Origin of the sequence: Croceicoccus sp. BE223, from assembly GCF_031457155.1 — a bacterium.
GTDB lineage: Bacteria > Pseudomonadota > Alphaproteobacteria > Sphingomonadales > Sphingomonadaceae > Croceicoccus.
In genome coordinates this window covers 1-57,671 of the sequence record NZ_JAVDWB010000007.1, presented here as the reverse complement: position 1 = coordinate 57,671, position 57,671 = coordinate 1, and the positions used below count along the sequence as shown (strand labels likewise).

At 65.2% G+C, this 57,671-nt stretch carries 47 protein-coding genes and 2 tRNA genes (1 of these 49 running past the window's edge); 30 read left to right on the top strand and 19 right to left on the bottom strand.

The annotated features are described in order from the left end of the window. The 3 genes from J2X37_RS13985 to J2X37_RS13975 all read right to left on the bottom strand — a co-directional run. Window positions 1-366, bottom strand: partial view of a peptidylprolyl isomerase gene (locus tag J2X37_RS13985; protein ID WP_310022394.1) — the 5' end (the start) only. The gene continues 519 nt to the left of window position 1, outside the view; the window shows 366 of its 885 coding nt (coding positions 1-366); its start codon is at window positions 364-366; the stop codon falls past the left edge of the window. Beyond that, window positions 363-2,267, bottom strand: a complete 1,905-nt coding sequence (locus tag J2X37_RS13980; protein ID WP_310022391.1) for a DUF3604 domain-containing protein — start codon at window positions 2,265-2,267, stop codon at window positions 363-365. The genes J2X37_RS13985 and J2X37_RS13980 overlap by 4 nt, the downstream gene beginning before the upstream one ends. Window positions 2,268-2,349: 82 nt before the next feature. Further along, complete coding sequence (locus tag J2X37_RS13975; RefSeq protein ID WP_310022388.1) at window positions 2,350-4,749, bottom strand: TonB-dependent receptor domain-containing protein; 2,400 nt, start codon at window positions 4,747-4,749, stop codon at window positions 2,350-2,352. A gap of 500 nt (window positions 4,750-5,249) precedes the next feature. Between J2X37_RS13975 and J2X37_RS13970 the strand changes: the two genes are divergently transcribed. The 4 genes from J2X37_RS13970 to J2X37_RS13955 are packed head-to-tail and all read left to right on the top strand — an operon-like array spanning window position 5,250 to window position 8,929. After that, window positions 5,250-5,915, top strand: coding sequence for a haloacid dehalogenase type II (locus J2X37_RS13970; protein WP_310022386.1), 666 nt, complete (start codon window positions 5,250-5,252; stop codon window positions 5,913-5,915). 35 nt (window positions 5,916-5,950) lie between these two features. Next, entirely contained in the window at window positions 5,951-7,039 is a 1,089-nt protein-coding gene (locus J2X37_RS13965) for a phosphotransferase (RefSeq protein WP_310022383.1), read from the top strand. After that, window positions 7,036-8,382: an aspartate aminotransferase family protein gene (locus J2X37_RS13960; RefSeq protein ID WP_310022380.1), complete on the top strand. Its 1,347-nt coding sequence runs from the start codon at window positions 7,036-7,038 to the stop codon at window positions 8,380-8,382. The genes J2X37_RS13965 and J2X37_RS13960 overlap by 4 nt, the downstream gene beginning before the upstream one ends. 19 nt (window positions 8,383-8,401) lie before the next feature. After that, complete coding sequence (locus J2X37_RS13955) at window positions 8,402-8,929, top strand: Lrp/AsnC family transcriptional regulator (protein WP_310022377.1); 528 nt, start codon at window positions 8,402-8,404, stop codon at window positions 8,927-8,929. 179 nt (window positions 8,930-9,108) lie between these two features. On the opposite strand, the gene J2X37_RS13950 is transcribed toward J2X37_RS13955, so the two are convergent. The 3 genes from J2X37_RS13950 to J2X37_RS13940 are packed head-to-tail and all read right to left on the bottom strand — an operon-like array spanning window position 9,109 to window position 13,332. Further along, complete coding sequence (locus J2X37_RS13950; RefSeq protein ID WP_310022375.1) at window positions 9,109-9,459, bottom strand: P-II family nitrogen regulator; 351 nt, start codon at window positions 9,457-9,459, stop codon at window positions 9,109-9,111. Window positions 9,460-9,475: 16 nt separating this feature from the next. Further along, window positions 9,476-11,998: a DUF2309 domain-containing protein gene (locus J2X37_RS13945; RefSeq protein WP_310022373.1), complete on the bottom strand. Its 2,523-nt coding sequence runs from the start codon at window positions 11,996-11,998 to the stop codon at window positions 9,476-9,478. After that, window positions 11,995-13,332: a proton-conducting transporter membrane subunit gene (locus J2X37_RS13940; protein WP_310022371.1), complete on the bottom strand. Its 1,338-nt coding sequence runs from the start codon at window positions 13,330-13,332 to the stop codon at window positions 11,995-11,997. Before J2X37_RS13940 ends, J2X37_RS13945 begins: the two co-directional genes overlap by 4 nt. Window positions 13,333-13,486: 154 nt before the next feature. Between J2X37_RS13940 and J2X37_RS13935 the strand changes: the two genes are divergently transcribed. Beyond that, entirely contained in the window at window positions 13,487-14,353 is an 867-nt protein-coding gene (locus J2X37_RS13935) for a LysR substrate-binding domain-containing protein (protein WP_310022370.1), read from the top strand. Window positions 14,354-14,606: 253 nt separating this feature from the next. Then, window positions 14,607-15,782: a heparan-alpha-glucosaminide N-acetyltransferase domain-containing protein gene (locus tag J2X37_RS13930; RefSeq protein WP_310022368.1), complete on the top strand. Its 1,176-nt coding sequence runs from the start codon at window positions 14,607-14,609 to the stop codon at window positions 15,780-15,782. A 182-nt stretch (window positions 15,783-15,964) separates the two neighbouring features. Here the strand turns inward: J2X37_RS13930 and J2X37_RS13925 are convergent, their stop codons facing one another. Next, the gene (locus J2X37_RS13925) at window positions 15,965-17,287 is read right to left on the bottom strand and encodes an FAD-binding oxidoreductase (protein WP_310022366.1); all 1,323 of its coding nucleotides are present in this window, start codon (window positions 17,285-17,287) and stop codon (window positions 15,965-15,967) included. Between the two features lie 435 nt (window positions 17,288-17,722). Between J2X37_RS13925 and J2X37_RS13920 the strand changes: the two genes are divergently transcribed. From J2X37_RS13920 to J2X37_RS13900, 5 genes are read left to right on the top strand one after another with little or no spacing between them, the layout of a single operon-like run. After that, window positions 17,723-19,405 (top strand): ABC transporter ATP-binding protein, encoded by a 1,683-nt coding sequence (locus J2X37_RS13920; protein WP_310022364.1) that lies wholly within the window; start codon window positions 17,723-17,725, stop codon window positions 19,403-19,405. Continuing rightward, window positions 19,402-21,147: a peptide ABC transporter substrate-binding protein gene (locus J2X37_RS13915; RefSeq protein WP_310022362.1), complete on the top strand. Its 1,746-nt coding sequence runs from the start codon at window positions 19,402-19,404 to the stop codon at window positions 21,145-21,147. Before J2X37_RS13920 ends, J2X37_RS13915 begins: the two co-directional genes overlap by 4 nt. After that, window positions 21,148-22,098, top strand: coding sequence for an ABC transporter permease (locus J2X37_RS13910; protein ID WP_310022360.1), 951 nt, complete (start codon window positions 21,148-21,150; stop codon window positions 22,096-22,098). A gap of 29 nt (window positions 22,099-22,127) precedes the next feature. Next, window positions 22,128-23,006, top strand: a complete 879-nt coding sequence (locus J2X37_RS13905) for an ABC transporter permease (protein WP_310022358.1) — start codon at window positions 22,128-22,130, stop codon at window positions 23,004-23,006. A gap of 11 nt (window positions 23,007-23,017) precedes the next feature. Then, window positions 23,018-23,866: a GNAT family N-acetyltransferase gene (locus J2X37_RS13900; RefSeq protein ID WP_310022356.1), complete on the top strand. Its 849-nt coding sequence runs from the start codon at window positions 23,018-23,020 to the stop codon at window positions 23,864-23,866. A 91-nt stretch (window positions 23,867-23,957) separates the two neighbouring features. Here J2X37_RS13900 and J2X37_RS13895 read toward each other — a convergent pair whose 3' ends face one another. After that, on the bottom strand, window positions 23,958-24,941 hold the full coding sequence (locus tag J2X37_RS13895) for a bile acid:sodium symporter family protein (RefSeq protein ID WP_310022352.1): 984 nt from the start codon (window positions 24,939-24,941) through the stop codon (window positions 23,958-23,960). Between the two features lie 123 nt (window positions 24,942-25,064). On the opposite strand from J2X37_RS13895, the gene J2X37_RS13890 reads away from it, so the two are divergent. Further along, window positions 25,065-25,862 (top strand): hypothetical protein, encoded by a 798-nt coding sequence (locus J2X37_RS13890; RefSeq protein WP_310022350.1) that lies wholly within the window; start codon window positions 25,065-25,067, stop codon window positions 25,860-25,862. Window positions 25,863-26,183: 321 nt separating this feature from the next. Here J2X37_RS13890 and J2X37_RS13885 read toward each other — a convergent pair whose 3' ends face one another. The 6 genes from J2X37_RS13885 to J2X37_RS13860 form a co-directional block, all read right to left on the bottom strand. After that, complete coding sequence (locus J2X37_RS13885; RefSeq protein ID WP_310022348.1) at window positions 26,184-27,509, bottom strand: MFS transporter; 1,326 nt, start codon at window positions 27,507-27,509, stop codon at window positions 26,184-26,186. Window positions 27,510-28,170: 661 nt separating this feature from the next. Further along, window positions 28,171-31,848 (bottom strand): DUF5801 repeats-in-toxin domain-containing protein, encoded by a 3,678-nt coding sequence (locus J2X37_RS13880; protein ID WP_310022346.1) that lies wholly within the window; start codon window positions 31,846-31,848, stop codon window positions 28,171-28,173. 556 nt (window positions 31,849-32,404) lie between these two features. Next, entirely contained in the window at window positions 32,405-33,511 is a 1,107-nt protein-coding gene (locus J2X37_RS13875) for a Gfo/Idh/MocA family oxidoreductase (RefSeq protein ID WP_310022344.1), read from the bottom strand. A gap of 433 nt (window positions 33,512-33,944) precedes the next feature. After that, window positions 33,945-34,020, bottom strand: a tRNA-Thr gene (locus tag J2X37_RS13870). Window positions 34,021-34,039: 19 nt separating this feature from the next. Then, window positions 34,040-34,113 (bottom strand) — tRNA-Cys (locus tag J2X37_RS13865). An 81-nt stretch (window positions 34,114-34,194) separates the two neighbouring features. Further along, window positions 34,195-35,391, bottom strand: a complete 1,197-nt coding sequence (locus tag J2X37_RS13860; RefSeq protein ID WP_310022342.1) for an LL-diaminopimelate aminotransferase — start codon at window positions 35,389-35,391, stop codon at window positions 34,195-34,197. 344 nt (window positions 35,392-35,735) lie between these two features. Between J2X37_RS13860 and J2X37_RS13855 the strand changes: the two genes are divergently transcribed. From J2X37_RS13855 to clpS, 3 genes are all read left to right on the top strand, one after another. Continuing rightward, the gene (locus J2X37_RS13855) at window positions 35,736-37,568 is read left to right on the top strand and encodes an alpha/beta fold hydrolase (protein WP_310022604.1); all 1,833 of its coding nucleotides are present in this window, start codon (window positions 35,736-35,738) and stop codon (window positions 37,566-37,568) included. Window positions 37,569-37,773: 205 nt separating this feature from the next. Then, window positions 37,774-38,634, top strand: coding sequence for a phasin family protein (locus tag J2X37_RS13850; RefSeq protein WP_310022340.1), 861 nt, complete (start codon window positions 37,774-37,776; stop codon window positions 38,632-38,634). 318 nt (window positions 38,635-38,952) lie between these two features. Next, window positions 38,953-39,309 carry an ATP-dependent Clp protease adapter ClpS gene (clpS, locus tag J2X37_RS13845; RefSeq protein WP_310022602.1) on the top strand — a complete coding sequence of 119 codons (357 nt, stop codon included), beginning with the start codon at window positions 38,953-38,955 and terminating at the stop codon, window positions 39,307-39,309. A 6-nt stretch (window positions 39,310-39,315) separates the two neighbouring features. Here the strand turns inward: clpS and J2X37_RS13840 are convergent, their stop codons facing one another. After that, window positions 39,316-40,539: a hypothetical protein gene (locus J2X37_RS13840; protein WP_310022338.1), complete on the bottom strand. Its 1,224-nt coding sequence runs from the start codon at window positions 40,537-40,539 to the stop codon at window positions 39,316-39,318. Window positions 40,540-40,626: 87 nt separating this feature from the next. Here J2X37_RS13840 and J2X37_RS13835 point away from each other — a divergent pair, with 87 nt between their 5' ends. The 6 genes from J2X37_RS13835 to J2X37_RS13810 all read left to right on the top strand — a co-directional run bounded on the left by J2X37_RS13835 (window position 40,627) and on the right by J2X37_RS13810 (window position 46,314). Next, the gene (locus J2X37_RS13835) at window positions 40,627-41,910 is read left to right on the top strand and encodes an LptF/LptG family permease (protein ID WP_310022336.1); all 1,284 of its coding nucleotides are present in this window, start codon (window positions 40,627-40,629) and stop codon (window positions 41,908-41,910) included. After that, the gene (gene lptG / locus J2X37_RS13830) at window positions 41,907-43,004 is read left to right on the top strand and encodes an LPS export ABC transporter permease LptG (RefSeq protein WP_310022334.1); all 1,098 of its coding nucleotides are present in this window, start codon (window positions 41,907-41,909) and stop codon (window positions 43,002-43,004) included. Before J2X37_RS13835 ends, lptG begins: the two co-directional genes overlap by 4 nt. A gap of 69 nt (window positions 43,005-43,073) precedes the next feature. Continuing rightward, the gene (locus J2X37_RS13825; protein ID WP_310022332.1) at window positions 43,074-43,409 is read left to right on the top strand and encodes a hypothetical protein; all 336 of its coding nucleotides are present in this window, start codon (window positions 43,074-43,076) and stop codon (window positions 43,407-43,409) included. 384 nt (window positions 43,410-43,793) lie between these two features. Further along, on the top strand, window positions 43,794-44,558 hold the full coding sequence (locus J2X37_RS13820) for a sterol desaturase family protein (RefSeq protein ID WP_404979632.1): 765 nt from the start codon (window positions 43,794-43,796) through the stop codon (window positions 44,556-44,558). A gap of 22 nt (window positions 44,559-44,580) precedes the next feature. Further along, the gene (locus J2X37_RS13815; RefSeq protein WP_310022327.1) at window positions 44,581-45,756 is read left to right on the top strand and encodes an N-acetyltransferase; all 1,176 of its coding nucleotides are present in this window, start codon (window positions 44,581-44,583) and stop codon (window positions 45,754-45,756) included. Window positions 45,757-45,876: 120 nt separating this feature from the next. Continuing rightward, complete coding sequence (locus J2X37_RS13810; protein ID WP_310022325.1) at window positions 45,877-46,314, top strand: response regulator; 438 nt, start codon at window positions 45,877-45,879, stop codon at window positions 46,312-46,314. A 335-nt stretch (window positions 46,315-46,649) separates the two neighbouring features. Here the strand turns inward: J2X37_RS13810 and J2X37_RS13805 are convergent, their stop codons facing one another. Next, window positions 46,650-47,390, bottom strand: coding sequence for a Crp/Fnr family transcriptional regulator (locus J2X37_RS13805; RefSeq protein ID WP_310022323.1), 741 nt, complete (start codon window positions 47,388-47,390; stop codon window positions 46,650-46,652). A gap of 210 nt (window positions 47,391-47,600) precedes the next feature. On the opposite strand from J2X37_RS13805, the gene J2X37_RS13800 reads away from it, so the two are divergent. Next, window positions 47,601-48,398, top strand: coding sequence for a response regulator (locus J2X37_RS13800; protein WP_310022321.1), 798 nt, complete (start codon window positions 47,601-47,603; stop codon window positions 48,396-48,398). A gap of 123 nt (window positions 48,399-48,521) precedes the next feature. On the opposite strand, the gene J2X37_RS13795 is transcribed toward J2X37_RS13800, so the two are convergent. Continuing rightward, window positions 48,522-50,231: a CHASE domain-containing protein gene (locus J2X37_RS13795; protein WP_310022600.1), complete on the bottom strand. Its 1,710-nt coding sequence runs from the start codon at window positions 50,229-50,231 to the stop codon at window positions 48,522-48,524. 159 nt (window positions 50,232-50,390) lie between these two features. Here J2X37_RS13795 and J2X37_RS13790 point away from each other — a divergent pair, with 159 nt between their 5' ends. The 5 genes from J2X37_RS13790 (at window position 50,391) to J2X37_RS13770 (ending at window position 53,322) form a co-directional block, all read left to right on the top strand. Next, the gene (locus J2X37_RS13790; RefSeq protein WP_310022319.1) at window positions 50,391-50,651 is read left to right on the top strand and encodes a NepR family anti-sigma factor; all 261 of its coding nucleotides are present in this window, start codon (window positions 50,391-50,393) and stop codon (window positions 50,649-50,651) included. Beyond that, on the top strand, window positions 50,651-51,283 hold the full coding sequence (locus J2X37_RS13785) for a sigma-70 family RNA polymerase sigma factor (protein WP_310022317.1): 633 nt from the start codon (window positions 50,651-50,653) through the stop codon (window positions 51,281-51,283). The genes J2X37_RS13790 and J2X37_RS13785 overlap by 1 nt, the downstream gene beginning before the upstream one ends. Before the next feature lie 44 nt (window positions 51,284-51,327). Next, window positions 51,328-52,581 carry an AI-2E family transporter gene (locus J2X37_RS13780; RefSeq protein WP_310022315.1) on the top strand — a complete coding sequence of 418 codons (1,254 nt, stop codon included), beginning with the start codon at window positions 51,328-51,330 and terminating at the stop codon, window positions 52,579-52,581. Window positions 52,582-52,803: 222 nt separating this feature from the next. Further along, window positions 52,804-53,016, top strand: coding sequence for a cold-shock protein (locus J2X37_RS13775; RefSeq protein WP_310022313.1), 213 nt, complete (start codon window positions 52,804-52,806; stop codon window positions 53,014-53,016). 90 nt (window positions 53,017-53,106) lie between these two features. Then, window positions 53,107-53,322, top strand: coding sequence for a hypothetical protein (locus tag J2X37_RS13770; RefSeq protein ID WP_310022311.1), 216 nt, complete (start codon window positions 53,107-53,109; stop codon window positions 53,320-53,322). Between the two features lie 94 nt (window positions 53,323-53,416). Here J2X37_RS13770 and J2X37_RS13765 read toward each other — a convergent pair whose 3' ends face one another. Next, window positions 53,417-54,037: a superoxide dismutase gene (locus J2X37_RS13765; RefSeq protein WP_310022308.1), complete on the bottom strand. Its 621-nt coding sequence runs from the start codon at window positions 54,035-54,037 to the stop codon at window positions 53,417-53,419. 237 nt (window positions 54,038-54,274) lie between these two features. Between J2X37_RS13765 and glmM the strand changes: the two genes are divergently transcribed. The 3 genes from glmM to thiD are packed head-to-tail and all read left to right on the top strand — an operon-like array spanning window position 54,275 to window position 56,573. Next, window positions 54,275-55,612 (top strand): phosphoglucosamine mutase, encoded by a 1,338-nt coding sequence (gene glmM, locus J2X37_RS13760; RefSeq protein WP_310022307.1) that lies wholly within the window; start codon window positions 54,275-54,277, stop codon window positions 55,610-55,612. Further along, entirely contained in the window at window positions 55,612-55,827 is a 216-nt protein-coding gene (locus J2X37_RS13755; RefSeq protein WP_310022304.1) for a DUF1272 domain-containing protein, read from the top strand. The genes glmM and J2X37_RS13755 overlap by 1 nt, the downstream gene beginning before the upstream one ends. Next, window positions 55,824-56,573, top strand: a complete 750-nt coding sequence (thiD, locus tag J2X37_RS13750) for a bifunctional hydroxymethylpyrimidine kinase/phosphomethylpyrimidine kinase (protein ID WP_310022301.1) — start codon at window positions 55,824-55,826, stop codon at window positions 56,571-56,573. Before J2X37_RS13755 ends, thiD begins: the two co-directional genes overlap by 4 nt. 4 nt (window positions 56,574-56,577) lie before the next feature. Here the strand turns inward: thiD and J2X37_RS13745 are convergent, their stop codons facing one another. Beyond that, window positions 56,578-57,447 (bottom strand): TIGR00730 family Rossman fold protein, encoded by an 870-nt coding sequence (locus J2X37_RS13745; RefSeq protein WP_404979631.1) that lies wholly within the window; start codon window positions 57,445-57,447, stop codon window positions 56,578-56,580. Window positions 57,448-57,671: the final 224 nt, after the last annotated feature.

Genomic DNA, 57,671 nt, shown 5'->3' with positions numbered 1-57,671 from the left:
CGCGACGTCCGGGCGCAGGGCGAAGCGGATCGATTGCCCGAGCCGTCGGCGGATGACGAGATCGCCGTCCTCCAGCCCCCAGTCGCGCGCCTCGCGGTAGAGTGCCTGTTCCTCGACGTAGGAGCGGACCAGCGCTCGCCTCTGTTCCTCGTTCAGCCGATCCAGCGTCGGGGTGCCCCCGCCGGCACGCGCCAGCGGTGCCAGGCTCTCGCCGCCGCCCGCGGCGAGGTAGCTTTCAAGTTCGGCGCGGGTCACGCGTATCGTACGCTCGTTGTCGGCGTAGGGCCGCACCAGTCCGGCGGCGGCGAACAGCAGCGCGCCGATGCCGAGGAACTGGAACAACGGATCGATGCGGCGCCGGTTCACGGGTTGTACCAGATCGGTGAGCTGTAGGCCCGGTCCTGTACCACACGGCGCACGTTGCCGGGCATCGTCACACCGAAGTATTTCTCGTCATAGGCGGTCCATCGCGGGCGCGGAATCTCGATAACGCGGACGTAGTAGAACGCGGGTTGCCCGGCGTCGAAGTCGGGGTCCTGCCACCATGTCGCCAGTTCGGGCGCGCCGATGGCGTTGGTGAAACTCGCCTGCTTGAGGTTCACGGTAGAGCCGACGGGCGGCGCCTTGCCGTTGCTGCCGACCTTGCGGCCGTTCGACAGCGCCACGTCGTAAACCTTTTCGTGCGTCTGTCCCTTGTTGTCGAGCCACCCCTTCACGACCTGCACGCGGTCGAGATAGGCGCCGTCGGGATCGCGCACCGCGTGAACCAGAAACGATGGCGCCCGCCGCCCTTCGGTGCGGCCCAGGTCTCCGCCCATCGGCACGCCGTGGCGGTATCCGAAACGCGCATAGTCCGGCCGGTCAATGTCGTCCCTGGCAAAGTCCCACCCGCCGAAGAAGCGCAGGCGGATGCGCGATCCGGTCGTGGCGTAGGTCTCGCGCCGCATCAGCGCCTCGAAGATCGCCTTGCGCGTGTTCTCCGGCGCCCAGACCCCGGCGAGGCCCGCCGCGCCCAGTTCCCAACTTTCCTGCAGGATCGCGGACATCTTCTCCTTCCATCGGGCACCCGAGGGTTCGGATTCCAGGAACTTGCCCCAGAAGTTGTCCTCCTCGGTCGTGGAAAGCCCGGTGTGCATGTCGGTGCTGCCGATCATGCCGAACTTGAACGGATTGACGCCCAGCTTGCGTTCGAGCAGCAGGCCGTTGCGCAACCCGCTCCGGGCATATTCGTATTCGAGCATCCACGGCTGCTTCCTGGCCGACAACGTGATGTTGCCTTGGTCCCAGGTCTCGAAGTCGGCGAACTCGTCCTCCGGCGAAAGGCTGGGATGGGTTTCCCCGTCGCCCTTCACTTGCGTGACCTCGTAGACCGGCTCCCACCGGCTGCGCATCTCGGCATATTTCGCGTTCAGCGGCTGTCCGTTTTCGCGGTTGGGCGAGAACATCCGCCCGTTCGAAACGTTGCCGTTGTGCGCGATGGCGAGCGCGACAACACCCTTGGCCTCATAACCGGCCAGCGCCTTCCACAGGTCTTCAGGATCGACGCTGTCCTGCGCGGTGAAGGGCCGCACCTTCTTTGCGTCGGCCGCGCCGTCGCGAAGAAGGACCACGCGGTGCAGGTTGTCGCCCGATATCATCGAGGTCCATTCGTAGCCGATCAGCGCGGTGAAGCGCCCCGGCTCGTTGTTCGCATCGGCCCGGTCCGCCACTTCGCCCCAGATCGTGCGGTCGAGCGCCTCCGGTGTGCGGAACGCGGCATCACTGGACTGGATCGCATCGGCGAAGGCCTTGCCCAGCGAGATGCGATCGCTCGAGGCGAGATAGCCGCCCCACTCCTTCGCCAGGTCCCAGCCGTCAAGCACCGGGTCCTTCGCATCGATGCGCGGAAAGACACCGAGGTATTCCGCGTGGTCGGTCACCGCGAGGAAATCGAGCGGACGACGCAGCCGCACCATCATCCCGTTGTCCGCCTCCACCGCCTCTCCCCTGGCGAACCGGAAGGCCTCGTCCGGGCTCACCGCGCGGGTACCGTTCAGATAGGCGTCGGGAGACTGGTTGGTGTGAAGGTGCAGGTCGCCCCAGTAGAGGTTGTTCTCGTCCGGTTCGCGCAAGGGCGGCGCATAGGGTTCGGACACGCTCGCGGCGGACTGCGCGGATGCCGGCGGGGCCTTCACCGTTTCCGCCGCGCCGGCCATCTGAAAGGCCAGTCCGCCCGCGGCCATGACGGCTACGCCGGCCAGTGCGGTCATGCGGTATTGTCTCGTCATCGTCCTCTCCTGCATCTTTTTGCTACGGCCGCAGCGCCAGAGCGGGAGAGCCCTCTGCGCCGCGGCCGTGCCCTTCAAGTCGTCAGTACCTGAAGGTAACCTGCGCCTGGATCGTGCGCGGCAGCGACGCGAAGCCGATCTGATCCGCGATCACGCCGGTAACGCCGCCCGTCCCCGAACCGGTATTGGGCGCGTCGTTGCCGCCGGTCGCATACCAACGATTCGTGAGGTTCTTGCCGATGACGGCGAGAGTCCAGCGTTCATCTTCGGTCCCGAGCCTTACGCCGGCGTCGAGCGAAACGTAGGAGTTCTGGCGGGTGAAGGGATTGCCGAACGCGGTGGCCAGGTAATCGTCGCTGTAGCGGGCATCGACCGACAGGCCCAGCTTCAGTGCATTGCCGATCGGCATATCGTACGTCACGCCCAGCGCACCGGCCCATTCGGGCACATTGGCCGTGGGCAGACCGCGCAGGTTCTGGCGGTTTGCGACGGTATGAATCGCTGGATCGAAGGGGATGGTCCCGCCCGTTGCGGGCACGAAGACCAAGGTGCAGCCCTGGTCCCGGGTTTGCCCGGCATAGCACGGCGCGCCGGGTGCATCGCCATATCGGGCGCGATTGTAGTTGACCGATCCGCGCACCTCCAGCCCGTCGACCGCGTAGGGCGCGAACTCGAATTCCAGTTCGACGCCCTTGGTCCGCGCCGAGCCGGCATTGATCGTCGTGAAGGCGAAGATGTCGGATCGGAAGAAATCGAGCTGAAGATTGGTGTACCTGTAGTTGTAGGCACCAAGGTTCAGCCTGAGTTGGCGGTCGGCAAGGATGGTCTTGATGCCGACCTCGAAGCCTTTGGCCTTTTCCGGCTCGAACTCGAAGTCGGCCAAACCGGCGCTGGGGCTGTAGATGCCAGAATTGGAGAAGCCGCCCGACTTGTACGCCGTCTTGTACGCACCGTAGATGGTGATGTCCTCGGTCGGCTTGTAGGTAACCGTCGCTTCGGGCGACCAGTTCGAAAAGTCTTGGTTGGAGGTAAGAGTTACGCCGGGCAGAAAAATGCCCTGGGCCACCCGGATCGGGTGCGAATAGGGCTGGAGGAAGTAGCTGTCCTTCGATTCATCGGTATAGCGCACACCGCCCGTGATTTCGATCTGCTCGATGGGCTTGATGATCGCCTGACCGAAGAACGCGAGAGTCTTGCCGTCGGTCTGCGAATCCTTCGAGTTGGCGAGGTAGCGCCGGTAGGAGGGCGTCGCGGCGCTGTTTTCGAGCCCGCCCGATGCCGTCCATGCGTCGTAGTCGCGCTTGGTGTCTTGGAAATAGACGCCGGCCATCGCGTTGAACATGCCGTCGAGCGTCGTCAGCGCGCGCAGTTCGGTCGAGAACGCCCGGAAATCCGAGTCCTCGGTGGCGAAGACGCCGGCCGGGCCGGAGCGGGACACAGTGTCGCCGTCGAACTGGAACGTGTTGCGGTTCCAGTTGTAGTTCGTCACCGACGCCAGGGTCAGTCCCTCGAACTCGTACTCAAGGTTGGCGTTGACCGCCCACGACTTGTACTGGTTGCCGGTCTGTCCATCCCCGGTGGCGAACGGGATGCTGGCCGCGATCGCATCGGGGAAACGATTTGACGACGATTCGAAATTGCGGCCGCAGCGAATGGCGGGATTGCCCGCGGACGCACCCGTCGGGCAATAGTACAGCACCGCGCCTGCCGCCGGATTGTCCGACTTGTTGGTGCCGAAATTGGCCTTGACGGTCGCCGTGAACCGATCCGTGGGCTCCCACTTGGCCGTGCCGCGGATGTAGAGTTCCTTGCTCCGGCCGTCCCCGGCCGGATCCGAGGTATGGACCGTCGGGGTGACGACCTGCGACGTCGAAGTCCGGTCGGACGTGGGATAGGTCTGCGGCGTGCCGACTTGGTCGTAGTAACCGTCGTACATCCTGCTCGCCCGCGCGGCGATGCGGATGCCGAGCGTATCGGACACCGGCGTCGAGATGATGGCCTCGCCGGTCACCTGTTTCGCGGTGAATTCGTAAGCGGCCCGGCCAATGACCTCGAGGCTGTTGCCAGGATCGGCGGTCTTGATCGAAACTACGCCGGCGGTGGCGTTCTTGCCGAAGAAAAGCGCCTGCGGCCCCTTGAGGATCTCGAGCTGCGCCAGGTCGAAGAAACCTTCGTTGATGGTGCGTCCCTGGCCATAGTAGGCGCCATCGACGATCACCGCGACGGACTGCTCCAGACCAATCGAGGTCGTGTTCGACCCGATCCCGCGCAGCACCAGCGTCGCGCCCGACCCGGAAGGTGCGCGCCCGATCACGAACGACGGTGTCTGCGCCGCTACGCGTTCCAGGTTGGAAAGATCATAGTTCTCGATCTGCTCGGCCGAAATGGCGGTAACGGCAACCGGAACGTCCTGCGTCGATTCCGTGCGCTTGCGGGCGGTGACCACGATCTCCTCGATGCCGCCTGCGCGCTCTTCACCCATGCCGGGTTCCTGGGATTCCTGTCCCTGGGCTGGCACCGTTGCCAATACGCCCAGGCTTGCCCCGAGAAAGAGCATGGCTCTTGCACCCAAACCGTTGAATTTGTTCATCTGATCCTCCCCTCCGATGACGTGCGGTCCGTCACACTCTCGTGCCAACCGACTCGTTCAAACAGATGTATTACTTTAAAACAGACATTTTAAAGCCCGGAACCTGCCGTTTTGGGGAGGGTCACGATCGCGCGGCTTGTGCGGGTCAGATCCTGTCGGAACCTCACCCTGCGTGCGGTAACCATGGTGCTGAACAGGCAGCCTTGAGATTGTGCCGACCTGCGGCATGATCTTCCGCGGCGCGCAATGCCTGCGGACGCACGAGGTCGCATCAGGTGCCGAAAGGCTTGCCTGCCGGAGCGCGAAATGCGTCTCGCCGCTACAACTACGGCATAAACCCGGCGCCTGGCGTCCATACAACATCGGGACGTCACCAGCACCAAGAGGCAACCATGACTTTCCGGCCAGACTACATCAGTTTCGACTGCTACGGCACGCTCATCAACTTCGCGATGGGGCCGACCGCGGAACGGCTCTTCGCGGACCGCGTCGATGCGTCGCGGATGGGTCCGTTCCTCGACAGCTTCAAGGCCTACCGCCTCGACGAGGTGCTGGGCGCGTGGCAACCGTTCCGCGACGTGGTCGAGAACTCGATCCGGCGGACCTGCAAGGCCCACGGCATCGAATGCCGCGAAAGCGATGTCGAGGCGCTTTATGCCGCCATCCCGACATGGCAGCCACACCCCGACGTCGTCGAAACGCTCGAGCTGGTGGCGCGGCACTATCCGCTGGTCATCCTGTCGAACTCGATGGTCGACCTCATCCCGGCCAGCGTCGCGCACCTCAAGGCCCCGTTCCACGCCGTCTACACTGCAGAGGAAGCGCAATCGTACAAGCCACGCCTGCCGACCTTCGAATACATGTTCGAACAGCTCGGCTCGACGCCGGACCGGATGATGCACTGCTCGTCCAGCTTCCGCTACGACCTGATGTCGGCGTCCGATCTCGGCTTCATGGCCAAGGCCTTCATGGACCGCGGGCACGAGCCGACGTCGACGAACTACGGCGTCAGCCGGCTGACCGACATCCGTCAGCTTCCCGGCCTTCTCGGCCTTTGAGCCGTGCAGCCAGCCCCCGGCCGGCGAGAGCGCAGATGAACACCCTTCGAAGCCCCCATGATTCTGGCGCTCCGCCCGCCGACGGGTCCGAACTGTCGGCCGACGTGCCCGAACTTACGGCGCAAGAGGCCTCGGCCCTTGCCGAGCGCCTGTTCGGCATTGCCGGCAGCGCGCACTTGCTGACCAGCGAGCGGGACCGCAACTTCCGCCTGGCCGGCGCCGACGGGGCCAACTACCTGCTGAAGATCAGCAACCCGTCCGAACCCGATAGCGTGGTCGACCTGCAGACTGCGTGCCTGGACCATGTCAGGGCAAGGGATGGCGCCATCCCGGTGCCGCGCGTCCTGCGCACGCTGGCTGGCAAGACGCGCGGACGAACCGGGCTGGCGGACGGACGTCACTCTACCGTCCGGATGCTCACCTATCTCGAAGGGCTGCCGGTGAAGGGCACCGCGCACACCCGCGAACAGCGCCGCGCGATGGGAGCGGCGCTCGCCGAGCTCGATCTCGCTCTCGACGGGTTCAGCCATCCCGGCGCCTCGCACGACCTGTTGTGGAACGTGTCGCGGGCGGACCGGCTGGCACACCTCGTCGCTGATATCGTCGGTGACGAGCGGCGCGGCCTTGTCCGGCACTTCATGGACCGTTTCGTCGACGACCTGCTGCCGCGGCTGGACGGCCTGCGCCGGCAGGTGATCCACAACGATTTCAACCTCTACAACGTCCTCGTCGACGAGAACGATACCGACCGGGTCACCGGGATCATCGATTTCGGCGACCTGATCCACGGTGCGCTGGTCGGCGAAGTCGCGACCGCGGCGACTTACCAGATGAAGGGCGCGGCAAAGCCTCTCGCCGCGGCCGCCGAGTTCATCGGCGCCTATCACGAAGTCCTGCCGCTGCTGCCCGAAGAGCAGGCGATCGTCGCCGACCTTGTCGCGACGCGGCAGCTCGTCACCGTCCTCATCACGGAATGGCGTTCGCGCCGTCACCCGGAAAACCACGACTACATCATGCGGCACAACCCGGCGGCCTGGGACGGGCTTGCCATGATGGCCGACATTTCCCGCGAAGACGCCCGCGACCAGATGCTGGCCTGCGTGCGCAACGGAGACAACCGATGACCAGCACGATCGACCTCAACATGGTGAACGCCTACATCCCCGGGCGCGCCGACGTGGGGCCGGAAACGGCCGCCACCATCGCCCGCCGCGATGCCCTGCTCGGCCCGGCCTACCGGCTGATGTACGAACGCCCGCTGCACATCGTGAAGGGCGAGGGCGCGTGGCTGATCGACAGCGACGGACGGCGGTTCCTCGACATCTACAACAACGTCACCTCGCTCGGCCACTGCCACCCGCGGGTGGTCGAGGCGATCACCAGGCAGGTCGCGACGCTGGCGACCAACACCCGCTACCTGCACGAAACCATCCTCGAACTGGCCGAACGGCTGCTGGCGACGGTGCCCGGCACAGACCTTGCTCACATGATGCTGACCTGCACCGGCAGCGAGGCGAACGACCTTGCTTATCGCATCGCCAAGGTCCGCACCGGCGGCACCGGCATCATCGTCACCGAAACCGCCTACCACGGCTTTACCGACGCGGTGTCGCAGTTCTCGCCCTCGCTCGGCGTGACCGTGGACCTGGGTGCGCACGTGCGCCTTGTTCCCGCGCCGCGCGCCTATCACGCCGAGGGCGTGGACCTCGGCGAGCGCTTCACCCGCGATGTCGAGGCGGCGATCGCCGACCTGCAGCGCCATGGCATCAGGCCGGCGATGCTGATCGTCGATTCCGTCTTCACCAGCGACGGGATCCTTGCCGACCCGCCGGGCTTCCTCAAAGGTGCGGTCGAGGCGATCCGCCAAGCGGGCGGCCTGTTCGTCGGCGACGAAGTGCAGCCCGGCTTCGGCCGCACGGGAGAGCACATGTGGGGCTTCCAGCGCCACGGCGTTGCCCCCGACATCGTCACCATGGGCAAGCCGATGGGCAACGGCCAGCCCATCGCCGGCCTGCTGGTGACGCAGGATGCCGTCGCGCGGTTCGGGCGCGACTCGCGCTACTTCAACACATTTGCCGGCAACACCGTGTCGTGCGCCGCCGCCGTGGCGGTGCTCGACACGATCGAGCAGGAGGGCCTCATCGCCCACGCCGCCCGGATCGGCACCAGGCTGCGCGAGGGGATTGCCGCGCTCGCCTATCGCCACGAAGCCATCGGCGACGTGCGCGGCGTGGGCATGTTCGTCGGCGTGGAGATCGTTGCGGACCGCGCCCGGCGCACGCCCGACCGCGAACTGACCAGCCGGGTCGTCAACCTGCTGCGCGACAAGGGCGTGCTGATCAGCGCCTGCGCGATGGGCCACAACGTCCTCAAGATCAGGCCGCCCCTGGTGCTTGATGCCGGGCAGGCCGATATGGTCATCGCGGCGCTGGACGAATCGTTCGCGCAGGCCGCCGCCGGGCGTTGAAGGGAGGGGCGGACCGCCCATGACTTCGCGGTTCAAGCTGGATCGGATCGATTTCCAGATCCTCGACCATCTCCAGAGGATGGGCCGTTGCTCGAACGTCGAGCTGGCGGAGATGGTCGGGCTCAGTCCCAGTCCCTGCCTCAGCCGGGTCAAGCGGCTGCAGGAAGTCGGCGTGATCGAGGGGTTCGGCGCGCACGTCGCGCTCGCGCGGCTCGGCGACTACCTGATCGTCTTCAGCGAAGTGACCATCGACGCGCACCGCCGCCAGTACCTGCGCCGCTTCGAGGAGGCCGCCGCGGCGGTCCCCGAGATCATGGAATGCTACAACGTCAGCGGCGGCTACGATTTCCTGATCCGCATCGTCGCGCGCAGCGTCTCGCACTTCCAGACCGTGATGGACGGTCTGCTCGAGGCTGATCTCGGCATCCGCAAGTTCCAGAGCTATGTCGTGCTGCGCGTCCCCTTCGTGAAGCACGAGCTGCCGCTCGATCGTCTCTTCGGAACGGGCCGGCCCGGGCACATCGACGAGGATGCACCCGAGGAATAGCCCCGCCTATCCTTTCGGGAAGGCGACGGTCCGGCGCAAGCCGTCAGCGACCGGGAATCGTCCCGATGCCGGTCGACAATGGCTCAAGAGCGCGATGGGTCGAGGTGCGCCCTGATGGAGGCGCCATCGGCCGTCGACGGCTGGCAGGGGCTGGCGACGAGGGGCAAGCCGTGTAGTTTTTACCGCGCAACGGCCGCGTTCGCAGCGAAGTAGTCAGACCGAAGAACTTCGACATCCGAGAGGAAGGTCACCCCGGCACGCGTCTCGAACAGCCGGGCGAGGCCGCGGGCGACATCGGAGATCACTTTCCGTTCGGCGACGGCTACGTACATGACCAGCCCGGTCTGGTCGTTGAAGATCGTCTTGCCCTGGTGGAAGCCGCCGTGCCCCATGCCGGCGACATCGCGGATCATCGTCCAGCCGCCGATGCCCGAGGCGACGAGCAGGTCCTCGACGAGTTGGTGGTCTTCGGCGCGCACGACGATCTCGATCTTGCGAAGGCGGTGGAGAGGCAGGTCGTAGTCTGTCATCGAAAGAACTCCCGGATCAGCAGGTGAGGGAACGGATGGCCTGGCCTTCGCGCAGGTCGCACCCGGACGTCCGCCAGCGCATGGCCCGGCCATCGCGCGGATCGACGACGACGAGCTGGACCCAGCCGTTGCCGAAGAGCCGGCCAAGAATGTCGTTGGACGCCACCACCGCCTCGACCCGCTCGATCGGTGCCAGCACGACGGTCAGCAGGCGCTGCGGTACGTGGTGGGGATCGCCCGCATCGTCGAACAACGACTGGCGCGGCAAGCCGACCTTGAGGTCGCCGCCGTTGCCCTGGACGACCCCGATGCCGCCGCACACGTTATGCGTGACCTTGTCGCCGGAGCCGTAGCGGTCGTTGTCGATGGTCGAGAACAGGTACTGGCAATTGATCCACTGGGCGACGACCATCGGCGCGGTCAGGATCGTCGTCAGCGCCTCGCCGGCGGGATCGGCCTGCCAGTCGTAGCTGTGCAGGAATGCCCTGCCTTCCAGATCGATGCCCCTGCTCCAGCCGCGCGGGCCGACGAGGAAGGCGGCGTTGCCGGCAAGGCCCCATTCGGGGCGGATCTCGCCCCAGTGCGCCGCCCCGGTCAGCAGGTCGTCGGGTGTCCGGCCAAGCAGGGCGGCCCGCCGCGCCCGGTTCCTCGCCCCCGCCTTGGCCAGGTCGCCTTGCAGGCTCGCCAGCTCGGCACGATGCGTTTCCGGCACCCGGAAGGGGTCGAAGATCGTCACCTCGTCCGTCGTCGTGTCGTGTTCGGCGGCAAGGAACCACGTGTCGTCGGCAATGGCGAGGCCCTGTGCCGCCATGCCCTGTCGCACATCCGGTTCGTTGAGCATGGCGGCAAGGATCCGCGCGTTCGAACCCCCGGCGTGGCCGCCGCACGCGCCGCAATCGAGAGCGGCGGCGTAGGGATTGTTGACCGCGCTCCCGCCGTGGCCGCACAGGACCACGAGCCGGGCGGTTTCCGGCTTCATCCCGGTAAGGCGGAACATCGCGCTGGCATAGCCGATTTTGTCGGCCAGGCTGAAGCCGGCGCAGCCCGCATGCGGCGTGATCTTCGGTTCGAAGGCCTGCCGCCGCTGCTGCTCCCGCCTTGCGCGGGCGCGGTCGGCGAGCCGGGGCGCCAGGGTCCGCGCCGCCATGGCAAGGCCGGCCAGTAGCCCGGTCGCCTCCGCCGTGGCGAAAGCCGAACCGGTGCCCAGCTTGGCGGCGCCGAACAGTCCGGTGGCGGCTGCGTTCCGGTCGTCGTTAGCGACGGTCTCGCGCGCGACTTCGCCTTGCCCGTCAACGATGCCTTCGGCGACATCGTGCTGCGGCGAGAGCAGCACGGGCAGCAACCGCTTGCGATGCCCGGCACCGGCAGCACGAAGCGCGATCGGCAGACCGAAGAACCCGGCATAGCCGAAGGTCTCGTTAGGTCCGGTGCTCTCGATCTGGCGGCGCAACGGTTCCGAACGCACGTCGATGCAAAAGACGAGCTGCGCCGCGGGCCTCGTTTCCGGCTCTCGGATCATCGCGCTTTGCAGGAGCTTCGGGACCAGCGCATTGGCATAAGTCCACTCCGCCGCGGATAGGAACAGCGCGCCGAGCGAGCCGTCGTCGAGCCGGGCAATAGCGGCCAGCCGGGCGGCCTTCGCCGGATCGAGCCCGTTGCGGTCCAGCCCGAAATGGCGCGCCAGATCCTCCCTCGCATCGAACACCTGCGACGTGATCGGGCCAGCAGTGACGGCCCCCGCGCGATCGAGCAGCAGCCAGAGCGCAAGCAGATCGGCCATGCCGGCAGGCGCCAGCGCTACCCGCTCGCGATCGGCATGTTCGGTGCGCCAGCGGATGTGCCCCGCCCAGCCGAGCAACCGCGCCACCAGCGCGGACAGGCGGTCGAGCGGATCGTCGACGCCGCCGTCCTGCGCCAGCGCTTCGGCAATCGCTTCGTAGGGATCGCGCGGCACGGTGAGCAGCAAGGTTTGCCCCCGCTCGCCCGTCAGCCCGGCATACTCCGCGTCATGGCGAAGCAGCGACAGGACGGCGCGATAAAGGCCCAGTTCGCGGTTCGGCATCGGACTGGCCGAGATCGCCTCGTCGAAGAAGGCGCCGCACCACTTGGCGATGAAGGCCGCAGCCGGGTCCAGGCCTTTGCCGGACGTCTCCGGCACCGAGGGTCCGGTGTCCAGCAGCCGTGCCATCAGCGCGTCGATGGCCATCACGCCGGGCGCAATGCTGGCCATCGCCGCGTAAGTTCCGCCCAGATGACGGATCGCCGCATCACGCAGCGCGCGCCGTTCGATCCTGCCCCCCTGATAAATCCTGCGCCAGAGCGAGAGCGGCAGGCTCTCGCGCGCGCCGAACAGGGCGGCGGCATGCCTGACCGCCTCTTCGAACGGGCGGTCCTCGAACCCGGCGAGCGGATTGACGGCGATCGCGCTTTCCAGCGGCCACATCGGCGGCACCGTCCGCGCCGCAAGGGCGACGAGCCCGGCAATCTCGGTGCGCGTGAGGAGGGTGTCGGCGGGGTGGAGAGGCGAATGCATGTTCATGGGCGATCTCCGGAAGCAAGGGGACGCAGCATCCCGGCGTTGAGCAGGTGGACGTAAAGGGCCGGGGGAAGGGCCGAGCGGGTGGCGATTCTGCGGCTTTGCCAGATCCACCCGCCCAGAAAGGCGGCCAGGACGATGACGGCGAGCGTGGGCGAAATCAGCGGCGCATCGGCGAAGGCAAGGGCGTCCCTGGCCAGTTCGAAGCCGAGCAAGTGAAGCAGTGCCAACCCGATCAGCATCGCCGTGATCGCGACCCTCGATCCCGCGCCAGTTCTGCCGACGAGGACCGTGCCCAGCGTTGCCGCGCCGGTCGCCGCGGCAAGCAGCAGGGGTACCAGTTCACCCCCCGCCGTGCCGCGGACGGCAAGGACGCAGCCGACGACGAAGGTGATGCCCGCGACAGCCATGACCACGCCCGGTTCGAGCGCGGGGCGCCGGTCCGCCTCGGTGCCGAACGCGGAGCCTGCGTTGAGGAAGAGCCAGGCCTTGAACAGTCCGTGCGCGACGATGTGCCACAGCGCCGCGGCATAGGCGCCGAAGCCGCAGCTCACGATCATGAAGCCCATCTGCGAAACGGTCGATCCGGCGAGCGAGCGCTTGATGCCGGGGCTTACCGCCATGATGCCGATGCCCCACAGCGCGGCGAACAGGCCGATCGCGATCGCGGCGTAGCGTACCGCGGGCGCCGCCTCCAGCACCGGGGCGAAGCGGAGCAGGAGGAAGCCCCCGGCATTGACGAGACCGGCGTGCATCAGCGCCGAAACCGGCGTCGGCGCGGTCATGGAAGAGGTCAGCCACCCCGAGAACGGCGGCAAAGCGCACCGCGCGGCGGCGGCGGCGAGGAGGAGCGCGGCGATGACGCCGACGACGGGTGCGGGCATCGCCGGAACTGCCGCGATAGCCTCGTCCAGACGTAGCGTGCCGCCGTGCCAGCACAACAGTCCGATGCCGGCGAGGAGCGCAAGGTCGCCCAGCAGAAAGGTGCGGATGCTGCGCCGTGCCGCGGCGCGCGCCTCGCCCCATTCGTCGGCATGGCCGATGAGCCTGGCCAGGAGGACACCGCTGGCAAGCCAGCCGGCCACGAAGAGAAGGGCGTTGCCGGTCAGGACGAAGAACAGCACGGACGCGACGAGCCCGCCGAGCGTTGCGAAGAAGCGCCCCGATCGCCTGTCGCTGCGCATGTAGCGGGTGGAAAACGTGGCGACGAGCGCGCCGACGAAGAGGGTCATCCCCGCGATGGCGAGCGACAGTCCCGGCAGCGGCGCCCCGGCGCGCCATGCAAGCAGGGCGACGACCGGCAGGATGCCAAGCAGGCTCCAGAGAACCAGCGTCACGATCTTTCCGGGATCCCGTTTTCTCAGCGATGTTGTCGATAGAGGCACGGCGAACTCCTTTCGGAGGCCTCATGCCGACGTTCTCTTCATTGATGAAACAAGTTATCGAAATATCATCTATTGAAGTTTACAATGATAAGGCTAGTCTTGCTGCATGCCTTCGACGCGCAATCTCGACCTCGACCTGCTCCGCAGCTTCGTGACCATCGCCGAACTCGGCAGCTTCACCGCCGCAGGCGAGCGGCTCGGGCGGACGCAATCGACGGTCAGCTTGCAAGTCAAGCGCCTGGAGGATTCGCTCGGCCGCCGGGTCTTCGACAGGACGCCGCGATCGCTCGAACTGACCGACGACGGCCGGCAGCTTCTCGGCCCCGCCCGGCAGCTGCTGCGGCTCAACGACGCGACGATGGCGCAGCTTCTGGAACCCGACATCGCCGGTCGGGTCCGGCTGGGCGTGCCCGAGGACTTCGCCACCGCGCATCTGCCCGCCGTCCTTTCCGCGTTCACGTCTGCCCATCCCCTCGTCGAGCTGGAAGTGACTTGCGACCTGACGCTCAACCTGATGAAGCAGTTTCACGCAGGCGCCTTTGACTTCGTGCTCGTGAAGCGCGAACCCGCCGCCAGACTGGAGGGCGTGCGGGTCTGGCGCGAACCGCTGGTCTGGGTTGCTCGCGACAGGGATGCGGTGGAGGGAATGGCGATCATTCCCCTCGTCGTCTCTCCCGAGCCGTGCGTCTATCGCAAGCGGGCCACCGACGCGCTGGAGGCGATCGGCCGGGAATGGCGGGTATCCTACACCTCGACCAGTCTCGCCGGCAGCATCTCGGCGGTCGCCGAAGGTCTCGGCATCGCGGTCCTGCCGCGCGAGATGGTGCCGCCGCACCTGACCGTCATCGCGGGCGACAGCAACCTGCCGCCGCTCTACGATACCGAGATCGCGCTGATCGAGGCGCCGGGCCTTTCCGAGACCGCCCACCGGCTGGCCCAGCACGTCGTCGCCGCGCTCGAGCAGGGGAAATGAGCGACGGCGGCATGCGGCCGCGCGGCGAGTGCGCGCGCCGACGACGTGTCGCTCGCCGCACAGGGCAAGGTTCGAGGGCACTGACCGGCTGACGGTAGTTACTGCCTTGCGCCGCGAACGATTCGGGAGAATCATCGGAATCTCAGGCAACGTCGCCAAAATTCTCCGTCCCGCCTTGGGTCATGCTGGCAGGATAGGACAACCAGCAAAACGGGTGCGGATCATGGCGAGTGGTATAGCATTGTCGGATACGATGGCCGATCTTCCGGCGCGTGACCTCGGCCAGGTCAAGGTCAAGACGCGTCTTGCCAATATCGACGCGCTGCGCGGCTTCGTGATGGTCCTGATGCTGCTGGACCACCTGCGCGAGACATGGTTCGTCAATTACGCCGTCGCCGACCCGATCGATGCGACTACGGTCATCCCGGCGATCGGCTTCGCGCGTTTCATCGTCAGCTTCTGCGCGCCGATCTTCGTCGCGCTCACCGGGCTCGGCGTCTATCTCTACAGCACCAACCACACGGTGCAGGAAACGACCTCCTACCTCTTCAAGCGCGGCCTGCTGCTGATCGCGATCGAACTGCTCTTCCTGTCGCCGCTCTACTGGGGCATCGTGCCCCAGCCGACGTTCTGGCTGCAGGTGATCTGGGCCATCGGCCTCAGCATGATCGCGCTGGCCGGGCTGATGCGGCTGCCGCGCCCGGCGCTGATCGCCTTCGGCGTCATCGTCGTGTGCCTGCACAACCTGCTCGACCCGATTCGGCTGACGGCGGACAATCCGCTGTTCCCGCTCTGGGCGATCGTGCACCAGCGCGACGTCTTCGACCTGCCGTTCGGCTTCGTCGCCAAGACCACTTATCCCATCCTGCCGTGGCTGGGCGTCATCGCGCTGGGCTTCGCGATCGGGCCTTGGTTCCGGCCCGACACCGATCCCGCCGACCGGCACCGCAAGCTGATGACGCTGGGCCTGGGCATGATCGCCGCGTTCATCCTGCTGCGCGTGCTCAACGTCTATGGCGACAAGCCGTGGTTCGTGGTCGAAGGCGATCCGGTCCGGACGGTGATCAGCTTCATCTCGATGACCAAGTATCCGCCGTCGCTGCTCTTCCTGCTGCCGACGCTGGGCGGGGGCGCGCTGCTGCTCGTGCTGTTCGAGAAGATCAACGATTCCCGTCTCGTCGCCGCGCTGGCGGTGTTCGGCGGAGCGCCGATGTTCTTCTACATCCTGCACCTCGTCGTGCTGCGTATCCTTTATCATAGCGCGCTGGCGATCTACGGTCCGAACAACGGCAGCGCCTACATGTTCGACAATTATCACTGGGTGCTGGTGTGGTACCCGCTGATGATCGTTCCGCTCTACATCCCGACGGTCTGGTACTCGCGCCTGAAGCGCCGCCGCCGCGACATCACCTGGCTCAAGTACTTCTGAGCCATCGGCGCGCTCCTGAAAGACGGGGCGCGCCAATTGCGTTGAGACGGGAATGTAGGTGACCGTCGGCGCTTGCGACAAGGGCAAGCGGGCATGGGTGGGAAGACCCGCGCCGAAGCCGAGGCGCTCAACCGATCATGACAGGCATCCCGGCAGAGGTTCGCCCCTGCCGGGATCTTCTTTCAGAGGCCGCCGATGTCGAGCGGCGATCCGTCGACGAGGCGCGAGAGGCGGAATGGGGTGGGATCGACGCACGGTTCGTTGTCGACCAGCAGGTCCGCCGCCAGGGCGCCGATGCCCGGACCCATGCCGAAACCATGGCCCGAAGCGCCCGCCGCCAGCACGAGGCCCGCGACCTGCTCGACCTTGGAGATCACCGGCACGGCGTCGGGCGAACAATCGACCAGCGCGCCCCATGCGCCCTCGATCTCCACCCCGGCCAGTTCGGGGAACGTGGCGGCGACGTTGGCGAGGATCCGGCGGACCAGCCATTGCTGCGGCGCCGGATCGAGCACGCGGGTGCGCTCGAAGATCGTCTCGTCATCGCGCAACTGCGCGAACAGCGATTCCGGGCCGGACACGAAGGACGGCCCGACGGCGAGCCGCACGTTCTTCAGCCGCCGGCGGAACTGCGGCAGGAATTCGCGGGCATAGCGGATGCCTTGCGGCGTGATGTCGATCGTCGCCTTGCCGCTGATCGCCATGGTGTAGCTGCCGTCGAGCCGGCGGGTCATCGCGAAGTCGGGTGCATAGAGGCACGCGCCGACGTCGACCGTCGGCCTGGTGCGCAGCGCGGTCTGGCGCACGCCCGCCTGCGGAAAGCTGATGCCGTGAGGGCGCAGGAAGCGCGAAGCCCAGGCCCCGGCAGCGCAAAGCACCGCGTTCGCCCGGATCAGCCCTCTTTCGGTATGCACGCCGACGACGCGCCCATTGGCGATGTCGAGCGAGCGGGCCGCGCATTGCTGGTGGATCGTCGCGCCATGCGCGCGAGCGCCGAGCGCGATGGCCGGGCCGGCGAGGGCCGGTTCGGCCTTGCCGTCGTTGGGCGAGGATATGCCCCCGATCCACTTGCGCGGACCTTCGGGAATGTGCTGCGCGATCTCTGCGGCGCTGAGCAGGCGGGTGTCGACCCCGTTGGCAAGGCCGTAGGGCTGCCATGCGGCCCATTCCGCCATCTGCTTTTCGTTGTCGGTCGCGTAGAACAGGCCGCAGCGGCGAAAGCCGACATCGTCGGGCAGGTCGGCCATGAAGCCATCCCACATCCGCATCGCCACCGACGAGATCGGCAGTTCGCGAGCGTCGCGGTTCTGCTGCCGGCACCAGCCCCAGTTGCGGCTCGACTGTTCGCAGGCAATGTGCCCCTTTTCGACCAGCGCGACGGAGTGTCCCTGCCGCGCGAGGACATAAGCTGCCGAGACACCGACGATTCCACCGCCGACGATCACCACGTCGGCCGATTCGGGAAGGTGTTCGTCGCTTTCGATACGCTTTACGTAAGGTGACATGCTATCTGGCCCCATTCGCCGGACAATCTGGTCCGCGATGACCTTCCCATCATCGCTTCGGCAGGTGATGTCGAACTTGCCGGAAATATGGCCGGTTTCATGCAAAAATCGCGCTGCCCGCAGCGCCGACCGCGGATCGAGGGGCGGTTTCGATCGCCCTGGCAGGCCATCACGGCAGGAAATTCCTTCTGTGCCTTTGCAATGGGGGCGAATGGCTCTCGCCTCCGGGTACGCCCAGCCCGTAACGTGTCGAAAAATGCCAAGCCGGCTCCGCATTACAATATTTCCTGCCGCCCAGCCTCGCAGATTGGATGACTATGACAGGGCAAACCGGTCACTGTGACAGGGCAAGGTTGTCGTGATGGCCGGAGGGGCCGGGATCGGGACTTTCGGGCGGCGTCATCCGTCCACCGCGATGCAAAGGAGTTGGCCGCAATGATCGAGAGTACTGCGCCCATCGATTCGGCAGCCGAGCCGTCGACGATGGCGCTGACGGTGCGCGATCTCACGGTCGCCCTGCCCAAGGGCATGGACCGCGCCCACGCGGTCGAACATGTCTCGTTCGATCTGCCGCGCGGCAAGATCCTGTGCATCATCGGCGAATCGGGTTCGGGCAAGTCGGTGTCGGCCAACGCGGTCATGGGCCTTCTGCCCAAGGCGCTGCGGGTCGTTTCGGGCCGGATCGACCTCGACGGGATCGAGATCACCGGGCTGACCGGCGAAGCCTTGCGCGAACTGCGCGGCCGGGTCGTGTCGATGATCTTCCAGGACCCGCTTTCGGCCTTGAACCCGCTGATGACGGTGGGCGAGCAGATCGAGGAGGTCATGGCCGCGCACGATGTCGGCACGCCGCGATCGCGCAAGGAAAAGGCGCTGTCGCTGCTGGCCGAGGTCGGGCTGCCCGATCCGCCGGTGATGTACGGGCAATACCCGTTCCGCCTGTCGGGCGGGCAGCGGCAGAGGGTCATGATCGCGATGGCGCTGGCGCTCGAACCGACGATCCTGATCGCCGACGAGCCGACCACCGCGCTCGACGTGACGACGCAGGCCCAGATCCTCGAACTCATCCGCGACATCCAGCGGCGCAAGGGCATGAGCGTGATGTTCATCACCCACGACTTCGGCGTCGTCGGAGAGATCGCCGACGAGGTGATCGTCATGGAAAAGGGGCGCATCGTCGAATCGGGAAGCGCCGAAAAGGTGCTGACCGCGCCCGAACACCCCTACACCCGGCAACTCATCGCCGCCGTGCCGACCCTGCGCCGCGACGATCGCGAGCAGGCGGCAGCCGAAAAGCAGCCCACGCTGCTCCAGGTCGAAGGCCTGATGAAAACCTATCGCACCGCGCGGGGGCTATTCCAGCCGGCGCGGGTGGTGACGGCGGTCAACGACATCTCGTTCGAACTCGCGCCGGGCCGCACGCTGGGCATCGTCGGCGAAAGCGGCTCGGGCAAGTCCTCGCTCGGCCGCGTGCTGGTCAAGCTGATGGACAACGACGGCGGGCGCATCCTGTTCGAGGGGCGTGACATCGCGTCCCTGCCGGAAAAGGAGTTCCGGCCGCTGCGCACGCAGGTCCAGATGATCTTCCAGGACCCCTTCGCCTCGCTCAACCCGCGCGCGACGATCGGCTACAGCCTTACGGTCGGCCCCATCGCGCATGGCATGTCGCGTGACGAGGCGCGCGAGCGGGCGATGGCGCTGCTGGAGCATGTCGGGCTCAATCCCGGTGCCTACGATCGCTATCCGCACGAGTTTTCCGGCGGCCAGCGCCAGCGCGTCGGCATCGCCCGGGCGCTGATGTTCGAACCCAAGCTGCTGGTCGCGGACGAGGCGATCTCGGCGCTGGACGTGTCGATCCAGGCGCAGATCCTCAAGCTTCTCGAACAGATCCAGCGCGAAACCGGCTTCGCGATGATCTTCATCACCCACGATCTGCGCGTCGCGAGCCAGATCTGCGACGAAATCGCGGTGATGCAGAAGGGGCGGATCGTCGAATACGGGCCGCCGTCGCAGATCTTCCTGGCGCCCCGCTCCGTCTACACGCGAGAGCTCGTCGCCGCCATTCCCGGGCGCCATCCCGGTTCCGAGGACACAGCGCAGGCAGGGGCCATCCGATGAACGAGACAACCCATCGACGAGGCATCGGGCGGCGCGAGGTCCTGGCCGCGCTGGGCATCGGCGCGGGCGGTCTCGTCGCCTGGAACCTGCTGGGCCGGCCCGACCGCGATGCCGGCCCGTCGGCTCCGGCCGGGGCGGGAACGTCGCGCGACGGGCTGGACCAGGTCATCGTCGGCCTGTCGCAGGAACCGACCGTGTTCAATCCGCTCATGGTGCATGGCGAGGTCGACGACGGCGTGCTGTTCTCGATGTTCGACGCGCTGGTGCGGATGGACCCCGACGGCATCCTGCAACCCAACCTGGCGGTCGAAGTGCCGAGCCTGGAGAACGGCGGCATTTCGGCGGACGGCCTCAACTGGCGGGTGCGCCTGCGCGACGACGTGCGCTGGCACGACGGCAAGCCCTTCACGGCCGAGGACGTCAAGTTCACGCTCGAACTGATCGTAGATCCCGCTTTCCGCGCATGGCGCACCGCGGGTCACACGCTGGTGCGCGACATCAAGGTCGTCTCGCCGACCGAACTGACCTGGCGGATGGAAGAGCCGTTTGCGCCCTACCTCTCGTTCCTCACCGAGACCTTCATCGTGCCGAAGCATCTTCTGGAAGGTGCCGCCGATCGCAACGCGGGTCCCTTCAACCAGTCGCCCGTCGGCACCGGCGCGTTCAAGTGGGGCAACCGGGTTCCGGGCGACCACCTGCAGCTTGTCGCCAACCGGGAATACTTCGGCGAGGGGCCGTACATCGACCGGCTGATCTTCAAGTACATTCCCGACGTCACGGTGCTCTACACCCAGTTCAAGAGCGGCAGCGTCGATCTCGTCGGGCAGGTCTACATCAGTCCCGACAACTACGACGAGGCGAAGAAGCTGCCGGGCAAGGTGGTCGAACCTGTCCTGGGATCTTCGGTCGAATCGTTCTACCTGAACCTCGGCCGGCCGCAGTTCCAGGAACTGGCGGTGCGACAGGCGCTCTATTACGCTCTGGACCGCGAAGCGATCATCAACGCCATCTACCACGGCGTCCATGCCCTCACCGAAACGTTCATGCCGCAGCAGTCGTACTTCTATAACCCCGACCTGCCGAAGCAGACGTTCGACCTGGCCGAAGCGCGCCGCATCCTCGACGCGGCGGGCTGGCGCCCGGGCGATGATGGCATCCGGGTCAAGAACGGCGTGCGCCTTGCGTTCGAGAATTCGACAACGTCGGGCGATCACCTCCGCGAGATGGTCCAGCAGTACCTGCAGCAGACTTTCCGCGAGATCGGCGCCGAAATGACCATCGCCAACCTGCCGCCGGCCGTGATGTGGGGCGATTTCTGGAACCAGTCGAAGTTCGATTCGGTGATCGTCGGGAGCACCTATGTCATCGGTGCGGACCCCGACGTGACCAACCGCCTACACGGCAAGTCGATCAATGCCCAGGGCGGCAGCGGGTCGAACAACGCGCAGTATTCGAACGCCGAAGTGAACGCCCTGCTCGACAAGGGTGCGCGCACCTTCGATCCCGAAGAACGCAAGGCGATCTATTTCCGGGTGCAGGAAATCGTGCGGCAGGACCTGCCGCTGCTACCGATGTTCCAGTACCGCAACGTCTTTGGCCGCAGCGCCGCGATCAAGGGCTTCGAGGCGAACAGCAACACCCGCACCGAATCCTGGCACGCCGCGGCCTGGTATCTGGCCGATGGCCGACATCGGCCCGATGCCGAGGACGGCCCGCAAGTCTCGCCGAAGAAGGAGGGTTGAATGCTGCGTTTCCTGCTCAATCGCGCCACGCAGATCGTCGCCCTCCTCGTGATCGTCTCGCTGATCGGCTTTTTCGTCCTCAATCTCATTCCCGGCGGACCGCTGGCGCAATACGCCCTCGATCCGGGCATGACGCAGGCGGACATCGAACGGCTGAAGGAGCAGCTCGGCCTCAACCGCCCGCTCTGGGTGCAGTATCTCGACTGGGCGTGGCGGCTGGTGCGCGGCGACTGGGGCACCTCGTTCCGCGACGGCGCGGCGGTGCTCGACGTCATCGGCGGGCATTTGATGGCGACGCTGCTGCTGATGGGCAGTTCGACGGTCATCGCGATCGCGGTCGGCACCTGGGTCGGCATTCGCGGCGCGACGCATCGCTATTCCACGTTCGACAACGTCGCCACGATCGGCGCGATGGTGGCGCTGTCGATCCCGACCTTCTGGTTCGGGCTCGTCGGCATCTACATCTTCTCGCTGAAGCTCGGCTGGCTGCCGGCGGGCAACATGTACACCGTCGGCGACCAATCGCTGCTCGACTACCTGCATCACCTGATCATGCCGAGCATCGTGCTGGCGCTGGTGCATATCGCGGTGTGGAGCCGTTACATGCGGACCGCGACGCTCGACGTCATCAACCAGGATTTCGTCAAGACCGCGCGGGCCAAGGGGCTGAGCGAACGGCGCATCCTGATGAAGCACGTCGTCGGCAACGCGCTGCTGCCGATGATCACGCTGGCCGGGATGCAGCTGCCCGCGATCCTTACCGGCGCGCTGGTCACCGAAACGGTGTTCACCTGGCCGGGCATGGGCCGCCTGTTCCTCGATAGCATCAGCTACGGCGACTATCCGGTGGTCATGGGCCTACTCATGTTCTCCGCCGTACTCGTGATCTTCGCGAACCTCCTGGCCGACATCGCCATCGCCATCGTCGATCCCCGCATCCGGCTGAGCTGAACAGCGATGCCTGAAAGGAAACAGCCCCAATGACCGCTGTCGCAACACAACCGGTACGACATGGCTGGTGGCGGAGCCGGGCGGTGCAGCGCTTCGCGAACCACCGGCTGGCGCTGCTCGGCCTCGGCATGATCGCGATCCTGACGCTGGCCTGCTTCGTCGGCCCGTTCTTTCTGCCGCACGGTCCCTTGTGGATCGATCTCGGCGTCCGGTTCAGCCCGCCGATGACGGACGACTACTACTTCGGCACCGATCCGCTGGGCAGGGACATCGCCGCGCGGCTGCTGATGGCGGGCAGCGTGTCGCTGACCGTCGCCTTTGCGGCGATGATCATGTCGATCGTGCTCGGCACGCTGGTCGGGCTCCTCGCCGGCTATCGCGGCGGCTGGGTCGGGGCGGTGCTGATGCGCACGGTCGACGGCTTCCTCGCCTTTCCGTCGATCTTCCTGCTGCTGGCGCTTGCCGCCGCGCTGAAGCCGACGCCGATGATGGTGACGGTGATCATCGCGGTGACCGGCTGGATGGAAGTGGCTCGCATCGTCGAGGCCGAAGTCCGCTCGCTGCGCGAACGCGAATTCGTGCAGGCCGGGCGGATGCTGGGGCTGAGCGGGGCGCACATCATGTTCCGCGAGATCCTGCCCAACGCGATGGGGCCGATCATCGTCGCCGCGACACTCACCATCGCCCGCGCCATCCTGCTCGAAGCCTACATCAGCTTCCTCGGCTATGGCATTCAGCCGCCGCTGCCGAGCTGGGGCAACATGCTGGGCGGGGCGCAGCAGTACCTCGCCTCCGCCCCCTGGCTCGCCATCATCCCGGGGTTGGCCATCACCATCGCGGTGACGAGCTTCAACTTCGTCGGCGACGGGCTGCGCGACGCGCTCGACGTGCGCGACGACCGGGTTTGATCGAAGCTGCAATGATCGACACCCCTACCGCATTCGAGATCGTGCCGATGACGCCCGATCATCTCGACCAGGCGCTCGCCCTGTCGCAGGCGATCGACTGGCCCTACCGGCGCGAGGACTGGGAAATCGCGCTGCGGCTGGGCCGCGGCTTCGCGGTCGAACAGGGCGGCGAGTGCGTCGGCACCGCGTTGTGGTGGGCCTATGATCCCGACTACGCCACCGTCGGCATGATCATCGTCGCGGACAAGGCGCAGCGACAAGGTATCGGCGCGCGGCTGATGACGGCGCTGCTCGACGATGCGCGCGGGCGCACGCTGATCCTGAACTCCACGGCGGAGGGCCAGGTGCTCTACACCCGCACCGGGTTCGTGGCCTACGACGCGGTTCATCAGCACCAGGCGGTGCTCCAGGCCGCGTCGGAACCCGATCCGTCCGTGTCACTGCGCCCCGCGACGGCGGCGGACCGGGAGGCGCTGCTCGCCATCGACAGGGCAGGTTCGGGCATGGGGCGGCAGCAGCTTGTCGACGCGCTGGTCCGAAATGGCGAAACGCTGGTGGTCGAGCGTGACGGCGGCATCACCGGCTATGGCATCGTGCGCCGCTGGGGGCGAGGCGTGGTGGTCGGCCCGGTGGTCGCCAGCGCGCCGGAGGAGGCCAGGGCCCTGATCGCAGCACTCGCGGCGCGTCACGTCGGCACGTTCGTGCGCATCGATGTCTTCGCCAGCACCGGCTTCAGCGGGTGGCTCGAAGGGCTGGGCCTGCCGCAAGTCGGACGGGTCGTGACCATGGCACGAGGCAATCCGCCGTCACGCGACAACGCCGTCACGCTCTACGCACTGGCCAACCAGTCGCTGGGGTAGGGGGCGGGAGGTGCCCGGCCATAACGGCCGGCATCATCGCCAAGTCCGGGCAGATCGGCTCAGCCGTCGGCAGTCAGGCACGCCGGCAGCATCATCCCGCTGCGGGCTCGCTCAGCTCGCGACCGTAACGCAGGGCGAGAACGGTGCAGACCATCAGTTGGATCTGGTGGAACACCATCAGCGGCAGGATCATCGGGCCGACGACGGCGGCGGGAAAAAGCGCCCCGGCGATGGGCACGCCCGACGCGAGGCTCTTCTTGGAACCGGCAAAGACGAGCACGATGCGATCCTCGCGCGGCAGGCCTGCCAGTCTTCCTGCCAGCCTTGTCACGCCCAGCATCAGGGCCAGCAGCAGCGAAGAAATCGCCACGACCATGACAAGGTCGAGCGCGCCGACCCGGCGCCACAGCCCTTCGACCACCGCCGCGCTGAACGCACCGTAGACGACGAGGAGGATCGACGTGCGGTCCACCCTCCCGACCAGCGCCTTATGACGATCGATCCAGCCGCCGAGCAGCGGGCGGCACACGTGACCGGCTACGAAGGGGAGCAGGATCTGCAACGCGATCTTCTGGGCCGCGCCGACCATGTCGAATTCCGCCCCGCCGCGCCCGGCCAGCAGCAGCGCGGCAAGCGCGGGGGTGACGACCACGCCCGCGAGGTTGGAGATCGAGGCGCTGCAGATCGCGGCGGGAACGTTGCCGCCCGCCATCGAGGTGAAGGCGATCGACGACTGCACCGTGGAGGGGACGATGCAAAGGAAGACGAACCCGGCCAGGATCACCGGATCGACCGCACCCGACAGCAGCGCCGCGATGCCGAGCCCCGCGACGGGGAATACCGCAAACGTGGTGAGGAACACCATGACGTGCAGCCGGACCGCGCCGACACCTTCGAGGATGGCCCGGCGTGACAGTTTCGCGCCGTGCAGGAAGAAGAGGACCGCGATCGCCGCGTCGGTCAGCCACCCGAACCAGATCGCCGCCGCGCCGGAAACCGGCAGCACCGTGGCCAGCACCAGCACGACGAGCATGATTGCCATGAAGGGATCGGGACGTGGCGGGCGAAACGTCATGCGGACCTTCTGCGCAAACGGGAACCCGCCTCCCTTAGGAGGCTCGCCGCGGCGATAGAAACCCCATTTACGCAGAAATGCAAAATAGGCGGGAGGCTTACATTGTGTCCGTCCTGCGCTATCGTGACCCGCAGGGTCGGGCAGGCAGAAAATGCAGGGGATGGCAACATGAAAAGCACGTCGCATATCGGCTTGGCCATCGCGGCCATCGCCATGGCGGTTCCTGCGCAGGCTGCAACGGACTACCTGCTCGAAATCGGTGGCGTCGAAGGCGAGGCCTCCGAAACCGCACCCGTCGCATCGTGGTCTTTCGGGGTCTGCAGTTCCGATCAATGCAATTCTTCTTCGACCCGAAAGGAAGTCAGCAGCGCTCCTGCGCTACCGAAATCGACGCTGACCGCGTCGCAGAACAGCCAGAGCCTGCGGGAAGCTCCTACGCGCGGCACGAAGGGGCGCACCGATGCGGCAATCGGCGCGTCTGCCGGGGCAACCGCGCCGGTGGCGGTGACCGGCGACCTGGACGGGGACGGGGACGGGGACGCGCGCAGCGACCTTGCCTATGCCGCGCAACGGGCCGAGATCTCGCGACTGACCTTTGTGTTCGCCAAGTCTTCGCCGGTCCTGGCGAAAGTCTGTGCCGGAAAACACATTGCAAAGGCGACCCTGCGCGGAGCGAGCGAAAATTTCGACATCCTCGATGCGGCTGTGACCTGCTCTCTGCAAGGTGTCAGCCAGCCTCGCACTGACGCGGGGGGCGGACGGATCAGCACCAACGTCAGCGTTCCCAAGCAGACACAAGGGTCAACATTCGGCGAACGCCGCACCGATGGTGTCAGTCCGACCGAGGTGCCGGTGACGATGACCATCAGCGGCGGGCAGATGCGCCACGTCAAGACAGGGCACGTCACCCTCTTGAAATAAGAACAGCCTGAAACGGGAACGGTCTGAAATCAGAACGGCCTGCAATCAGAAGGGGCGGACGCGGGTCGCCTTTCGCCCTCGGTTTCGAGCGACCGGCGATTGACCTATCCGGCGGGATGGCCAGCCAGGCGGTCGCCGCGTCTTCGGCGCGGAACTTGGCCGCCGCATTTGCCATCTGCGAACAGGCCCGCGCGGGATCGCGCTCCTGACGGCAAGATCTTCAATTGCGAACTTCCATTGAGCACTGCTAGATGAGCAGCAATCGGGGAAACAGAAGCCCGGAGTTTTTGACGAGCGCCCGGCTCCGGTGACCTCGCCGGTTCATGCAGGCTCTGCGCGAACCGCTTCGCCCCCGACCGTCACCGGCTCGAGCCGCGGGCTCAGCAGATGGATGGCGGCGACGGCAATGAAGTAGACCACCGTGCATGCCGCAAAGATCATCGTGTAGTTGCCGTCCGTCGAGTCCAGCACCAGCCCTGTCGATTTCGACATGATCATCCCGCCGATCCCGCCGGCGAACCCGCCGAGTCCGATCACCGATCCCACCGCGCGCTTCGGAAACATGTCAGGCGGGAGGGACAGCAGGTTGGTCGAGAAGGCCTGGTGCCCCGCCAATGCCAGGCCGATCAAGGCCACCGCGAGCCACATGTTGTCCAGGCTGGTCACGGACAGCAGGGGCAAAATGCAGCAGCCGGCGATCAGCATCGTGACCTTGCGGGCGTAGTTGGGTGTGCGACCGTTGTGGATCAGACGCGAAGACAGCCAGCCGCCGGCGATACTTCCCACGTCGGACAACAGGTACATGATGATCATCGGCAGGAGGACGACCTTGAGGTCGACGCCGTAAGTGCTGGCAAAGTACTTCGGTAGCCAGAACAGCATGAGGAACCATACGGGATCGGTCAGGAATTTGGCGGTCGCGAATGCCCAGGCCTCGCGCTTGCGCACCACCCGGTTCCAGCCGATCCGCGCGACCTTCTCCGGCGGATCATGCTCGATCCAGGCGAGCTCGCCCTGGCTGACCTTTCCGCTCTCACGCGGGTTGCTGTACAGCCATAGCCACAGGACCAGCAGTGCCACGCCGAAAAGACCGGTGTAGATGAAGGTCTCGCGCCAACCAAGGTCCATCCACACCATGAAGGCCCAGACTGTCGGTGCGGTCAGAATGACCCCTACGGTCGTGGCGCTGTTCACCCAGCCGATGGCAAACGCGCGTTCCTTTTGCGGAAACCATTCGCTGCTCGCTCGCACGACCGAGGGAAAATGCCCTGCTTCGCCGACGCCGAGCACAGCGCGCGAGGCCATGAAGGAACCGACCGAAGCTGCAAAGCCATGTGCGACATGGCCCATTGTCCATATCGAGATAGCGATCGCATAGCCGATCTTCGGACCAAACCGGTCGATAAGCCAGCCCATCAGCAGGAACCCTAGCGCATAGGCGGCTTGGAAAGCGGTGACGATGTTGCCGTAATCGTCTTCGCTCCAACCGAGTTCGGTTGTCAGGTCGGGCGCCAGCAGGCCCAGCATCGTGCGGTCGATGTAATTTACGGTGGTGGCGATGAAGAGCAGCGCGATGATCGCCCAGCGATACCGCCCCACGCGAGGGACGGCGTCGACACCGGTTGGTGTTATCGGTCTCAGCGCCATTCGATAATTTCCTCTCCTGCCCCGCCACGCTTGAGCGCCTTTGGGGAATCCCTGCCGAGCTACCCGGCACCGTTGAAAAATTACACGGAAACCGGTGTCATTTGCAAGGCTGATGAACGGCGATGGCGAGCAAAAGTACTCGGTTTCGTAAATCAAAGCGGGAGACGGGCTCTAAATTTCGCGTCAAGGCCCTCGCCGGGGTCGTCGAAGATCGACCCTTCCGACGTGCTGGTGCCGCTCGCGACAGGCGTTGAGCCATGCGTGCAAAGCGCGGACTTCCTCAAGTTCTCGGAGGGAGATCGCGGATTGGTGGTGGTGCCGCTTACGTGACTCGAACACGTGACCCCATCATTACGAAAGCAGGTCTAATTTCGAAGATTTCGGTGTAAAGACAAGTCATTATTGTGACGCCCGGTGCCCAAGCAACGTCCGACCCAAACCCCGCCCAAAGTGTCCAGAACACCTTTCGCGCTCGCTTCCTAGTGAAAGCACTTTGCCTTGAAGAATCCGCGATTGGTGACCCGGCTTGGATCCGGGGCGCGGTGAGCGGTGCTCGCGACGTTGCGCTATCTCGTTATCATTTCTCGGGTATCCAATCGCTTGGTCGCACCCGGCTGGAAACCGCAACAATATTGCGGCAACCAGCCGCGGCAACGGCGCATCAGACGATTGGCGCCAACGCCTCCAATTCCATCGATGCGGAGAGCGGGGTGATCGGACTGCCGATCCCGCCGCTTCCGTCGCCATCGATGCCGATCGCGAAACCGAAGTCCTCCGAGTCACCGTCGGCATCGGCCAATCGGGCGTCGAATTCGAGCAGATAGTCCGGCGGGTTGGTCAGGATCTCGATGTCTGACAGCCCGATCTTCACCGCATTGCCATTCTCGTTGAGCAGGACGATCGTGTCGAAGAAATTGCCGGCCCCAAGATCGATCGTGATCGTGCCGTCCTTCCCGACAGAATCGCTCCCGCTGGCCACAAGGCTCCCGTCCAGATACGCCTCCCACGAGTAATTGAAGCCTTGGGCAGTCTTGGTGCCGATCTTGATGCCGGTGATATCTTGGATCTGGTCCGATGCGTTGTAGAGACTGAAAGCCAGCGCTTCATCGGCATCGAGATTGCCGTTGCTGACCCCTACATTGAGATTGCTCTCGTTGATCGCCGAACCTTCTGTGGCAAAGTCGATGTCGCCCGACCCGTCGGCATCGAGATAACCGGAAATCTTCACGTAATCGGTGGTATTCAAAGCGCCGACATCGATAAAATTCGTCTGCGGCCCACCCGCTTTGATATCGGTTACGTCAAGCTTGAGCGAGCCACCATCCAGCGTGTCGAGCAGTTCGAAGTGGTAGGTGGCGGTCCCGCTGCCGTTGTCATCGATATAGAGCGAATAGAGATCGGTGCCATTGAAGGTACCGATGATCTCGTGTTCGCCGATCTCGCCATCCTCGTCCGCGTCCGCATACCGCCAACTGAAGCCAGTCGCCGGGAATGGCGAAGTTTCGTCGTAAACGCCCGGCGCGTCGAGTATCGCCCACAAGTGATCGGCATCGCTGAGATTGCTGAAACTGAAGGCGTCCTCGACCGTATCACCCACGACATTGTCGACGAACAGGTTGCTGGCAATCGTCGTTTCGTCGATCTCCGGTCCGTCGTCCTCGATATGGAAGACGTTGGCGGATAGATCCATTTCGGCAAAGACCGTATCGCCATCGGCATCCGTGACGGTCTGGCGCAGGACAAAGCTTTCGTTTGCACCGTCAACGAGCAACGACACAACGTCGTCGTCGTCATTTCCATCTCCATGCCAAACATTCTGTGACTGGCTGAAGGTGACCTTCCCGAAATCTGCATTCGTGTCGTCGTTGTTCACTGTGATGGTGAAATAGACATCGGCCGCGTCGTTGGGGTCGCCCACGTATCCGACGATGGAATCTCCCACTTTCGCGAGCAGGATTTCATCGCCCTTGCCATCGGCTTCCGCCGGGTCGAGGGAGAACAGACCCGAACCCAGGCCATTTGCGCTCAGCAAAAGGGTATAGGCGGTGGTTCCATCGGCGTCGCTTCCATAGCTCTCGCCGGTGAACAGCGCGCCCAGATTAGCGATCGCGGACGATACTCCCGCGTTCGCATTGTTGATCCCCTCGGGGTCAGGCAAATTATCCGATTCATCGACATAAAGGGCTGTCGGCGTTCCGGCGGTTCCTGCTACGGGACCGTCATCCTCGATAACGAAGACGCCGCTTCCGAGGTCGCGATAGGCCGAGGCGTTTTCGCCATCGCCATCGGTCAACGTCTGAACGATGCGCAGGTGCTCACCGGCGCCTACGTCCAGCCCAACCGGATCATCCGCATCGCCTTCGTCGTTCTCCGGGTGCCAGAGGTTGGCATAATCCGGGCCGAACGCGAAAGTCACCTCGCCAAACGATCCGCTGGCGTCGTCGTTATCCACGGTGATCGTGAAGATCACATCGTAGTCCGGTGCGGGATCGCCGGGACTGTCGCCGACGTAGCCGATGATCGTCGTGGCATTGATCTGGTAGAGCAGGACTTCGGCACCCTTGCCGTCCAGTGCCGTGTCGTCGAGAACGAAGAGATCCGAGCCGATGTTGTCGTTGCTGAGCTCCAGCGCGAATGCCGTCGTACCTTCGTCATCGCTTCCGAACGAACTGGTAAATAGTGCCGCGATCCCGCCGGAGGTCGCGGTGTTGGTGCCTGCGGCCGCGTTGTTTTCACCGTCGGGGTCGATAACGCCGTCGGTCTCGTCGAGGACGAGGGTTTCCGGCGTACCGGTTGCGCTCGCAGTCGGCCCGTCGTCATCGCCGAGCAGGCTGGATCCGATAGCTTGCGTGTAGGTCTCGCCCTGATCGATGTCGATCCGGCCAATGTCGAAAGCATTCGTCCCGGCCATGCCCTGCACCGTAAACCGGTTGAACGTGCTGCCGTCCTCGCATGCGAACGACACCGTGTCCGAAGTCAGGATTCCCGTCACTTCGAATGTGCTGCCATCGATCGTGATTGTAACGCCCGTGAGGGATCCGGAACTCGTCCCGTCACTGTTCATCGTGTAAAATGCGTTGCCTCGCGTGATGGTGACAGACGCGACATCGACTTTCGTATCGTCATAGAGCGCCTGCTCGGTCGCCGGCGGCGTGTCGGTATAGATATAGTCGAAGCCCTCTTCCGGAGCGGTTCCGCCGCCGGCTTCGAGCAACTCGACCCGGAACATCGCCGGGCCGCCCGTGCTCTGCGAAATGAACAGGGAAGCTTCACCGGTGTTGATATAGCCGTCGTAGTCGATCTGTTCGACATCGATGCCGGTCGCCTGATCATCGATAGCAGTTTCCAGCGGTTGAAACCCGGTCACGAGCGTGAACACGCCGACGGGGCCGTCGATGGCGACGCCCTTGTCCTTCAGGCCGGTGAAGTGCTGGGAATTGATGCCTATCGTGGCTCCTATGCCTCCCTGGCTGGTGTTGACCGAATCCGATGGGTCGGCCCCGCCCTTCACCATCTCGCCATACTTGGCCGACAACGGGTTGCGATTGACGTCGAGATCCTCTCCCGTGACCAGCAAACCGGCATTGCCATCACCGATCGCGACCCAAAGGAAGCTGCCGGACTCAAGGTTGTCGAAATCGAAGCTGAGACTTCCCGAAACGCTGACGTTCAGCATGTCGGTAAAGTTGATTGCATCGTCCGGGTCGGCGCCATCGGGATGATCGAACGGGACGAAAAAGATCGACTCGACCTTGACGGGAAACTCGGGCGGATCACCAACGGCAGCACCCGGCTCCAGATAGAAGGCCGCGACCAGCGTTCCGCTGGATGCATCAACGCTACTCGTTGTTGCCAGAACGACCGATCCGCCGTTGACCGTCCAGAGATAGACATTGTCGCCGTTGATGGTTTGCAACGGATCGGTGTTTGCCGGGTAATCGAGCCAGACCTGTTCGCCGTTCAGCGGGTTGCCGTCAGGGTCCGAAAAGAACACGCTGTCGGTGCTCTCTCCGCCGGTAGCAGTGACGGTCAGGAAATCCGCATCGCTTGCCCCGCCGATACCGGCCGCATAAGCCAGTTTGGCGTCGTCCAGAAACGTACCGTCGTTCAACCCGTTCAGATAGGTGAGGAAAGCCGCGTCGAAAGCGCTTGTGGTGGTGTCGAAGGCATCGCCAGCAAGAGTGACGGTCAGAACGGCATCGTCGTCGTCATTGTCGTCAGGTGTGCCGTTGGCCTGCGGATCGGGATCGTCGCCGATGGGATTCTGGAACTGTATCCCGGCACTCTCGTCGAGCTTGAGCACGTCGCCCGAAATGGTTGTCTCTATCAGAATGGCCATGACACGTCCCCTTCGGTCGAGCGACCCCACAGGAAACAAAGGCTTTGCCCACGCCTTTCATCGGCCGGAACGTTCAAACTTCGGCCTGCCGCCTGGTCGAAGACGAGGGACAAGAATTCTGTTCTGCCAGAATAACCTAACGGTTCTGGCATGTACGGATTATTTGAAAAAAGACTCGCTTAGAATATGTCGCAAGTTGACACCTAAGTTAACAGCGAGTCAATACATATGACATTCGCTGTCATATATCCGTGATTTTGGTGCCAAACTTGGCGCTGTGTGCTGCCGCACCACGGCGGTGCTTGATCGTGTTGCAGCCTTGACGCTCAGCCATCGGGGCTAACTACGTCGAGGTGATCGATCGAGGACCCCACCAAGGTTTCCCTGGACGAACTGCTCGAAGCAGTCGACACCCCTGCCGGGCTGGAGCGGGTGAGGCTCAATCACGCGATCGTTCTCGACGCTTCGAAAACTGACCGGCATGGTTGCGCCCATGCGACAGCATTCGGCGATTGTGCCGCACTGGAAGACGACGAAGATTATCGCTCCAAGTTTGTTACAAACCGCCGCCAACTTTCATTGTAGTTCCGCTCTCCGCCGCCGCCTCGATCGCCGCGATGAGGCGATGGCGCACGACGGCATCGTCGAAGTCGGGCGCGGTGCGCGTGCCATTGCGCAGATCGTCGGCGAAGCGGGCGTAGATTTGGGCGACGTTTAAGGCGGGGCCTTCGATGCCCGCGGGTACCCAGCGATAACGGGTGGGCACCTCCAGTAGACGCATGGCACGCTCCTCTTCGAAACCGCCATAGAGGCGCAAGTCGAAGATCTGGGCGTGGCCGCTATCCGCTTCGACCCGCAGATCGCCCTTCGTACCGTTGATTTCCCAGAGGAAATTGACACTGCGCGACGATCCGGCGCGATAATGCACGACAGCGACCGCACCGTTTTCCAGGATTCCGGTGACGGCCCACTGATCTTCGCTGGTCTTGGCCAGCATCTCGCCCGTGTCGGTCCGCCTGACGAAGGGCTGGCGGATCGCGCTGGTCGCGCCGACTTGCGCGAACTCGCCAAGGCAGTGGCAAAGCGCATCGACCGAATGGCCGAACGGGATGGTCAGCAGCGTCGCGCCGTTGCGTTTGTCGACGAGGTAGGCGTTTGGCGGATCGACGCGGTCTGCCCACTCCTGACCGCTCCCCAGCATGGTTGTCGACAGGACTTCGCCGATCTCACCCGCCGCCACGATGTCCCGCACATAAGCGATCGCAGGCGCGCACCGCGCTTGCAGGCCGACCACGCCTCGCACGCCCGCGGCCCTGGCGCTAGCGGCCATCGCTTCGGCCTCGGCCAGCCCGTTGCCCAGCGGCCATTCGCAATAGACGTGCTTGCCCGCCGCGATCGCCGCTTCGACCAGCACCAGATGGTGCGGAACCTTGACGGTCACCGCCACGACATCGACCTGCGGGCAAGCGACGAGGTCGTCGGCAGAGGTGAACCAGCGGTCGATGCCGATGTCGGCGGCGGCGGCGCGCGCGCTTTCCTCACGAGTGGTGCTGACGGCGACGATATCGAAATCGGGCAAGCCCCGCAGAGCGGGAACATGAGCTGCCGCCGCCCAGCTTCGGCCCACCTCATAGCCGATCAGGCCAACGCGAAACTTGTCCATTCTATCCGCACTCCCTGTTCGTCAGAGCATTCGGCCTTGGCATAGAGCACCGTTGTGCGGACTTGGTCTGCGGTTTGTGTTAGGGAGATTGCGTGCGCGCCTCGCTCGCGTTGCGCGGAGCGTTTACGGGGGCAAGCATCCTGCCCGGCTGGCACCTCGTCCACCGACCCCAACGCGCCGGCCATTGCCACGGTGCAACGGTTAGGTCGCGCAGGGCCTGGGTGGGCGTCACCTAGCGTTGATGAATCCGATAGGTGCCGTCCGGCAGCTTCACCCACTCATGACGCTCCGCATTGCCGCAGCCTTTGCTGAGAATGATGCCCACGTGCTGTCGAGCGCATCCCACCTCAGTCAGCGCAGCGATGATGGCCGATCCGGTGTTAATATCGTAACGGTAGGCGTGGATGAGGACGGTTATGTGTCTTTGGAAAGGTGGTGCCGCTTACGTGACTCGAACACGTGACCCCATCATTACGAATGATGTGCTCTACCAACTGAGCTAAAGCGGCCCATACAACCAGTTCACCGTGGAGGCCCGAGCCGGAATCGAACCGGCGTAAACGGATTTGCAGTCCGGTGCGTAACCACTCCGCCATCGGGCCACCATGGGTGAGCGGCGCACCTAGCGAGTCTTCGCGGCGGGCGCAATCGGGCAAATGCGCCCGCGCGGGAAAGACCTGCGGTCAGCTGCCTGCGTTGAGCCCCATCGACTTGAACCAGCGCCGCACGTTGCGCGCCGCCTGGCGCAGGCGCTGTTCGTTCTCGACCATGGCGATGCGCACGAAGCCTTCGCCCTGCTCGCCGTAACCGACGCCCGGCGCGACCGCGACTTCGGCATGGGTCAGCATCTGCTTGGAAAACTCGAGGCTGCCCATGTCCTTGAGCGCCGGGGGCAGCGGCGCCCAGGCGAACATCGACGCCGGCGGGCTGGGGATGTCCCAGCCGGCGCGGGCGAAGGCGTCGATCATCACGTCGCGACGCTTCTGGTAGAGGTTGCGGTTCATCTCGACGATGTCCTGCGGCCCGTTGAGCGCGGCGCAGGCCGCCGCCTGGATCGGCGTGAAGGCGCCATAGTCGAGGTAGGACTTTACCCGCGTCAGCGCGCTGATGAGGTGCGGGTTGCCCACTGCGAAGCCCATCCGCCAGCCCGCCATCGAATAGGTCTTGCTCATCGACGTGAACTCGACCGCGACGTCCTTCGCGCCCGGAACCTCGAGGATCGAACGGGTCGGCTTGCCGTCGTAATACAGCTCCGAATAGGCCAGGTCGGACAGGATCCAGACCTTGTTCTCCTTCGCCCAGGGGACCAGTCGCTCGTAGAACTCGATGCCCACGGTCTCCGCCGTCGGGTTCGACGGATAGTTGACGATCAGCACGGTCGGGCGCGGGACCGAATGGCGCATCGCGTTTTCGAGCGCGGCGAAATAGCGCTCGTCCGGCGTCGTCGGCACTTCGCGGATGGTCGCGCCCGCCAGGATGAAGCCGAAGGTGTGGATCGGGTAGCTGGGGTTGGGGGCCATGATCACGTCGCCCGGCGCGGTGATCGCGGTGGCGAGGCTGGAAAGCCCCTCCTTCGAGCCCATCGTCACGACGATCTCGCGCTCCGGGTCGAGCTCCACGCCGAAGCGGTTGGCGTAGTATTTCGCCTGCGCGCGGCGCAGCCCCGGAATCCCCTTCGACTGCGAATAGCCGTGGGCGTCGGGCTTCTGCGCCACCTCGCACAGCTTGTCGATGATGTGCTGGGGCGGGGGCAGGTCGGGGTTGCCCATGCCGAGGTCGATGATGTCCTTCCCCGCACGACGTGCCTCTGCCCGCATCGCGTTGACTTCGGCGATGACATAGGGCGGCAGTCGCTTGATGCGGTAGAATTCGGTGTCCATTTCCTCGGCTTTGCAAAAAGGAGAAGGGGGCGCTGCCCCCGCCCGAACCGAACCAGTGCGGGCCGGGCCCATGCGGCATTACGTGTCCCCGGCGGCGGCGCAAGCGTAATTTTCGTGTGCACGTCGCGCTTTTCGCGCCGTTGCCATTTCGCTTTTTGCATTGCACAAGATGGTGCGTGACCAGGGAGAGCGACATGGCCGGCGGCACCAGTGACAAGACCAGGGGCACCTCGGCCCCGGGCGGGGATGGCGGTTCCGACGATGGCGGCGTGCCCTTCCTCCCCGCGCTGATGGCCGGGCCTTTCCTTTCCATGTTCGAAGGCCCGATGCGCGAGATGACGCAGATGCAGGTCGGCGCGACCAAGGCCATGTTCGATGCCTTTCTCGGCCACGCGCCTGCGCCGGAAGAGGCGGTCGAGCCCGAACGGCAGCAATGGCAGCAGGTGGCCGAAAGGCTGAACGCGATGTGGCTGCGGTTCCTTGAGGAGCAGCCGGGGATGGCGGCATCGGGCATGGCCGATCCCTCGCGATGGATGACCGGGATGTCCCGCTGGATGGAGCAGTTCGCGCTGGTCGAGGGCGAGGCGCAGGCCCGGTTCCTGACCGATTCGATGGCGCTGTGGGATGGAGTCCTGGCGCAGATGGGCCTGGGCGAGAAACCGGCCGAAGGCGGCGTCAGCCTGCCGCGCAAGGATCGCCGGTTCAAGGATCCCAAGTGGCAGGAGCAGCCGCTCTACACGATGCTGCACCAGGCCTACCTCCTGCTCAGCGAGCAGATGCTGGCGGCGGCCGACAAGGCGCAGGGACTGAGCCCGGAACGCAAGGACCAGCTTCGCTTCTTCACCCGCCTGATGACCGAGGCGCTGAGCCCGGCGCACTTCCCGCTCACCAATCCGGTCGTCCTGGAAAAGACGCTGCAGACCGGTGGCGAGAATCTCATCCGCGGCATGGAGCACCTGATCGCCGACCTCGAGGCGGGCAAGCTCACTCATACCGACCACAGCGCCTTCGTGCTTGGCGAGAACATCGCCGCGACGCCGGGCAAGGTGATCCACGAAGCCCCGCTGTTCCAGCTGATCCAGTATTCGCCGGCGACCGAAACGGTGCTTAAGACGCCGCTGGTCATCTTTCCGCCGTGGATCAACCGGTTCTACATTCTCGACCTCGGCCCGAAGAACAGCTTCGTCAAATGGGCGGTCGAACAGGGTCTGACCGTGTGCCTCGTCTCCTGGAAATCGGCCGACGCATCAATGGCGGAGGTGGCCTGGGACGACTACATCGCCGCGATGGAAGAGGCGATCGACGTGGCGCGCGACAGGTTCGGCGTGCCGTCGGTCCACACCATCGGTTATTGCGTCGGGGGCACGACCCTGGCGGCGGCGCTGGCGGTGATGGCGCGCGAAGGGCGCGCCGACAAGGTGGCGAGCGCGACCTATTTCACCGCGCAGGTCGACTTCGCCGAAGCGGGCGAGCTCAAGGCCTTCATCGACGACCAGCAGCTCGCGGTCATCGATTCGCTGGCGAGCGAAGGCTATGTCGACGGGCGGTACCTTGCGCTGACGTTCAATCTGTTGCGCAGCCCCGACCTGATCTGGAACTACGTGATCCGCAATTACCTGCTGGGCGAGGATTACGTGCCGTTCGACCTGCTCTACTGGAACGGGGACACCACCAACCTGCCGGCGCGGTTCCACCGCGAGTATCTGAAGAACCTCTACCACGACAACCTGCTGGTGGTGCCCGACGCCCTGTCGGCCAACGGCACGCCGATCGACCTCAGCCGCAACGCGACGCCGTCCTACATCCAGGCCGGGGTGGAGGATCACATCGCTCCGCTGAACAGCGTGTGGAAGCTGACCCGCCACCTGCGCGGCCCGATCCGCTTCGTGCTGGCGGGGTCGGGACACATCGCGGGCGTCGTCAATCACCCGGATGCAAAGAAGTACCAGTACTGGACGATCGGCGATCCGACCGATCCCGAACAGAAGGCGCCGGACACGCTCGAAGCCTTTCGCGAGACGTCCGTGGAAACCCCCGGAAGCTGGTGGCCGGACTGGATTCGCTGGATCGAAAGCTTCGATGCGACGCGGGTGAAGGCCACCGGCAAGCGCAAGCCCGGCGGCAAGGGCGATGAGGTGATCGAAGACGCGCCGGGCCGCTATGTGCGTATGGAATAAGGTTGAATTCGCCCGTTGCGGGTCCGGCTGAAGGATAGCCGCGACGGGCCGCATTACAGTTTTGCTGCACTGCACAAAAAACCTTGACGATCGTGATTCGCGCGCTTATTGTGCAATGCAACATGACCCGTAGGTGGGCGTGTTGCGGACGTAGCAGCTTATCTTGTGCCTCGTCTGTCAGTGCAAGCGAAACGAGGTATCTCGAATGGCCCAGAGCAAGGACACCGGCACCAAGCCGACCGATAAGCCGAAGTCGGCTGCACCGGCTCGCACGGTTCCCGTGGCAAAGCCCGCGGTCGCCAAGGCGAAGCCCGTTTCCAAGACCCGGCTGAAGGCGTCCGCCGCCAAGGCCGCGATCGCCAAGACGCCGGTGAAGAAGCCGGCGAAGGTGATCGAGGCGAAGGCCCCGGCACCGGTCGTCGAAGCGACCACGCCGGTCAAGGCGCCCGAGCCTGCAGCCACGGCCCCTGTCGCCGCCGTCGCCGCGCCCGTCGAGACCCCGGCTGTTGCCGAAACGGTCGAGAAGGTCGCCGAGACGGTCATCGAAAAGACTGTCGCCGCCGCGCCGAAGATCGCGGAGGCCGCAACCCAGCCCGCCCGCAAAACGACAAAGATCACGCAGGAGTTTTTGAAGATGAACACCCCCGAAGCTATGACCAAAGGTCTCCAGGACACCATGGCCGACATGACCGCCAAGTCGAAGGCCGCTTATGAAAAGAGCACCGCGATGATGGCCGACGCCAGCGAATTCGCCAAGGGCAACGTCGAAGCCATGGTCGAATCGGGCAAGATCCTTGCCGCCGGCATGCAGGACATGGGCCGCTCGTTGGTGGCCGATTCGAAGGCCGAGTTCGAGGCGCTGACCGCCGAGATCAAGGAAATGGCCGCCGTGAAGTCGCCGACCGACTTCTTCCAGCTGCAGAGCGCGATGATGCGCAAGTACTTCGACAAGTCGGTCGCCGCCGCGTCGAAGAACACCGAAGCGATGCTGAAGCTGGCCAACGAAGCCGCCCAGCCGCTGTCGAGCCGCGTTTCGCTTGCGATGGAAAAGATGAAGGCCGCCTGATCGGCTGATCTGGACCCCCGGGCATCGGGCGGCTTCCGCCCGATGCCCACTCAGAACGGGGCCGGCTGGCATTGTCCAGACCGGCCCCTTTCTTCGTCCGGGCACGACGCACGGACCGGGCCGAACGGCAACGCGGGGCCAGCCGTCTGGCATCTCGATTGAAGCAAGATTGACGCGAATGACGCGAAACCCTTGTCCCGGCCCGTATCGTTACGATATTCTGCATCGCCCATGACCACGCTGATCCCCCATTCCGACACTGCGACCACCGAGACCCGGCCGGAGCCGTCCGGCGCGGATAGGCTGGTGCCCGTCCTCGTGCCGCGGTCCGGCCCGGACGGTGACGATGACGGCAAGGGCGGCGGCGGCGGCGGCGGCGACGATCAGGTCGGTGTCGCGACGCGCACTCGCACCAAGCCCAAGAAGCCGAGCCAGTTCAAGGTCCTGATGCTCAACGACGACTACACGCCGATGGAATTCGTCGTGATGGTGCTGAAGGTGTTCTTCCGCATGGACATGGAACAGGCGACGCAGGTCATGCTCCACGTCCACCAGCGCGGCGTCGGCGTCTGCGGCATCTATCCCTACGAGATCGCCGAAACCAAGGTGAACCAGGTGATGGACTTCGCGCGGCAGAACCAGCACCCGTTGCAGTGCACGCTCGAAAAGGCGTGAAGGCGGCTAGTTGAACTGCCTCACGCACCGGTCCCGCGCGTCGAGACCGAGCCGGCCCTGCTTCTCTTCCCTTGCGACACAGGCGACGATCTCGTCCCAGGCGGCCTGTCGTGACAGCTTGCGCGCCGCGGCGTAGTTCGTGACCCACTCCGGAAAGGGCAGGCCGAACAAGCGGTAACTGGTCGGATAGCCGACGTTGACGACCGCGTCCGTGCCGCACGCCGCGCGCAGGGTCTTCACGTCGTCGCTACTCTCGTCGACGAAGTTGGGCGCGTTCCAGGCACCCGTTTCGCCGATGCGATAGACCGCGTCGCCGGGACCACGCACGACGAGATAGCCTTGATCGTCGCGGTCCAGCGTCGCGCCGTAGCCGAACATGACGAGCTTGCCTGGTTCGTCCTTGACGGCCTTCAGGTGGAAGCAACCGTCCTCCATGACGACGCGCCCGACGCCCAGCGCGGTCATCCGGACCTGTGGGTCCGTCGCTTCGCGGGCAAGGGCACGGACGTGACCAGCGATCGACGGATCGGCGAAAGCGGCCGGCTGCGCCTTGGCATAGCGCGACTCGACATCGGCGAGATCCCAACCCCTCGCCCGCGCCGTGGCGAGAAACTGTTCTTCCGTGGTGCCGACGCCGAGCTCGATCTTCCGATCGATGCCGTTGACCGACAAGCTTCCGATCCTGCCCGCTTCCATCCGCGACTGCCACAAGTCCTGTCGCCGCTTTTGCTCGGCCTGGTTCCATCCGCCCTCCCGCGCGACAAGATAGGGGCTGCGCGAGTGGCGGGCGAGCGTGGCGGCGGCATCGTCGGTGAACCACACCTCGATCCGGACCGCGGGATCGCGCACCATTCGGTACTCGACGAAGTTCGGCTCGGCGCGAAGGGCTTCCGCAACGCGGGCGAGTTCGGCGCGCAGTTTCGGCGGGCCGTTGATCCGACTCTCGGCCTGCTCGCGGGTCAGTCCGTTCTCGCGCGCGAACTTGCCGATAATGTCTTCCTCGCCCTCGGACAGGTCCGCCGGCACCGTGCCCGGAAAGGGGGTGGGCGGTACATCGCCCACCGACCAGAAGCCATCGGCGCCCAAAGTGACCCCTGTCGGTACGGGGGTGCTTACCGCGGTTTCGTTGCCCGATGGCGGCGTCGACACCGGAGCGGTCGCGCAGGCGGACAGGGCGAGGGCAGGGACAAGCGCCGCCATCGCAGGCGCACCGGAAAACAGGCGGGACATGACGCAAGAACGCCTGATCTTGTCGATGGTTGCCGCGTGGCGGCGCGTGTGCCAATAGCCCCTGTCACGACGGACTGACCGACACCCTTGTTCAAGCCTTTCCTCACCGCGACCGATCGCTACATCTTCAAGCTGGTGCTGATGCCCATGCTGGGGACGCTGGCGCTTGCCGCGTCGTTGCTGATGCTCGACAAGATGCGCCGCCTGTTCGAGGTGGTCGCGACCGAGGGCGGACCGATCAAGGTCGTCTTCCAGATGCTCGCCAACCTGATGCCCGAATACATGAGCCTGGCGATTCCGCTCGGCCTGATGCTCGGCATCCTGTTCGCCTTCCGCAAGCTGGCGACGACATCGGAACTCGACGTGATGCGCGCGGTCGGCCTCGGCTACACCCGGCTGCTGAGGGTGCCATACCTCATCACCCTGGCGCTCGTCGCGATGAACTTCGTGCTGGTCTACTGGGTGCAGCCGATGGCGCGCTACGAATACCAGCGGCTTGCCTTCGAACTGACCTCGGGCGCGCTCGGCGCCTCCATCGAGGTGGGCGAGTTCAACACCATCCAGGACAAGACCGCGCTCCGCATCGAGGAGAGCGAGGACAATGGCCGGGTGCTCAAGGGCATCTTCGCGCGCGTCGCCGACGAGGGCGGGGACATGCTGTCGATCAGCGCGCGCAGCGGGCGGTTCCTCGCGAACCAGGACGATCCCAACACCATCATCCTTCGCTTGACCGACGGTACCATCATTCAGGACCAGGATTCGCTGAACGCGCCGCGAGTCCTGTCCTTCTCGAGCTACGATCTGCCCATCGACCTGCCCGAGATCGAGGCGTTCCGGCAGCGCGGCGGCGAGGATCGCGAATATGTCCTGCCCGAACTGCTCAAGCTGGGCTGGAACGACCGGGTCGACGAGACGGTGCGCAACGAATCGCTGGCCAGCTTGAACTTCCGCCTGGTCGAGGTGGTGATGATGCTGTTGCTACCCTTGCTCGCGGTGGCGCTGGCGATCCCGCCGAAACGGTCGACCAGCGCGCTGGGCGTGTTCGTGTCGATCGTCATGGTGGTCGCCTATCACAAGATTAACCAGTACGGCGAGGATGTCGCCGCTCTGGGGCTGGCCAGCCCGATCGTCTCGCTCTGGCTGCCCTTCGTGGTCTTCGCCGGGCTGATCCTGTGGATGTACTGGCGCGTCGCCTACGTGCCGGGCGGCCAGGCGATCGGCTGGCTCGAGCGGCTCTCGGCCATCGTTGCCAAGAAGGTCGTCGCGCTGTTCCGCCTGATGCGCTTCACCGGGCGGCGCGAACTGCGGCGCATGGCCCGCGAACGGGAAGAGGCCGAGCGCGGTGGCGCTTTGGCCGGAGAGGACGGATGAGGCTCGACTTCTTTCCCTCCCGCCGGCTGACGATCTACCTCGCCAAAGCGTTCATCGTGCGCATCCTCTCGGTGCTGCTGATGCTGATCCTCGTCCTCCAGATCCTCGACCTGCTCGGCACCAGCGGCGACATCCTCGCCGCGCCGGGCAACGGAGAGGCGCAGCTGTGGACTTACGTGTCGCTGCGCATGCCGCAGCTGGTCTCGATGTTTTTGCCCTATTCGGTGCTTCTGGCGACGATCCTGACGCTCGCGACGCTCAACCAGAACAGCGAGGTCATCGCGATGAAGGCTGCGGGCCTGTCGGCACACCAGATCCTGGCGCCGCTGGTGCTGACGGCGGCGATCGTCTCGACCTTCAGCTTCGCCTTCAACGAACGGGTTGTCACCCGGGCTACCGCGACGCTGAGCGCGTGGGAGAAGGCCGAATGGGGGCCGGTGCCGCCGACATCCGACGTGAAGACCAACGTTTACCTCGTCGAAGGTGACGCCATCCTGGCCGCGCGCACCGCCGCCGGTACGGGCGACGGCATGGTGCTCGGCGGGGTCACCTGGTACCGGCGCGATCCGAACCTGATGCTGACCGAACAGTGGCGCGCCGATCGGGCGACCTGGACCGGCAAGGGCTGGCTGCTGGAAAACCCGACCCGCTTCACCGTCGGCATCGCGACGAGGGACCTGCCGCCCGACACCGTCGTCGGCGAAGGCATCACGCCGGCGGAGATCGCGATCAGCTCGGTCAATGCCGATGCGCAGGACATCTGGACGCTGCGCCAGTCGATCGACGCGCTGGAGGCCGCCGGACGCCGCACCGATGAGCTTGAGGGGCGCTGGTGGCACAAGATCTCCGGCCCGCTTTCCGCCATGCTGATGCCGCTACTCGGCGCGGTCGCGGCCTTCGGGCTCGCGCGGTCGGGCCAGCTTTTCGTGCGCGCGGTGATCGGCATGGGGCTGGGCTTCACCTATTTCGTCGTCGACAACGCCGCGTTGGCGATCGGTTCGTTCGGCGGTTACCCTCCGATCCTCTCTGCGTGCGCGCCGTTTCTGCTCTTCGCGCTGATCGGCGAACTGGTCCTGCTGCGCACCGAGGAGTGACGTCTGAGGAACAATGCCGCGTTTCAGGAGTCGTATGCCCCAATTGCGCCACAATTGGAGACGCGAACCATGAAGAAGATCATCCTGCCCGCCCTTGCCACCGTTGCCGCTCTTGGCCTTGGCGCCTGCAGCGCCAGCGACGACACGCCCGAAGCGGCGGCGACCGACACCGCCGAATCCGCGATGACCGCCGATACGGCCGATACCGCCGCTTCGGCCGACACGTCGACCACCGGCACCGCGACCGCGACGACCGGCACCGGCACGAGCGCCACCGTCGGCACCAATTCGGCCGATTCCGTCACGATCAGCGAAGACGGCGTGAACGCCAGCATCAACGACGGCGACACTTCGGTGAACGCCAATGTTGATGGCGATCCCTCGGTTAGCGTCACCAACCGCTAAGCATCGCCGTCCGGCAGGGCGCCGCCCGACGGACCCGCCAAGGCAAACACGGGGAAGAAAGGGGGCCGTATCCTTCGGGGTGCGGCTCCCTTTTCCGGTTTATCGCCCGGCCTTGCGGCACCTGCCGTTTGAACGCCGCCTCTGTGCGGCGCTCACCGTCCATTCAGGCGTTGCACGATAGGCACGCCCGTTCGCGACCCCGTCCGTGCCTGCCCGCCAAACTGGCGCGGTGGGTCTGCGCTGTGCTAAGGGGCGCGACCCGACCCGGTATTCGAGATGCAGACGAGACAGATGGCCCAGACCCGACCCGAGAGTGCCCCCGCGGCGAGCGCCGCGAACGAGGCGAGCCTGCCGTTCTGGAAACGGTCGCACTACCTCGACCGGATGACGCTGCGCGATCTTGTCATCGCCTATTTCCAGCACTACACGATCGTCGCCTATCTCGGCCTGACGGTGCTGTGCTTCGTGGCGATGGCGTTCTGGCCGACGACCCCGCTGCGCGCGCTGGCCGCGTTCGGCGCGGCGATGGTCGTCTATCCGCTCGTCTGGCACCTTCTGCACCAGTATGTCCTGCACGGGCAGTGGATGTACAAGATCAAGCCGCTGGCCGCGACGTGGAAGCGCATCCACTACGATCATCACCAGGACCCGAACGACCTGAACGTCCTGTTCGGTGCGCTGCATACCACGCTGCCGACGATCGCGCTGGCGACGATGCCGATCGGCTATGCCATCGGCGGCATCGGCGGCATGGCCGCGGCATTTGCAGGCGGCCTTCTGACGACCTGCTATTACGAATTCATGCACTGCATCCAGCACCTCGCCTTCAAGCCGAGGTGGAAATGGGTGCAGCACATGAAGCAGCGCCACGTCGAGCATCACTACTTCGACGAGGACGGCAATTACGGCATCACCAACTACGTCTGGGACCGCATCCTCGGCACCTACTACGAGAAGAAGGATCGCCCCAAGCGCTCGCCCACCGTCTTCAACCTCGGCTATGACGAGGACGTCGCGAAGCACTGGCCTTGGGTGCGCGACCTTTCGGGCGGGATCGCATCCGGCCACCCGCGCCGCCGCGCAATGGGCAAGGAAGGGTTTGACCCGGCTCGCACGGGCGCGCAGGGCAGCGACGCCAACGCCGCCTGACGCGGCCAATCCGGAGCATTACATGGGGGATACCAACGCCGCGGCGGGCCAGCCCGTCGTCGTGGAGCCGATCAGCAGCAAGGCCGATCGCAAGACATTCGTCGACGTCCACTTCCGGCTGAACGCGGACGATCCCAACTGGGTCCCCCCCTTGCGCGCCGAGGCGCTGGAGATGATCGACCCGGCGAAGAACCCGTTCTTCGACCATGCCGATGTCCAGCTGTTCCTCGCCAAGCGTGGCGGACGGCCGGTGGGGCGCATTTCCGCGCATATCGACCGGCTGGCGCTGACCATGCCGCCCGAACAGGGCATGGGGCCGGGCACCGGCAACTGGGGCCTGTTCGATGCCGAGGACGAAGAGGTCGCCCACGCCCTGATCGACCGGGCCGAGGCATGGCTGCGCGACAAGGGCATGACCCGCGTGCTGGCGCCGGTCTCCATGTCCATCTGGGAGGAGCCGGGCCTGCTGACCCTGGGTCATGACCACCCGCCGACGGTGCTGATGGGTCACGACCCGGCGCATTACCAGGGCTGGATCGAGACGGACGGCTATGCCCCGGCCAAGCAGCTCCAGACCTTCGACCTCGACATCCGGCAGCCTTTTCCCAAGCTGATCCAGCGGGTCATCGCCTCTGGCGAGAAGAACGAGCGCATCCGCGTGCGCCGCGTCGACAAGAAGCGTTTCGATACCGAGGCGGCGATCATCCTCGACATCCTCAACGATGCCTGGAAGACGAACTGGGGCTTCGTGCCGATCACCGACCGCGAGGTCGCCTACACCGGCAAGAAGCTGAAACCGCTGGTGCGCGAGGACCTGATCATGATCGCGGAATACGACGGCGAGCCGGTCGCCTTCATGATGACGCTGCCCGACGTGAACCAGCCGATCAAGGCGATCGGCGGCAAGCTGTTCCCGTTCGGCTTCGTCAAGCTGCTCAACTGGATCCGCAAACCGACCAACGCCGACATGCGCGTGCCGCTGATGGGGGTGCGCAAGCATCTCCAGTCGAGCCGCCTGGCCAGCCAGCTCGCCTTCATGATGATCGAATACATCCGCCGCGCGGCGGTCGAGGATTACAACGGCAAGCGCGGCGAGATCGGCTGGATCCTCGACGACAACCAGGGAATGAACGCCATCGCCGAGGCGATCGACGCCAAGGTCAACAAGCGCTACACGATTTACCAAAAGGCGCTCTGAAACCCGGATGCCACGCACCGGATTAATTTCGCAGGCACAGCTTCGCGACGGGAACGGACGGGGCGGGATGCGTGTTTCCCCCTAGACGGCCCCGCGGCCTGATCGAGGGAACCAGCACCGATGTCCAGCCACCCATCGCCGAAAGACACCGATCACCGGATCGGCACGGCGCTGGTGGTGGAGGACGATCCGCTGCTGGCGCTCTCGATCGAGGATATCCTGCTCGGCGCCGGCTCGCCGAAAGTGACGGTCTGCTCCAGCACGCAGCAGGCTCTAGCCGCGCTGGACAAGGAAAAGCCCGACGTTCTCGTCCTTGACGTTCATCTCGTCGATCGCGATGACGGCTGGGCCGTGGCCGAGCTTGTCAAGGAACTGGGTCCCAATCCGCCGCGCATCGTGTTTTCGACCGGCAACCCCGAGGCGATCCCCCAGAATGTGGCGGAACTGGGCACCGTCCTGACCAAGCCCTATGCCCCCGAAGCGCTCGTCGCGGCGACATCCAACACCCGGCGAACGGGTTTGCTGGCCCGGTTGAAAGGGGCGATTTCGCACGATTGATCGCCTCAAAACGTTTCCCTGAAGGGGCGTCGACTGAAAGGTCGGCGCCCTTTTCCGTTTCTGGAGTGCTGGTCGATAGCCTTGGTTGCGCAACGGTAGTGAGAAACACTCCGAAGAACGAAAATTAAACGTAAAAGGCCTCCGCTCCCCCTGTCAGGGAGCGAAGGCCTTTCGGGATCGTATCACCAGCCGCTTGGACGGGAGGGGGGGTCTCGGCGGTGACAAGACTATAATGCTCGTCCCCGAAACCGGTTCCTGCGGCATGTCGAAAAAATCCGCTTCGAGCAAAAATAATTGCAACTAGTTGTCATAAAACAAATTTTTCTTCGCCCAAATCAGAAATAGGGGCGCTTGCGTTTGGCGGCATAATCGAACTGCACATACTGCCGCACGGCGTCCATGTCGGGAATCTCGATGGTGTTGAGGCTCCACGTCACGAGCCCCTCGCGTCGCAGCACTTGCAGCGAGCGGTTGGTGTGCACCAGCGACAGGCCGAGCATGTCGGCAATCTGGCTTTGGGTGACGGTCAGGTTGAGGCGGTGGGGGCCGTCGGTACGGCATGTCGCTTCCGCCCGTTCGACGAGGAAGAGGGCAAGGTAGGCGATCCGCTCTCGCGCGTTGCGCTGACCCAGGGCGACGAGGTGTTCCTCCAGCGCGGCCTCTTCCTTGGCGGCCAGCCAGATAAGATCGTAGCTGAGATCGGAGAAGCGCGTGATGAAGTCGCGGAACCGGTCCCGCGGAAAGGCGCAGAGCCGCGCCTCGGTCAGCGCCTCGACACCGTGGGTCATCGACTCGTCGAGCGCGGACTGCAGGCCGATCAGGTCGCCCGGGAACAGGAAGTTGATGATCTGTCGGCGTCCGTCATCGAGCAGCCGGTAGCGGATCAGCACTCCATCGAGCACGGTATAGACATGCGCGCTGCGCACGCCCTGGATCACCGCCTGACCGCCGCGATCGAGCGCGATCTCGCCCATCTTGAACTCGTCGATCAGCCTGCGCCGGTCTTCGGAGGGGCTGTTCAGGCCCGGGCAGGCGAGAAGCGGACATTGGACACAGGAGTGTCGCGCAGGTTCCAAGCTCAAATCCAAATCCCCCGACACCATTGCCAAGACCCGTCCGCGGCCTTACCTCGCGTTTAGCTTATAGGCTCGATGTTAGCCCATTAGCCAGTTTGTTCGTCTTTCCAATCCCTTGTCGCCAAAAGCCAACAATGCGGCAAGATTTTCGGGAACAGGACGCGCGCGCGCGCGTTGGGCCATTCGATCAATTTTACGGGAAGGGCTTGCATGTCTCTCGGGGCCAAAGTTGCCGCCAATCTGCCATATCTGCGTCGTTATGCCCGCGCTCTGTCGGGATCCCAGAGCACGGGGGATGCCTTCGTCCGTGCCACGCTGGAAGCGGTTCTCGCCGATCCGGAGCTCAAGGAAAGCCTTGGTGAAGGTGGCCGGGTGCCGCTTTATCGTGCCTTCAACAAGCTGTGGTCGAGCGCCTATCTCCAGGTTGCCGACGCCGACACCTATCTCGGCGACCACGAAGCTGCCGCGCAAGACCGCCTGAACGCCATCACGCCGATGAACCGGCAGGCCCTGCTCCTCACCACGCTCGAGGATTTCTCGATCGCGCAGGCGGCTGAAATCATGGACATGAGCGAGGACGAAGTCGAAAACCTCGTCCAGGAAGCGGTCGCCGAAATCGACCGGGAAAGCGCGACCAACGTCCTCATCATCGAGGACGAGCCGCTCATCTCGATGCAGCTCGAGGATCTCGTCCGTTCGCTTGGTCACGACATCTGCGGCACCGCCGCCACCCGCACCCAGGCGCGCGAGGTGATCGAGGAATCGATGCCCGGCCTCGTCCTCGCCGACATCCAGCTTGCCGACGGCAGCTCGGGCCTCGACGCCGTGGACGACATCCTCGAGATCGCGTCGGTCCCCGTGATCTTCATCACCGCCTATCCGGAACGGCTGCTGACCGGTGATCGGCCCGAGCCGACCTACCTGGTGACCAAGCCGTTCCAGGAATCGACGGTCCGTGCCGCGATCAGCCAGGCCCTGTTCTTCGGATCGAGCCGCCCGCTTCCCTGAGCCGGCAGCATCGCCAAGCGGAAGACCCGCCATCCTGGCCGGGATGGCGGGTCTTTCTATGTTCGCTAAAGATTTAAGCGGCGCAGGAACCGGGCAGCCGCTTGGCCCGCTTCCGCCCCGACGTCAGGTCCGCGCGCGGATCGCGAAGTCGCCGCGGTTGCGCACGGGTATCAGCATCGTGCACCGCACGCCGCCCGGCTCGAACACCAGATCGACCGGATTGCGCAATTCGTGCGCGACAATCTTCTCGATCAGTTCGGTGCCGAAACCTTTCGGACGGTGTACCGGCACTTCCGGACCGCCGCTCTCTCGCCAGCGGACACGCACGAGATTGTCGGCGACCAGATCCCAGTGAACCTCGACCCGCCCTTGCGGCACGCTCAACGCACCGAACTTGGCCGCGTTCGTCGCCAGTTCGTGAATCGCAAGCCCGAGCGAGAGGGCATCGTTGGGGGCAAGCTCCACGTGCGGTCCGTCCATCTCGACCGCAGCATCCCGGCCCAGGGCATAAGGCGCCATTTCGACTTCGACCACCGAGCGGACGGGGGTGGTTCCCCATTCGGATTGGGTCAGGAGGTCGTGTGTCGCCGACAGCGCGCGGATGCGCCCGTCTAGCGAGGTCGCGAAGCTGTCGATGTCGGTGGCCCGGCGGCGGGTCAGCGACACGATCGAGAGGACGTTGGCCAGGGTGTTCTTGACGCGGTGATTGAGTTCGCGGGTCAAGGTGTTGCGGATCGCGGCCTGTTCTTCGAGGATGCCGATCACCTGCCGTGCCTCGACCGCCTGCCGCGTCAGCAACCAGGCTATGGCCAGCGCCAAGGTGGCGACGATCAGCCCGGCCAGCAGCGTGATGACCGCGATGTCGCTGAGCAAGGAGGTCCTGATCGAGTGGACCCGCATCGTCCAGTCGCGATTGCCGATGACGATCGGGCGGGTCAACGACTCTCCGCCCGCTTCGCCGGTCGACATTTCGGCGAGCAGGTTCTCGGGCGCGACCTCGCCGTCATAGATCTCGATCCGGGCGCGCTCGGGCAGTTCGCCCTCCAGCGACGATTCGAGGAATTCGCGCGCATTGAACGGGCTGTAGACATAACCCTTCAGCGGCCGCTTGCCCGCCGCGTCGATGCCGAACACGGGCATGTAGCTGAGAAAACCGGGCTCGCCTTCGCCGCCCGCCTCCTGCACCAGCACCACCTTGCCCGAGGTCGTGGGACGCGCCAGCCGTTCGGCCTCCAGCATGGCGGCGCGGCGCACGCGTTCGGAGAACATGTTATAACCCAGCGCCTTGCGATTCCGCTCGGTCAGCGGCTGCAGGTAGGCGACCGGTACCGCGTAGGCGACATCCGGGGTCGGCCGGGGATGGATCGTGAAGCTCTGCTGCCCGGCGCCGCGCTGCTGCGCCTCGAACGCTGCGATGGCATCGCTATCAACGCGCGCGGCCCAGCCGATCCCCTCGGCCCCGCGGAAGTTGGCATCGAGCCGAAGCTGTCCGACGAAGTTCTGGAACAGTTCCGGCGCGATCGTTTTCTGTGTCGCCAAAAGTGCGGCGCCGGAGCGGAGATAGGCTGCGTTGGCATTCGCGCGCCGCTCCAGCGCGGCGCTGGCCGCCGTCGCGATCTGGTTCAGTTCATTGCGGCGTGCCTCGCGCTGCGACTTCTCGATCGCCCAGACGCCGGTTGCGGTCAGCGCGGCTATGGCGAGGAATATCGATATCGGCAGGGCGCGGGGAAAGCGGGCGAAACCCTTGAGCACGCGACCCAGCCGAGGATCGGCCCGCTGGTCGCGGCTGCTATTCGCCGCGTATTCGGCGCGCTGCTGTTCGGGTGCTGCCATTTCCACGGATATCGGGGGTCACGTCACGCGCATGGTCAGAGCGAATGCCGCACCGTCCGGAAAGCTTTGAGAAATCGGCAAGACTGGTAATCCGCTGGCAATTGGGCGTGTGCATGGGAACCTTTCACTTCGGCTTTCGTTCCCCGCATTGTGCAAAGTATGATTTACACGCGCCCACGCGCAATGATTGACGGGTCGGCCCCGGATGGCCACGGCTCGCAAGGGATCGCAGTGCGCCAGATGGCAACAGAGCGAATGAGGGATGTGAAGAAAAAGAACGAAGAAACGGCGTCGCCCCGGAAACAGGGCAGGCGACCCGAGTGGGCTTCGGGACTGCGGCAGCTTTACGACTCCGTGGTCGAAGAGCCGCTGCCGGATTCGTTCGCCGATCTGATTTCCAAGCTCGACAAGCCCGATTGATGGTTGCGAACGTGCAGCTCACCGAGCAGAGCGAGCCGCAGCCCGACGCCGTGCGAGATCACGACTTCAAGCGCGAGCTGACGGCGGTCATCCCCCACCTGCGCGCTTTCGCGCGTGGCCTTTGCGGCCGGCCCGACCTTGCCGACGATCTCGTGCAGGAAGCCCTGATGAAGGCTTGGGCGGCGCAAGACCGGTTCCAGCCCGGTACCTCGATGCGCGCCTGGACCTTCGTCATCCTGCGCAATGCCTATCTTACCGACATGCGCCGCAACCGCTTTCGCGCCGACTATGACGAGACGGTCGCCGAGCGTATCCTGACCGCCCCGGCCGGACAGGAAGGCCCGCTGCACCTGTCCGACATGCACCGTGCGCTGCTGACCCTTCCGCCCGAAAGGCGCGAGGCGCTCCTGCTCGTGGGTGCCGGAGGCTTCAGTTATGAGGAAGCGGCGGAGATCTGCGATTGCGCCGTTGGCACGATCAAGAGCCGCGTCGGCCGGGCCCGCGCCGCTTTGACCGCGATGCTCGAAGACGGCACCGTCCCGCAGCGTTCGCTGGACGACGCGGTCGCGCATCGGGCGATCATGGCCGAGCTTGACGGCATGGCCGAACCGCAGGCGAATTCGGGCCGCTGACGACATCCCGCGGGGGGCATGCCGCCGGCATGAGAGAGGGCGACTTGGAACAGGACGCGGATCCCGCTGGCAGGGTCGTGGGCAGCACCATCGGTGGAACGCCGTTGGAGAGTGGCCTGGGTAGCCGCAAGCTGGAACGGCTGGCGGGCGATGCCGTGCCGCCGGGCCAGGAAAGCGCCACGGTGCCCGACCTCGACATGGGGCGACTGTTTTCCGCCCTTGTCCTGATGATCGGTATCGGTCTTTTTCTGGCGCTGCCCTTCGTCCTGTCGGTCGGTTCGATCGTCTTCCTGCCACTGGTCACGGCCATGGTCCTGACCATCATTCTCTCGCCCCTCGCCGATCGACTGGGCGGGATCGGCATCCCCAACGTCCTGTCTTCGCTGCTGGCCGTCGTCATCTTCGTCGCGGTGCTGGTGCTGGCGGCCGCGGCGATCATGCAGCCTGCGATCGACATGTTCGACCGGGTGCCCGAAATGGTGGGTTCGATCCAGGCGACATTCGGCGAACTGCGCGGACAGTTCGACTGGATCAACGACATCAACCGGCAGATCGGCCAGATCGCCGGCGCGAAAGAGGGGCGCGAGGTGATCGTCGCGACGCCTTCGATGGTAGAGCGGGTGGCGCTCGCCACCCCGACGTTTGTGATCGAGACGCTGCTGACGCTGCTGATGACCTTCTTCATGATCGAGGCGCGGGTCCGGATGCGCCGCAGGCTCCTGCTCGAGCGGGCCGAATTCGGCGCCTCGTTGCGCGCGGCCCGCGCTATCCGCGAAGTGCAGGACCGTGTCGCCAGCTACATCCTGACGGTCGGCGTCATCAATCTGGGCGTTGGCGTGATCGCCGCGCTGGGGGCGTGGGCACTGGGCATGGATGCACCGGTCATGTGGGGCGGTCTTGCCGCGCTGATGAACTTTCTCCCCTATCTCGGGCCGCTGGCGATGACCGGCATCCTGACGCTGGTCGGGCTGGGCACAGCGGACACGATCGTCGCAGGCCTCATTCCCGCCGCGTGCTATCTCGCGCTCCACGCGGTGGAGGCCAACGCGGTCACCCCGGCGATCTTGGGCAAGCGGTTCACCGTGAACCCGGTGCTCATCCTCCTGGCGATCAGCTACTTCACGTGGATCTGGGGCGTAATGGGCGCGATCCTTTCGATGCCGATCCTGATTACCCTGCTCGCCCTGTTCGAGCATCTGGGTCATCCCAACATCATCGGCTTCCTGTTCGGCGAACCGCTTTTCCAGCATCGCGAAACGGGCGAAGAAGCGCGCGATAGCGCGGTTGCGGGCACCTGACCGACGAATTTCAAATGAAAATTAGGTCAATCGGCCGGTCCGTGCTACACCATCCGGGCTGACGTCGAATTTTGCGACGGACTTCGGCCTTTGACGATCGCCATGCGCCATTATCGGCTTTGGTGTAAACCAGACGACGACTTCCTTTCAATGGACGACATTACGCACGACCGTTCCGCATTTCGCGGCGCGGCAACGACCAGTTCTTGAAAGGAACACCCCATGGCCAAGACCGGCACCGTCAAATTCTTCAACTCCGACAAGGGCTACGGCTTCATCCAGCCCGACGATGGCTCGGACGACAGCTTCGTTCACATCTCGGCTGTCCAGGCCGCCGGCATGCAGTCGCTCGATAAGGACCAGCGCCTGAACTACGAAGTCGAGACCGGCCGCAACGGCAAGGCGAGCGCAGTGAATCTGTCGAACGCCGACTGATCCGACTGACCGGGTTCCCCTTGCGCGCGATTGCGACCCCGTGCGCAGGGGGGGCACACGTGTCCGACACGCAGCAGCGAAAGGCCAGCCATGAGCCAGACCTCGGAATTCTACGAAGCGCGCGCGCGCGAAGCTGAAGAGCACGCGAGCAAGGCAACGCTGGAAAACGTGCGCGAGCGCAATCTCGTCGCCGCCAAGACCTGGCAGGGTCTTGCCGACCAGGCGCGCCGCGTCATGGAGAACAGGGCCGCCCGCGCGGCAGGAGAGGCGACCGACCTCGGCACCGGGCCGACGACCGCCGGCTGATCCGCGCATACTCTACCAAGACGCGAAAAAGGCCGGGCATCGCTACCCGGCCTTTTCGTTTGCGCTGCCCGCAATAAGCGAGCCGCGACACGGATCAGTCGGGCGGGTACGACCAGATCGAACCGCGCGCGTAGTTCTCGGCGGCAAAATCCCAGTTGATATGCTTGGTCGAGACCGCCTTGAGGTAATCGGGACGCACGTTCTTGTGATCGAGGTAGTAGGCGTGCTCCCACACGTCGAGCGTCAGGAGCGGGTTCTTGCCGCCGATCGCCAGCGTGCCGGCATCGTGCGTTTCCTCGACCGAGAGCTTGCCGTCGCCGTCGGCAGCCAGCCAGACCCAGCCGCTGGCGAAGTGGCCGGCACCGGCGGTCTGCAGCTTCTCGACGAGCGCATCGACCGAACCGAACGCGGCTTCGATCGCCGACTTGAGGTCGCCTTCGGGGGCGCCGCCTTCGGGCGACATCGAGTGCCAGTAGAACGCGTGGTTCCAGCTCTGGGCCGAATTGTTGAACAGGCCCTTGTCGCCCTTTTCGTCGGCGGCGGCGATGATCGATTCGAGCGAAGCGTCGGCAAGGTCCGTGCCCTCGATCGCGGCGTTGGTCTTGTCGACGTAGGTCTTGTGATGCTTGCCGTGGTGCGTTTTCAGCGTTTCTTCGCCGATCGCGGGGCTGAGGGCATCGTGGGCATAGGGAAGGTCGGGGAAGGCAATGGCCATGCGGTCGCTCCTTTGGGAAATGGCGGTAAAGTCGGGGTCCTAGTTGTTAACGCCGGCACCAGCGTCAAGTTGCAGATTCAGTTATATTTCCTTGTCCGCCCCATAGATTTGTCTGTCGGCCCGCCCCTGCACCCTTCACGCAGCGCGAAGGCAGTGCCATGACAACCGGGACGATCGCCGCCGCACGGACCCGCTGGGACCACCGGGCAGGCGCACCATTCGGACGAGGGCAAGGGTTTGGGACGCAAGTATTTCGGCACCGACGGCATTCGCGGCCGCACCAATTCTGGCAACATGACCGCGACGATGGCGATGAGGGTCGGCCAGGCGGCGGGCACCTATTTCCTGCGCGGCGATCACAAGCACCGCGTCGTCATCGGCAAGGACACGCGCCTGTCGGGCTACATGATGGAAAGCGCGATGGTCGCGGGCTTCACCAGTGTCGGCATGGACGTGGTGCTGCTGGGCCCCATGCCGACCCCGGCGGTGGCCTTGCTCGCCCGGTCGATGCGCGCCGATCTCGGCGTGATGATCAGCGCCAGCCACAACCCGTTCGAGGATAACGGCATCAAGCTGTTCGGCCCCGACGGGTTCAAGCTTTCGGACGAGGACGAGCTGGCGGTCGAGATGATGATCGACCAGGAGCAGCTCCTCGTCGCCCCCGCCGACATCGGCCGGGCCCGCCGCATCGACGACGCGCGCGGACGCTACATCCACGCGGTGAAGGCTTCGCTCGGCAACGACGTCCGGCTCGACGGGCTGAAGATCGTGGTCGATTGCGCGAACGGCGCGGCTTACGACGTTACGCCGCCCGCGCTTTGGGAACTGGGCGCGGAAGTCATCGCGATGGGCGTTGCGCCCGATGGCCACAACATCAACCGCGACGTCGGCTCCACCGCGCTGGCCGCGATCAAGGCGCGGGTGGTCGAGGAAGGGGCCGACATCGGCATCGCGCTCGATGGCGATGCCGACCGGCTGATCGTGGTGGACGAAAAGGGCCAGACCGTCGACGGCGACCAGATCATGGCGCTGATCGGCCGCGAATGGCACCGGCAGGGCCGCCTGCGCGGCGGCGGCGTGGTGGCGACGGTGATGAGCAACCTCGGCCTCGAACGATTTCTGGAAGGAGAGGGCCTGCACCTCGTCCGCGCGGCGGTCGGCGACCGCTACGTGCTCGAGGCGATGCGCGGCGGCGGATACAACGTCGGCGGCGAACAGTCCGGGCACATGATCCTGCTCGACCATGCGACGACCGGCGACGGGACGCTGGCCGCCTTGCAGGTGCTGGCCGCGCTGGTGCAGTCGGGCAGGAAGGCGAGCGAACTGCTCCACCTGTTCGATCCCGCGCCGCAGATCCTCAAGAACGTGCGCTTCACCGGCAACCCGCTCGAAACCGTGCTGGTCAAGGATGCCATCGCGCACGGCGAAGGCGTGCTGGCGGGCCGGGGCCGGATCGTCATCCGCAAGTCGGGCACCGAGCCCGTAGTTCGGGTCATGGCCGAGGGTGACGATGCCGGTGAGGTCGAACAGGTCGTCGACGCCATCATCGACGCGGTGAAGGAGGCGAGCAACTGATGCTCGAAATGCGATCCACCTGCGAGCGCTGTGCGAACGAACTGCCCGCCGAGGCGCCGGGCGCGTTCATCTGCAGCTTCGAGTGCACCTTTTGCGCCGAATGCGCCGAGGAACTGGACGACCAGTGTCCCAACTGCGGCGGCGAACTGCTCGATCGGCCGACGCGCTCCAGGGCAAATCAGGCCAAGGCAAATCTGGTCAAGGCCGGAAAGTGACAAGGCCGCCACGCGTGCTGGTCATCGCCGGGTCCGACAGTTCGGGCGGCGCGGGGATCCAGGCCGATATCAAGACGATTACCATGCTCGGCGGCTACGCGATGACTGCGATTACCGCGATCACCGCGCAGAACACGCTGGGCGTGCAGGCGGTGGAGGTGCTGTCGCCCGAACTGGTCGTGGCGCAGGCAAAGAGCTGCCTCGACGATATCGGCGTCGACGCCGTGAAGATCGGCATGCTCGGTTCGCCGGAGATCGCGCATGCGGTGGCCAACTTGCTGGAGGGAACGGCCTGTCCGGTGGTGTTCGACCCGGTGATGGTGGCGACCAGCGGTTCGGTGCTGGCCGACGACGCAACGATCGCGGCGTTCGAGCGGCTGATGCGGCTGGCTGCGCTGACCACGCCCAACGTGACCGAACTGGCCGCACTGGGCGGCGTCGAGGGACTCGAGACGCGCGGGATCGCCTTTCTCGCCAAGGGCGGCGATGCGCCCGGCGCTGTGGTCGTCGACAGGCTCTATCGGCCGGGCCGCGCGACCATGGAGTGGACCGCGCCGCGCATCGACACCCGCCATACCCATGGGACCGGCTGCACGACCGCCAGCGCCATTGCCGCCGGCCTGGGCGCGGGCCACGATCTTGTCGCCGCGGTCGAGCAGGCGCGGGATTTCGTTCGCGCCGCCCTGGTCGCCGCGCCGGGTTATGGCGCGGGGCATGGCCCGCTCGGGCATCAGGCCGTGCGCTGACGGTTCAGGGCATCTTCCCCGGCGGGGTGAGCTGGTAGAACTTGACGATCCGCTCCCACGCCTCGTCGGCGGTGTCGACGATGCGGAACAGGTCGAGGTCCTCGTGGCTGATCACCCCTTCGTCGGCGAGCGCGCTGAAATCGACGACCTTTTCCCAGAACGAACGCCCGAACAGGAAGATCGGGATCGGCTTCATCTTGCCCGTCTGGACCAGCGTCAGCGTCTCGAAGAACTCGTCGAAAGTGCCGAATCCGCCGGGAAACACCGCCAGGGCGCGGGCGCGCATCAGGAAGTGCATCTTGCGAAGCGCGAAGTAGTGGAACTGCAGCGACAGGCGCGGTGTGACGTAGGTGTTCGGCGCCTGTTCGTGGGGCAGGACGATGTTCAAACCGACCGATTCGGCCCCGGCTTCGTGCGCGCCGCGATTGGCCGCCTCCATGATCGAAGGGCCGCCCCCCGAACACACGACGAACTGCCGCTCCCCGTTCTCCACGATGGCCGCCGCGCTTGCCATGTAGGCGAGCCTGCGCGCTTCCTCGTAGTACTGGGTCTTCGCGGCGAGGCTTTCGATCACCTTGCGCCCGCGCGGATCGGTGTCGGCCGTCGCGAGCAGCGCATCGGCATCTTCGGGCGAGGGGATTCGGGCCGAGCCGTAGATCACCAGCATCGAGCCGACGCCGGCTTCCTCGAGCATCGTTTCGGCTTTCAGCAGTTCCAGCTGGAAGCGGACGGGGCGCAGGTCGTCGCGCAGCAGGAAGTCGGTGTCGCGGAAGGCGAGCCGATAGGCCGGATGGCTGGTCTGCGGGGTGTGGGTTGGCGAACCCTCGGAAAAGGCGGCTTCCTGTTCGGCCTTGTAGAACTTGCGCGGGGTCAGCGCACGGTCGGCCGGTTCGGGCTTGCCGTGCGGGCCGGGCTGGCCGGGCTCGTGCGGCGGGTCACAGCGTTCGGTCATGTCTCTCCGGGAGGTATCTTGTCGGGTGGGTGCGCGGCGATGGGGGCCAGGCGATGGATGCTGCTGACATAGGATGGGCGGAGCGCAAACGAAAGGGGCGGCACCATAGCGGTACCGCCCCTTCGTGTATCGGTGATACGCTCCGT

Bases quoted from the DNA above. Each gene is read 5' to 3' on its own strand.
- J2X37_RS13820 (WP_404979632.1), top strand. From the start codon at position 43,794: ATGACGCTGCGCGATCTTGTCATCGCCTATTTCCAGCACTACACGATC.
- J2X37_RS13770 (WP_310022311.1), top strand. From the start codon at position 53,107: ATGAGCCAGACCTCGGAATTCTACGAAGCGCGCGCGCGCGAAGCTGAA.
- J2X37_RS13905 (WP_310022358.1), top strand. From the start codon at position 22,128: ATGACCGCTGTCGCAACACAACCGGTACGACATGGCTGGTGGCGGAGC.
- J2X37_RS13765 (WP_310022308.1), bottom strand. From the start codon at position 54,037: ATGGCCATTGCCTTCCCCGACCTTCCCTATGCCCACGATGCCCTCAGC.
- J2X37_RS13970 (WP_310022386.1), top strand. From the start codon at position 5,250: ATGACTTTCCGGCCAGACTACATCAGTTTCGACTGCTACGGCACGCTC.
- J2X37_RS13920 (WP_310022364.1), top strand. From the start codon at position 17,723: ATGATCGAGAGTACTGCGCCCATCGATTCGGCAGCCGAGCCGTCGACG.
- J2X37_RS13790 (WP_310022319.1), top strand. From the start codon at position 50,391: ATGATTTACACGCGCCCACGCGCAATGATTGACGGGTCGGCCCCGGAT.
- J2X37_RS13965 (WP_310022383.1), top strand. From the start codon at position 5,951: ATGAACACCCTTCGAAGCCCCCATGATTCTGGCGCTCCGCCCGCCGAC.
- J2X37_RS13980 (WP_310022391.1), bottom strand. From the start codon at position 2,267: ATGACGAGACAATACCGCATGACCGCACTGGCCGGCGTAGCCGTCATG.
- J2X37_RS13810 (WP_310022325.1), top strand. From the start codon at position 45,877: ATGTCCAGCCACCCATCGCCGAAAGACACCGATCACCGGATCGGCACG.
- J2X37_RS13840 (WP_310022338.1), bottom strand. From the start codon at position 40,539: ATGTCCCGCCTGTTTTCCGGTGCGCCTGCGATGGCGGCGCTTGTCCCT.
- J2X37_RS13950 (WP_310022375.1), bottom strand. From the start codon at position 9,459: ATGACAGACTACGACCTGCCTCTCCACCGCCTTCGCAAGATCGAGATC.
- J2X37_RS13855 (WP_310022604.1), top strand. From the start codon at position 35,736: ATGCAGGTCGGCGCGACCAAGGCCATGTTCGATGCCTTTCTCGGCCAC.
- J2X37_RS13900 (WP_310022356.1), top strand. From the start codon at position 23,018: ATGATCGACACCCCTACCGCATTCGAGATCGTGCCGATGACGCCCGAT.
- J2X37_RS13860 (WP_310022342.1), bottom strand. From the start codon at position 35,391: ATGGACACCGAATTCTACCGCATCAAGCGACTGCCGCCCTATGTCATC.
- J2X37_RS13915 (WP_310022362.1), top strand. From the start codon at position 19,402: ATGAACGAGACAACCCATCGACGAGGCATCGGGCGGCGCGAGGTCCTG.
- J2X37_RS13795 (WP_310022600.1), bottom strand. From the start codon at position 50,231: ATGGCAGCACCCGAACAGCAGCGCGCCGAATACGCGGCGAATAGCAGC.
- J2X37_RS13825 (WP_310022332.1), top strand. From the start codon at position 43,074: ATGAAGAAGATCATCCTGCCCGCCCTTGCCACCGTTGCCGCTCTTGGC.
- J2X37_RS13935 (WP_310022370.1), top strand. From the start codon at position 13,487: ATGCCTTCGACGCGCAATCTCGACCTCGACCTGCTCCGCAGCTTCGTG.
- J2X37_RS13925 (WP_310022366.1), bottom strand. From the start codon at position 17,287: ATGTCACCTTACGTAAAGCGTATCGAAAGCGACGAACACCTTCCCGAA.
- J2X37_RS13975 (WP_310022388.1), bottom strand. From the start codon at position 4,749: ATGGGTGAAGAGCGCGCAGGCGGCATCGAGGAGATCGTGGTCACCGCC.
- J2X37_RS13815 (WP_310022327.1), top strand. From the start codon at position 44,581: ATGGGGGATACCAACGCCGCGGCGGGCCAGCCCGTCGTCGTGGAGCCG.
- J2X37_RS13875 (WP_310022344.1), bottom strand. From the start codon at position 33,511: ATGGACAAGTTTCGCGTTGGCCTGATCGGCTATGAGGTGGGCCGAAGC.
- J2X37_RS13880 (WP_310022346.1), bottom strand. From the start codon at position 31,848: ATGGCCATTCTGATAGAGACAACCATTTCGGGCGACGTGCTCAAGCTC.
- J2X37_RS13800 (WP_310022321.1), top strand. From the start codon at position 47,601: ATGTCTCTCGGGGCCAAAGTTGCCGCCAATCTGCCATATCTGCGTCGT.
- J2X37_RS13885 (WP_310022348.1), bottom strand. From the start codon at position 27,509: ATGGCGCTGAGACCGATAACACCAACCGGTGTCGACGCCGTCCCTCGC.
- J2X37_RS13955 (WP_310022377.1), top strand. From the start codon at position 8,402: ATGACTTCGCGGTTCAAGCTGGATCGGATCGATTTCCAGATCCTCGAC.
- J2X37_RS13785 (WP_310022317.1), top strand. From the start codon at position 50,651: ATGGTTGCGAACGTGCAGCTCACCGAGCAGAGCGAGCCGCAGCCCGAC.
- J2X37_RS13930 (WP_310022368.1), top strand. From the start codon at position 14,607: ATGGCCGATCTTCCGGCGCGTGACCTCGGCCAGGTCAAGGTCAAGACG.
- J2X37_RS13755 (WP_310022304.1), top strand. From the start codon at position 55,612: ATGCTCGAAATGCGATCCACCTGCGAGCGCTGTGCGAACGAACTGCCC.
- J2X37_RS13945 (WP_310022373.1), bottom strand. From the start codon at position 11,998: ATGAACATGCATTCGCCTCTCCACCCCGCCGACACCCTCCTCACGCGC.
- J2X37_RS13910 (WP_310022360.1), top strand. From the start codon at position 21,148: ATGCTGCGTTTCCTGCTCAATCGCGCCACGCAGATCGTCGCCCTCCTC.
- J2X37_RS13895 (WP_310022352.1), bottom strand. From the start codon at position 24,941: ATGACGTTTCGCCCGCCACGTCCCGATCCCTTCATGGCAATCATGCTC.
- lptG (WP_310022334.1), top strand. From the start codon at position 41,907: ATGAGGCTCGACTTCTTTCCCTCCCGCCGGCTGACGATCTACCTCGCC.
- J2X37_RS13775 (WP_310022313.1), top strand. From the start codon at position 52,804: ATGGCCAAGACCGGCACCGTCAAATTCTTCAACTCCGACAAGGGCTAC.
- J2X37_RS13960 (WP_310022380.1), top strand. From the start codon at position 7,036: ATGACCAGCACGATCGACCTCAACATGGTGAACGCCTACATCCCCGGG.
- J2X37_RS13850 (WP_310022340.1), top strand. From the start codon at position 37,774: ATGGCCCAGAGCAAGGACACCGGCACCAAGCCGACCGATAAGCCGAAG.